The sequence below is a fragment of the Roseomonas sp. TS2 genome (genome assembly GCF_058833935.1).
In genome coordinates, this window is record NZ_JCACVY010000006.1 from 1 (window position 1) to 55368 (window position 55368).

Below are 55368 nucleotides of genomic sequence, written 5' to 3' on the forward strand. Positions count from 1 at the left end.
CCTCCTCCAGGCTGCTCCGCGCCGCCAGTTCCGCCACCCCGCCGATGGCGGCCAGCGGCCGTGATCCCAGGAAGGTGCCCTTGCCGACATGCCGCCAGAGCTGCCCGTCCCGCTCCAGCGCGGCCAGCGCCTGGCGCAGCTCGGCGCGGGAGACGCCCAGCTCCTGCGCCAGGGCGCGCTCGGGCGGCAGGCGGCCGCTGGCCGGCAGGCTGGCCTTGGCCAGATAGGCCTGCAGCAGGGTCAGCACCGGCGCGCCGCCCTGCCCCGCCGCACCGCTCTCGTCACGCTCGTTCCGCATGGCCCCTGCCTTTAGGGCACGGCGCCCGGCCGCACCAAGGGCGGTTGACGCGCCGCCCCGACCCTTCTAACCAATCGGCGAATTGGTTTCGCGCCGCAAGGGCGGCGCGCCAGGAGGAGGGTTACGCCCATGCGCTACGTCGTCGAGCCGCCGCCGGAGGCCGTGGTGCCGGTCCAGGGCGAGGAGGGCGTGTTCCCCGTCCGCCGCATCTGGTGCGTCGGCCGCAACTTCGCCGACCATGCGCGCGAGATGGGCCATGACCCGGACCGCGAGCCGCCCTTCTTCTTCGCCAAGCCGGCGAGCGCCGTGGTGCCGGGCGGCGGCACCCTGCCCTTCCCGGTGCAGACCAAGGACCTGCATCACGAGATCGAGATGGTCGTGGCCATCGGCAAGGGCGGCCGCGACATCGCGGTGGAAGACGCCCTCTCCCATGTCTATGGCTATGCCATCGGCCTCGACATGACGCGGCGCGACATCCAGGCCGAGGCCAAGAAGCTCTCCCGCCCATGGGAGCTGTCGAAGGGCTTCGACCAGTCCTGCCCGATCAGCGAGATCGTGCCCGCCGCCCGCATCGGCCACCCGTCGAAGGGCAAGATCGAGGTCACGGTGAACGGCAAGGTGCAGCAGACCGGCGACCTCAACCAGATGATCTGGTCGGTGCCGGAATCGATCGCCTACCTCTCCCGCTACGTGGAGCTGCTGCCGGGCGACCTGCTGATGACCGGCACCCCCTCCGGCGTCAGCGCCGTGAAGCCGGGCGATGCGCTGCACGGCGTCTGCGAGGGCGTGGGCGAGATCAAGGTCACCTACCAGACCGTCTGACCGGCGCCTCGGCGGCCGGAAAAGGGAAAGAGCCCGGGGGAATTCACTCCCCCGGGCTCTTTTCGTCTGTCCGCCCGCAAAAAATTCCCTATCTCCCGCGTGGGTTCGCGCCGCCCCGTCCGTATCAGGGGGGACACGACGCGAGACCCATGCCGAACGCCCTTCTCTCCATCGCCGGCTGGGAGGCCCCAATCACCGAGCGGTCCTCCCCCGACGCGGCCCCCAAGGCAGGCGTGGTTCCGCCGCTGGCCCGCGACCGCGCGGCGGCCGCGGACGCGGCGCTGCTCGGCTGGGCGGCGGCGGGCGACCGGCTGGCCTTCGACCAGCTGGCCACCCGCCACCTGCCGGCGCTCTACCGCATCGGGCTGCGCATCACCGGCAGCGCGGCGGAGGCGGAGGAGGTGGCGCAGGAGGCATTGCTGCGCGCCTGGCGCAACGCCGCGCGCTTCGACCCGGCGCGGGGCCAGGTGGGCACCTGGCTGTACAGCATCGCCAGCCACGCCGCGATCGACCGTGCCCGCCACGCCACCCCGCGCCAGCACGCCGCCCTGCGCGCCGCGCTGCGCGATGGCTGCGCGCCCGGCCAGTCCTGGCGCGGCTTCGAGGGGCAGGATGCGCGGCTGCACCGCGAGATCGCCGCCGCGGCCGGCAACCTGGCGCTGCTGCACCTGTTCGACCAACTCGCCACGCTCCGCCGCACCCTGACCTGGGACCGGCAGCGCCTGCGCCCCGGCGGTCCGCCGCCCGACCATCCCTCCTTCGGCGAGCATGCCCGCATCGTCGGGGCGATCGTGGGGGGCGATGCCGAGGGCGCGTCGGCGGCAATGGCCGGGCATGTCGGCCATGTGCACCGGCTGATCGAGGCGGAGCCGCCACGCACGGCGCCCTGACGGCAGTGTGTTCGGATTTGTGAAAATTTGGTGGCGGAGCGATTTACAGCCCGGAACGCTGTGACTATGAGGGCGGCACCGTACCGGTCATGCACAAGTTTTAACACCGCGAGGTTCCGCCATGCCGCCCAGCAACGCCTACCATGTCTGTGTCGTCGGGCTGGGCTCGATGGGGATGGGGGCGGCGCGTTCCTGCCTCGCGGCGGGGCTGCACACCTACGGGGTGGACCTGAACCCGGCCGCCACCAGCGCGCTGCGCGAGGCCGGCGCCGCCGAGGCCGGCACCAGCGCCCTGCCCTTCGCGGAGAAGCTGGACGCGGTGCTGCTGCTGGTGGTGAACGCCGCGCAGTGCAAGGCCGTGCTGTTCGGCGAGGACGGGCTGGCGGCGAAGCTGCGCCCGGGCACGGGCGTCATGGTCTCCGCCACCATCTCGGCCGAGGACGCGAAGGAGATCGCCGCCGGCCTCACGGCGCATGGCCTGCTGCCGCTCGATGCCCCGGTCTCGGGCGGCGCCGTCAAGGCGGCGGCGGGGCAGATGACGGTGATGGCCTCCGGCTCCCGCGCCGCCTTCGACCGGCTGCGCCCGGTGCTCGATGCGGTGGCCGGCAAGGTCTACGAGATCGGTGAGGAGATCGGCCTCGGCGCCACGGTGAAGATCATCCACCAGCTGCTGGCCGGCGTGCACATCGCGGCGGGGGCGGAGGCGATGGCGCTGGCCGCCCGCGCCGGCATCCCGCTCGGCACCATGTACGAGGTGGTGACCAACGCCGCCGGCAACAGCTGGATGTTCGAGAACCGCATGAAGCACGTGGTCGATGGCGACTACACGGCCAAATCGGCGGTGGACATCTTCGTCAAGGATCTCGGCCTCGTCACCAAGACGGGGCTGGCGATGAACTTCCCGCTGCCCCTCGCCACCACCGCCTACACCATGTTCGCCAACGCCTCCAACGCCGGCTACGGCAAGGAGGACGACGCGGCCGTCATCAAGACCTTCGCCGGCATCCAGCTTCCCGGCGTGAAGGGGGAGAAGTGAGCATGCGCCTCGGCGTCATCGGCGACGACTTCACCGGCTCCACCGACATCGCGGGCTTCCTGGTGGCCAACGGCCTGCGCACCGTCCAGCTCAACGACGTGCCGGACGACGCGCTGCAGGTGGAGGCCGATGCGGTGGTGATCAGCCTCAAGACCCGCTCCTGCCCGCCGGAGCAGGCGGTGGAGCAGAGCCTCGCCGCGCTGCGCTGGCTGCAGGCGCGCGGCTGCCCGCAATTCTTCTTCAAGTACTGCTCCACCTTCGACAGCACGCCCAAGGGCAATATCGGCCCGGTGACGGATGCGCTGCTCGCCGCGCTGGGCGAGGATTTCACGGTGATCTGCCCGGTGCTGCCGGTGAACGGCCGCACCATCTACAACGGCTATCTCTTCGTGAACGGCGTGCCGCTGCATGAATCCGGCATGCGCCACCACCCCGTTACGCCAATGACGGACAGCAACATCATGCGCGTGATGGAGGCGCAGTCCGCGGGCCGCGCCGGCAACGTGCCGAGCACGGTGATGGACCAGGGCCCCGAGGCGGTGCGCGCCGCCCTGGCGAAGCTGAAGGCCGAGGGCGTCCGCTACGCCGTGCTGGACGCGCTGAACGATGCCCACCTCGTCACCATGGGCCAGGCCGTGGCGGGGATGAAGCTCGTCACCGGCGGCTCCGGCCTCGCCGACGGCATGGCCCGCGCCTGGACGGAGCTGCGCGGCGACGCGGCGCAGGCGGCCGAGGCCGGCCGCCCGGTGGCCGGGCGCGCCGTGTTGCTCTCCGGCTCCTGCTCGCAGATGACCAACGCGCAGGTGGCGGCCTACCGCGCCGAGGCGCCGTCGCTGGCCGTCGATGTCGCGCGCTGCCTGGAGGATGCAGGCTATGCCGCCGAGCTGGCCGCCTGGGTGCAGGCGCAGCCGCGCGAGGGCCTGGCGCCGCTGGTCTATGCCACCATGCCGCCCGATGAACTGAAGGCGGTGCAGGAACGCTTCGGCGCCGCCCGCGCCAGCGAGGCGGTGGAGCACACCTTCGGCGCCCTGGCGAAGCTGCTGGAGGCGGCGGGCTTCGGCCTGTTCATCGTGGCGGGCGGCGAGACCTCGGGCATCGTCACCCAGTCGCTCGGCATCCGGGGCTTCGCCATCGGGCCGCAGATCGCGCCCGGCGTGCCCTGGGTGCGGGCGGTGGGCAAGCCGCTCTCGCTGGCGCTGAAGTCGGGCAATTTCGGCCAGGAGCGCTTCTTCTTCCAGGCGCAGGAGATGGTGGCGTCCGCCACCTGAAAAACCGCCGCGCATGATCCCCGCCGAGCGCCAGAACCTGATCGTCTCCCGGCTGGAAAGCCGCGGCGTGCTCAGCATCGCCGAGCTGACCGAGCTGCTGGGCGTGTCGCACATGACGGTGCGGCGCGACCTGCAGCAGCTGGAGCGGGCGGGGCGCGTCACCACCGTGGCGGGGGGCGTGCAGCTGCCGGAGAAGATCCTCACCGAGCCCTCGCACCTGGCCAAGGCGCGGCTGCGGCACGGGGAGAAGGTGGCCATCGGGCGGCTCGCCGCTGCCATGGTGCGCCCCGGCGCCGTGGTCTATCTGGATGCCGGCACGACGACGCTGGAGATCGCCCATGCCCTGGCCGGGCGCGACGACATCTCGGTCGTCACCAACGACTTCGTCATCGCCTCGCACCTGATGCGCAACGCCGCCTGCCGCCTCTACCACACCGGCGGCGAGGTGGAGCGCGAGAACCGCTCCTGCGTCGGCGACCCGGCGGCGGAGGCGGTGCGGCGCTTCAACTTCGACATCGCCTTCATCTCCACCTCCTCCTTCGGCATGCGCGGCGTCTCCACGCCATCCGAGAACAAGGTGGCGGTGAAGCGCGCCATCGTGCAGAGCGCGGATGAGAGCGTGCTCGTCACCGACAGCACGAAATACGGCAAGCTCGGCACCTTCAACGCGGTTCCGCTGGAGGCGCTCTCGGCCATCGTCACCGATGCCGGCCTGCCCGACACCGTCCGGGACGCCATACGGCGCGCCGGCATCACCCTGCACATCGCCGGGTAGCCCGCGCCATGCCGGCCGCCCGCAGGACCTCCTGACAGGACAACACGCATGAAGATCATCGTCACCGGCGGTGCCGGCTTCCTGGGCACGCGGCTGATCAAGGCGCTGCTGGCGCGCGCCGGCCAGGTGGAGGGGCTGCCCGCCTTCGATGCCATCGTCTCGGTGGACCTGGCGCCCTGCACGGTCGAGGACCCGCGCGTCACCTCCGTCACCGGCAATGTCTCGGACCCCGCCTTCATCCGCGCCACGGTGACGCCGGACACGGTGGCCGTCTATCACATGGCCGCCGTGGTCAGCGGCCAGGCTGAGGCGGATTTCGACCTCGGCATGAGCGTGAACCTCGACGGCACCCGCGCCCTGCTGGAGGCCTGCCGCGCCCTCGGCACCGCGCCGCGCTTCGTCTTCGCCAGCTCCCTCGCCGTGTTCGGCGGGCCGATGCCCGAGGTGGTGCCGGAGGATCTGGCGCTGCTGCCGCAATCCTCCTACGGCGCGCAGAAGGCGATCGGCGAGCTGCTCGTCAACGACTATTCCCGCAAGGGCTTCATCGACGGCCGCGTCTGCCGCCTGCCCACCATCGTGGTGCGGCCGGGCAAGCCGAACGCGGCGGCCTCCTCCTTCGCCAGCGGCATCATCCGCGAGCCGCTGAACGGCGAGGCCTCCAACTGCCCGGTGCCGCCGGAGACCCGCATGTGGATCTCCTCGCCGGCCACCGTCATCGACAACCTCGTCCACGCCATCACCGTGCCGGGCGGGAAGTTCGAGGGGCGGCGCACGCTGAACCTGCCGGGCCTCTGCGTCACCGTGGCCGGGATGCTGGAGAGCCTGGAGCGCGTCGGCGGCGCCGCGGCGCGCGCCCGCGTCACCGCGCAGCCGGAGCAGCGCATCATCGACATCGTCTGCAGCTGGCCGGGCGATTTCGACGTGGCGCGCCCGCTGGCGCTGGGCTTCACCCGCGACACCGATTTCGACGCGGTGGTGCGCCAGTACAAGGACGAGTTCATCGGCTGAAGGGCCGGGCGGGGGAAAGGGCCGGGCTCCTTCCCCCGCGCAAGGATACGGACGCGCGGCGGGCGTGGGTCGCCCGCCGCCAATGACGAGAACGTTATCGGAGAAGAGTCCCCATGAACGGTGCGGCTAGCACAGTCGGCCCGGCGGCGATCGTCGGCCTTGTCTTCGGCATCGCCCTGCTGATCTTCCTGGTGCTCCGCACCAAGATCCACGCCATCCTGGCGCTGGTCATCGCCGCCTCCATCGCCGGCCTTTCCGCCGGCATGGCGCCGGATGCCGTGGTCAACTCCATCACCAAGGGCTTCGGCGGAACCCTCGCCACCATCGGCCTCGTCATCGGCTTCGGCGTGATGATGGGCCGCATCCTGGAGGTGACGGGCGCGGCGGAGCGGCTGGCCATCACCTTCGTCCGCTGGCTCGGCGAGAAGAAGGAGGAATGGGCGATGATGGCCACCGGCTACATCGTCTCCATCCCGATCTTCTGCGACAGCGCCTTCGTCATCCTCAACCCGCTGGCCCGCGCCCTGGCGCGCAACTCGGGCAAGTCGGTGCTGACCATGGGCATCGCGCTGGCCGGCGGCCTGATGTTGACGCACCACGCCGTGCCGCCGACGCCGGGGCCGCTCGGCGCCGCCGGCATCTTCGGCGTCGACATCGGCATGATGATCCTGTGGGGCATCGTGCTGACCCTGCCGGCCACCTTCGTGCTGATCTGGTACGCCCGCGCCATGGGCCCGCGCATCGAGGCGATGATCCTGCGCGACACGGGCGAGCCCCTGGGCGGCAACGCGGCGGCGGCCTTCGGCCAGTTCAAGGAGGCGGCGGCGAAGCGCGAGAGCGAGCTGCCCTCCCTGACCCGCTCGGTGCTGCCGATCCTGGTGCCGATCCTGCTGATCTTCGTCAACACCGTCGTCACCGGCATCGCCAAGGCGAGCGGCGATGCGGCGATGGCGCAGTCCACCCTGGTGCAGCTCTGCGCCTTCATCGGCAATCCGGTGATCGCGGTCGGCATCGGCGTGGCGCTCGCGGCCTATGGCCTGGCCGGCCACATGACGCGCGACGAGGCGGTGGGCGAGATGGAGAAGGGCGTCGAGAGCGCCGGCATCATCATGCTCGTCACCGGTGCCGGCGGCGCGCTGGGCGGCGTGCTGCGCGACAGCGGCACCGGCCAGTACATCGGCGAATGGGTGGCCACGCTGCCGCTGCCGGCGATCCTGATCCCCTTCGTCATCGCCACGCTGGTGCGGCTGATCCAGGGCAGCGGCACGGTGGCCATCATCACCGCCGCCTCCATCTCGGCGCCGATCCTGGCGCAGATCGAGGGGGTGAACCTGGCGCTGGCGGCGCAGGCGGCCTGCATCGGCTCCATGGTGTTCGGCTACTTCAACGACAGCTACTTCTGGGTGATCAACCGCATCCTCGGCGTGAAGAACGCCAAGCACCAGCTGCTCACCTGGTCGGTGCCCACCACGCTGGGCTGGGCCACGGCGCTGGTCACGCTGCTGGTGGCCAACGCCGTCGTCGGCTGAGGCGGGGCGGAGAGCGGCGGCGGGCGGGCGGGGCGAAGGTCCCGCCCGCCTTTTTCATGGGCTTTCCGCTTCCGCCCCGGCTGTTACGCTGCGGCCCGACCCCATCCCCGCGCGAGGACGCCGCACCGCATGACAGACACCACCCCCTATGATGTCATCGTCGTCGGCGCCGGCTCGGCGGGCGCGCCGCTGGCGGCGCGGCTCTCCGAGAACCCGGCCCGCCGGGTGCTGCTGCTGGAGGCGGGGCGGGACTGGCGGGCCGCCGAGGCGCCGCACGCGCTGCGCAGCGCCAACATCGTCCCCTTCATGCACGACCCGGCGCACCAGGCGGACTGGCAATGGCCGGGGCTGATGGCGCGCCGCACCGCCGCGCAGGCGCCGCGCTTCTACTGGCGCGGCCGCGCCCTCGGCGGTTCCTCCACGGTCAACGCGCAGATCGCCATCCGCGGCGTGCCCGCCGCCTTCGACGCCTGGGCCGAGGCCGGCTGTGAGGGCTGGTCCGCCGCCGAGGTGATGCCGCTCTTCGGCGCCATCGAGGACGACCCGGAGATGGGCCGCCCCGGCGGCCCGCTGCCGGTGCACCGCGCGCCGCCCGCCGAATGGGGCGCGGTGGACCACGCCTTCCGGGATGCGGCGCTGGCCGCCGGCTACCCCTGGAAGCCCGACCAGAACGCGCCGGAGGGCGAGGGCGTCTCCTGCCACCCGATCAACAGCCGCGACGGCCGGCGCGTCACCACCAACGACGCCTATCTGGAGCCGGCGCGCGGCCGCCCCAACCTAGCGATCCGCGGCGGCGCACTGGTGGACCGCGTGCTGTTCGACGACGCCCGGCGCGCCCGTGGCGTGCGGCTGCGTTTCGAGGGGGAGGGGAGCTGGCAGGAGATCGCGGCGCGCGAGGTGGTGCTCTGCGCCGGCGCCATCCACAGCCCGGCCATCCTGATGCGCTCCGGCATCGGGCCCGCCGCAGCGCTGCGCGCGCTCGGCCTGCCGGTGCTGCACGACCAGCCCTCGGTCGGCCAGAACCTGATGGACCACCCGATCCTGCGCGCCGGCTTCGCCCTCGCGCCGGAGCACGCGGCGCGGGGCGCCGATGCGCGCCACACCAACTGCGCCCTCACCTACAGCAGCGGCCTGGGTGGCGGCGGCGAGCGGGACATGATCATGGTGGCCTACAACCATCGCGGCCTGTCCGGGGCGGAGCCGGCGCCGGCCGGCGCGGTGGCCGTGGCGCTCTACGACGCCTTCTCGCGCGGCGCGCTGCGCCTCGTCTCGCCCGACCCGTCGGCGCAGCCCGAGGTGGAGGAGAACATGCTCTCCCACCCCGCCGACCGGCTGCGCCTGCGCGACGGCGTGCGGCGCCTGGCCGCGCTGCTGCGCCAGCCGGCACTGGCCGCCCTGGCCCCCGCGCCGGAATTCGGCGAGAGCGGCCTGCCCTTCGCCGAGGCCGCCGGCCTGCCCGACGACGCGCTGGACGCGCTGATGCTGCGCGAGGCGGGCGATATCCAGCACGCCGCCGGCACCTGCCGCATGACCGCGCATGAGGACCCGCGCGGCGTGGTGGACCCCGAGCTGCGCGTGCGCGGCGCCGAGGGGCTGCGCGTGGCGGATGCCTCGATCATGCCCACTGACTGCCGCGCCAACCTGCACTTCACCTGCGTCATGATCGGCGAGGCGCTGGCGCGGCGCATGGGCTGAAAGGTTTAACGGCGGCGCGGTGGTGGCCGCCGGCTGCCTTCCCCTACACTGCCCGTCCGCCGGCCCTGCCGGCGGACGCCCGAAACCGGCTGGAGTTCCGCATGGCCCGTATCCTTCCCGTCGCCTCCTTCGACTGCGTCGTCTTCGGCGCGACCGGCGACCTGACCATGCGCAAGCTGCTGCCGGCGCTCTACCACCGCTTCCGCGACCGGCAGTTTCCGGAGACGAGCCGCATCATCGGCGCCGCCCGCACCGCCATGGACGAGGAAGCCTACCGCCGCATGGCCGAGGACGCGCTGCGCCTGCACGTGCCGGCCACCAGCCTGGACGCGGCGGTGCTGCAGGATTTCCTGCGGCTGGTGCACTACCGCCAGGTGGATGGCGCGGGCGAGGAGGGCTGGCCCGCCCTGATCGCGCTGCTGGAGGAGCGGCCGGAGCAGGTGCGCCCCTTCTACCTCGCCACCTCGCCTGACCTGTATGGGCCCATCTGCCAGCGCCTCGCCCGCCACGGGGCGCTCGGGCCGCTGTCCCGCGTGGTGCTGGAGAAGCCCATCGGGCGCGACCTGGCGACGGCGCGCGAGATCAACCAGGCCGTGGGCCAGGTGCTGCCCGAGGCGCAGATCTTCCGCATCGACCACTATCTCGGCAAGGAGACGGTGCAGAACCTGCTGGCGCTGCGCTTCGCCAACCCGATCTTCGAGCGGCTCTGGCACGCCGACATGATCGACCACGTGCAGATCACGGTGGCCGAGGAGGTGGGCGTCGGCGGCCGCGGCGGCTACTACGACCGCGCCGGCGCGCTGCGCGACATGGTGCAGAACCACATCCTCCAGCTTCTCTGCCTGCTGGCGATGGAGAGCCCCATCTCCCTCGACGCCGACGCGGTGCGCGACGAGAAGGTGAAGGTGCTGCGCGCGCTGCGCCCCATCGCCCCGCACGAGGCGCATCTGTTCAGCGTGCGCGGGCAGTACACGGCGGGCGCCATCGCCGGGCAGCCCGTGCCGGGCTACCGCACCGATCTGGGGCTGGAGGCGCCGAGCCTGACGGAATCCTTCGTCGCGCTGAAGGCGCAGGTGAATTCCTGGCGCTGGGCGGGGGTGCCCTTCTACCTCCGCACCGGCAAGCGCATGCCGCGCAAGATGTCCGAGATCGTGCTGGAGTTCCGCACGCCGCCCTTCAGCATCTTCCCGCGCGAGGCGGCGGGGATGCAGCCCAACCGCCTGCTGATCCGGCTGCAGCCGGAGGAGGGGATGCGCCTCGAGATGATGACCAAGGAGCCGGGGCCGGGCGGGCTGCACCTGCGCCCCACCGGCCTCGACATCAGCTTCGAGAAGACCTTCGGCCAGCGCTACCCGGACGCCTATGAGCGGCTGCTGATGGATGTGGTGCGCGGCAACGCCACCCTGTTCATGCGGCGCGACGAGGTGGAGACCGCCTGGCAGTGGGTGGAGCCGATCCTGCAAGGCTGGGAGGACCGCCCCGAGGCGCCGCGCCCCTACGCCGCCGGCAGCTGGGGGCCGAGCGCCGCCATCGCCATGATCGAGCGCGACGGCCGCACCTGGTACGAGAGCCTGGAGTAAGGCGGCTCAGCCGCAGCCGCGCAGCAGGCGCGAGGGCGGCGGGGCGCCGCGCAACGGCTCGGGCGCGACGGGGGGGCGGGGCGCTGTGCTGTCCAGCAGGCGCCGCAGCGCCCCGCCCAGCGCGCCGGAGGCCAGCGGCTTGCGCAGCAGCGCGGTGCGCCCCTGGCCGTCGCCCGCCGCCCAGCCGCCCGGCATCTCCCCGTAGCCGGTGACGAACAGCACCGGCACGCCGCGCCGCACCAGCAGGTCGGCCACCGGGAAGGCGGCCTGGCCACGCAGGTTGACGTCCAGCACCGCGAGGTCGAGCGGCGCCTGCTCGGCCAGCTGCATCGCCTCGGACAGGCTGGCGGCCGGGCCGGACACCACGCAGCCCAGCGCCGTCAGCGTCTCGGCCAGCTCCAGCCCCACCAGCGCCTCGTCCTCGGCCAGCAGCACGCGGCGGCCATGCAGCACCGTGACCAGGGAGGCGGCCTCCTCCACCGGTGCGGGAGGAGACGAGGGCGGGAGGGGGGCGCGCGCCTGGCGGATCGAGACGCGGTCCGGCGCCACGGTCAGCACGCAGGCCAGCCCGGTGGGGCGCCAGTCGAAGGCCAGGCTGCCGCCCAGCTGCCCGGACACCGCCACCTTGATCATGCGCGAGCCGAAGCCGCGCCGCGTAGGCTGGCCGGCGACAAGCGCCGGGCCGCCCAGCTCGGTCCATTCCAGCCGCAGCGCCCCCCCCGCGGCACGCTCCCAGGAGAGCGTCACGCGCCCCTGCGGCGTGGAGAGCGCGCCATGCCGCGCCGCGTTGGAGGCCAGCTCGTAGAGCACCATCGACATCGGCTGCACCACCTCCGGCGCCAGCCGCACCACGGGCCCGGAGAGGGCCACCCGCCCGCCCGCCGCATAGGCGGCCAGCTCCGCCTCGGCCAGCTCGCGCAGGTCGCTGCCGGCCCAGCGTTCGCGCGCCAGCAGGGTATAGGCCCGCGCCAGCGCGCCGACACGGCCCTCCACCGCATCGGCGAAATCCGCCGGATGGTCCGCCCGCGTCAGGCGGATGATGGACTGCACCAGGGCCAGCGCGTTCTTGGCGCGGTGGTCCACCTCCTGCATCAGCAGCACCTGCCGCTCCTCGCTGGCGCGGCGCTCCGTGATGTCCTCGCCCGAGGCGAGCAGGGCCAGGAAGTTCCCCTCCGGATCGCGCAGCGCCGTGCTGCGCCAGGCGACCAGGCGCTCCTCGCCATCGGGCCGCAGCACCGGCAGCAGGTCGGGCTCCGGCGCGTCCTCGGCCCCCTCGTTGATGGCCCGGAAGGCGGCGCGGGCACGCGCCTGCCAGCGGGCCGCGACAAAGCCGGCGAACCAGTCCTGGCCCAGCACCTCCGCCTCCTCCGCCAGGCCCAGGATCTCCAGCCCATGGCGGTTAATGCCCTGCACGGCGCCTTCCGGGCTCAGCACCAGCAGCATGGTGCCGGCCGCGTCGAAGTAGAGCCGCGCCCGGTCGCGCTCGGTGCGCAGCGCGGCCATCATCTCCAGCGCGGCGGCGGCGCGCCCCTCCGCCATGGCGCGCGCCCGCATCGCCGTGGTGGCCTGGCCCATGGCCTGGCGCAGCGTCTCGAACTCGGCGACGGTGAAGGGGGAGGAGGCGGCGGGGACAGGGCGGCCGGCGGCCACCGCCTCGGCCTCGGCGGTCAGCGCGTCCAGCGGCGCCAGGAAGCGGCGCGCCCGCCATGCGGCCAGCAGCATCGCAGCCAGCAGCAGCGCCAGGCCGCCCAGCGCCAGATTCAGCAGCGGGCTCTGCCACGCCATGTCGTAGGCCTGGCGCGGCATGGTGACGGCGGCTGCCCAGGGCACGCCCTCGAGCCGCTGGAAGGCGAGGACGATGCCCGCCCCCTCGATCGAGGGCCCGGCCGTGACCCCTCCCTCTTCCCTGGCCAGGGCCTCCGCCACCCAGCGCGGCGCCACCTGGCCGACCTGGCTCTCATGCGCGACGGAGCGCGCCACGATGCGCCCGCTCTCCACCTCGATCAGCCCGGCGATCTGCCCCTCGCGGATCTGCCCCAGCAGCGTGGCCAGCCGCGCCGGCTCGAAGGCCAGGATCAGCACGGTGCGGGGGCCGGCATCCTCCCGCAGCGGTACGAAAGCCGCCAGGATCGGCCGCTGCACCGTGCCGCCGGTGAACAGGCGGTCGCTGAGCACCGCCTCGCCGGTCTCCAGCGCGCGGGTGATCCAGGGCAGGCCGCGCGCCCGTGGCAGGGGCTGGCCCAGCGGATGCAGGGTGTTGAGCAGCTGGCTGCCATCGGCCTGCGCCAGCACCACCCAGCCGCCGAAGGCCTCGCCCACGGCACGGGCCTGGGCGTAGAAGCCGGAGAGGGCGGCAGGGCCGCCCGGCGAGCGGTCCAGCGAGCCGGCCAGGGTGACCGCGGCGGTGATGGCGGTGGTGAGCTGCTGGTCGATGGCGGCGGCCGTGGCGCGGGCGGTGCCGCGCAGCCCCGTCTCCGAGGCCTGCCGGTAGGCGGCGCCGAGTTGCCAGGCCGTCAGCCCTCCTGCCAGGAGGGCCGGCAGCAGAAGGGCCAGGCACATGAGCACCAGATGCAGCCGCAGGCCCAGAAGGGTGGCGCGATATCCGGGATGCGGCGCCGCGACACCGTTCGGGCCGCCCCCCTTCTGTTCATTCACGATGAGCCCGCCCCCGATGCACCATGCGCCATGCGGGCGCTGATGCACCCTGTTCCTCCATCGGAGGATGACAAAGGAAACGTTGGGGGGGCAATGAATTCATAGTCATCAAAATGTACGAAGTATTATTTTTTTGCTGAACTTTCCGGGAGGATTTCACCTGTAATCCATATTCGCATTGCCCCTTTCGCGCTGGGAACGGGGCTGTTCCGTCACGATACTGGCGCAGGACACAAGTTCAGGGCGGACTTTCCACGGAAGGCGCCCCGGGGGGCGCTCCGCACCGCTCAGAGCAGGGTGCGATCGACGGGGTTGAACGGCGTCGGGAAGACGCCGCGCGGGGCGATCATGGCGTAGGGCCCGCGCGGCAGGAACTGCCCGTGCCCCTCGGCACCGACCAGCGCGCCGCCCTCCACCACCGGCACGCCGCGCACCAGCGTCACCTCGGGCCAGCCGGTCACCTCCATCCCCTCATAGGGGGTGTGGTCATTGTCGTGCAGCATCAGCGCGTTGGTCAGCGTCACCTTGCGGGTGGGGTCCCAGATGGCGATGTCGGCATCGGCGCCGACCGCGATGCTGCCCTTGCGCGGGTCCAGGCCGAACAGCCGCGCCGGGTTGGTGGCGGTGATGGCCACGAAGGTCTGCAGGTCGATGCGCCCCTTCGACACCCCCTCGCTGAACAGCAGCGGCATGCGCGCGGCAAGGCCCGGCAGGCCGTTCGGAATCCGAGTGAAGGGGGCGTCCTCGCCGAAGGCCGTCTTGCCGTCCGGCCCGGCATAGCGGGTCGGCGCGTGGTCGGAGGTGACGTTGGAGAGCACGCCGCGCCGCAGCGCCTCCCACAGCGCCTCCTGGTCGGCCGCCGTGCGCGGTGCCGGGCTGCACAGGAACTTGGCGCCCTCGAGGCCGGGGCGGTCGAGGTCGTCGGCGGTGAGGACGAGGTATTGCGGGCAGGTCTCGGCCCACACCTTCAGCCCGCGCGTCTGGGCGCGCTCGATCTCGGCCGCGCTCTCGGCGCCGCTGACGTGGAAGATCTGCACCGGCGTGTCCAGCGCCTCGGCCATGGCGCAGACGCGGTGGACGCATTCGCGCTCCACCACCATCGGCTTGGCCCAGGCATGGTGCTTCGGCAGGGTCAGCCCGGCGGCGAGCAGCGCCTCGGTGTAGAAGGCGATCATCTCGTGGTGCTCGGCATGCACGCAGACCAGCGCGCCGAGCCGGCGCCCCGCCGCCAGCACGCGCAGCGCCTGCGCGTCGGTGATGCGCGCACCCTCATAGGTGAGGAAGATCTTCAGGCTGCGGTGCCCGGCCTCGACCAGGGCGGGGAGCTGCCGCTCCAGCACCTCCGGCGTCGGGTCGGTCAGGATGATGTGGAAGGCGTAGTCGATGCGGCTGCGCCGGGCGCGCGCCATGTGCTCGGCCACCGCGTCCGTGGCGGACCTGGCGGCGCTCTGGCGTGCGAAGCAGATGACGGTGGTGGTGCCGCCCGCCGCGGCCGAGGCGCTGGCGCTGGCGAAGCTGTCGGCGCTGGCGGTGGGCGGGCTGCGCGGTTCCTCGATATGGGTGTGGGTGTCCACCCCGCCCGGCAGCACCAGCCTGCCGCCCGCCTCGATCTCCCGCGCGCCGGGGCCGAGGCCGCGCGCCAGGGCCGCCACCTGGCCGCCGCGCACGCCGATATCGGCCTGGAACACGTCGCTCGCCGTCGCCACGGTGCCGTTGCGGATGACGAGATCGAATTCGGGCATGCTTGGCCTCCCCCAGGGTTCGCGTCCCGGGGCCGCCCCCTGGCGGCCGCGGTGACTCCAGGGCCGGCGCGGCAACCCGCATGCCGGCCCACGCGGCAGCCTGCGGGTGGCGGGGCAGGGGCGCAAGGCCGCGCCCCCCCCCCCGCAGGGCCTCAGGGCATGGGTGGCCTCAGGGCATGAACTGCCCGCCATTCACGTTCAGCACCTGGCCGGTGATGTAGCCGCTGCAGGCGTGCGAGGCGAGGAACAGGAAGGCCGGCGCGCATTCCTCCGGCCGGCCGAAGCGCCCCATCGGGATGCCCTTCGAGATGTTCGCCTTCACCTCCGCCGTCTTGTCGGCGTGGAAGGCGGTGTCGAAGGTGCCGGGCGAGACGGTGTTGAAGCGGATGCCGTCGGCGGTGTGGAAGTTCACCCAGTTCTTCTGGATGTTGTGCAGGAAGGCCTTGGCCGCGCCGTAGAGGCTGGCGCCGGGGCCGCCGCCGGCATCGGCCGCGATCGAGCCGACGAGGATGACGGCGCTGGTCTGCCCGCTCTGCGCCGCCGCGGCCTTCAGGTGGGGCAGGGCGGCGCGCGTCACGGCGAGGGCCGAATAGGCGTTCACGTCCATCACCGTCTCGTAAAAGGCGCGGTCGATCTGGGCCAGTGGCTTGCGGCCGACCAGCCCGCCGGCATTGTTCACCAGCACGTCGATGCCGCCGAAGCGGGCGGCGAACGCCTCCACCATCGACTGCGCCGCGCCCTCATCGGCGGCATCGCCCTGGAAGAAGGCGGCCTCGCCCTCCAGCGCGTTCAGCCGCGCCAGCGTGGCCTCGAGGTCGGCCGGCACCTTGCGGCCGTTCAGCCCGACCTTGGCGCCGGCGCGCACGAAGGCCTCGGCCGCCGCCAGGCCGATGCCCTGGGTGGAGCCGGTGATCAGGACGCGGCGGCCCTTCAGGTCGTGGAACATGCTGCTCTCCATGCGCTGCGGCCCGGCGCGGAACGGCGGGCATCGGGTGGTGCGGCGGGGCGGGCGGGCCCATTTCCCTCGCCTAAACTCTCAAATAGTGGTAATAGAGTAAATTATATGAGGTATAGCTAGGCGGCCGGCCAGAGGGCCGTCAAGCGCAAGCCGCGGCCCAGCCACCCCGGCGGGCTGCGGAATCAGGGAGGATGGGAGATAAACTCCCACTATTTGGAACATGTATCATCTATTTGACACAACAATCCCACTGCGCCTAAGCAGCCGGCGTCATGGCAATGGCTGAACCGGTGGACGGCACGAGGATGGAGAGCGAGGCCGGGCGGCCCCAGGCCGCCGGCACGCAGACCCTGCTGCGCGGGCTGAAGGTGCTGGAATGCGTCGCCGGCGGCATCTGCGACGTGCAGGGCATCGCCGCCGCGCTGGGCACGCCGCGCAGCACGACGCACCGCATCCTCAACAGCCTGGTGACGGCGAAGTACCTGCACCACCTGCCGCACAAGGGCTACCTGCTGGGCCCGATGCCGATCCATCTCGGCAACCGGGCGCTGGAGCAGCGGCCGCTGGTGGCGCTGGCCCAGCCGCATTGCGAGGCGCTGGCGCGGCAGACCGGAGACACGGTGCATCTCGGCGTGGCGGACGGCGCGGAGGTCGTCTACCTCGTCAAGATCACCAGCACGCGTGGCTTCGAGATGCGCTCGCGCGTCGGGCAGCGCATGCCGCTGGCCACCACGGGCATCGGCAAGGCGCTGATGCTGGGCGTGCCGCCGCAGCGCTGGCGCGCGCTCTACGACGCCGCCATCGCGCTGAACGCGCGCCACCCCGAGCGCCCCGCGCCGACCCCCTGGCCGCTCTACGAGGAGCGGATGCGCGCCTATCTGGCGCGCGACGTGGTGTTCGACCTGGAGGAGAACGAGGTGGGCATCCGCTGCGCCGGCGCGCCGGTGCGCGAGGTGGGCGGGCGTGTCAGCGCCGCCATCAGCGTCGCCAGCGCCATCCCCTTCATGCCGGAGGAGCGGCTGGAGGAGATCGCGCCGCTGGTGCGCGCCGCCGCCGACGACATTTCCCGCGAGCTGGGCTGGAGCCGCTGATGCCGCCAACCGTCGATCCCGTCCTGATCGCGCTCGACTGGGGCACGTCGAGCTTCCGCGCCTTCCTGATGGGCCAGGGCGCCACGGTGCTGGACCAGCGCGGCAGCGCCGAGGGCATCACCAACCTGCCGCGCCCCGGCGCGGAGGGCTTCGCGGACGTGTTCGCCGCGCAGTGCGGCGCCTGGCTGGCGCGCTGGCCGGGCCTGCCGGTGGTGGCCGGCGGCATGGTGGGCAGCGCCCAGGGCTGGCGCGAGGCACCCTATGCCGAATGCCCCGCCGACCTCTCCGGCCTGGCCCGCGCGGCGGTGGAGGTGGAAGCCCCCGGCGCCCGCATCCTGATCGCCCCCGGCGTGCTCAGCGCCCCGGCAGACAGCGCGCCGGACGTCATCCGCGGCGAGGAGATCCAGGTGGCCGGCGCGCTGCAGGCGCATCCGGCGCTGGCGGCGCGGGCGCGCTTCCTGATGCCCGGCACCCATTCCAAATGGGTGTCGCTGGAGGCTGGCCGCATCACCGGCTTCGCCACATACATGACGGGCGAGCTGTTCGCCGTGCTGTGCCGCCACTCCCTGCTCGGCCGGCTGATGCCGGAGGGCGAGGCGGCGGAGCCGGCGGCGGCGGAGGAAGCCTTCGCCCTCGGCCTGCGCATGGCGCGGGAGAGCGGGCCGGGCGACCTGGCGCACCAGCTCTTCGCCACCCGCACCCTCGGCCTGACGAAGCGCCTGCCCCCCGCCGCCCTGGCCGATTTCCTCTCCGGCCTGCTGATCGGGCACGAGGTCGTCTCCGGCCTCGCCCATACCGGCGCGGCCGAGGCGGGGCTGCCGCTGGCGCTGATCGGCGAGGGCACGCTCTGCCGCCGCTACGCCGCCGTGCTGGAGAGCCTCGGCGCGCCGCCCGCCCTGCTGCTCGGCAACACCGCGCCGGCCGGGCTGTTCCAGTTCGCCATCGCCGCCGGGCTGGTCCGGCCCGCGCCCGCCGCCAACACGGCCGAGGAGGCCGCGCCATGACCGAATCTTCTCATGCCCCCCGCTTCGACGCGGCGCTGGCCAGCCTGCCCCTCATCGCCATCCTGCGCGGCCTGCGGCCGGAGGAGAGCGAGGCGGTGGCCACGGCGCTCTACGAGGCCGGCTTCCGCCTGATCGAGGTGCCGCTGAACTCGCCCGAGCCGTTCGACAGCATCGCGCGGGTGCGCCGCCTGCTGCCGCCGGACGCGCTGGTGGGCGCCGGCACGGTGACACGGGTGGAGGAGGTGGAGCGCCTCGCCGCCCTCGGCGCCGAGCTGGTCGTGATGCCGCATGCCGACACGGCGGTGATCGGCGCGGCGGCGCGGGCCGGGCTGCTCTGCACCCCCGGCATCGCGACGCCGACCGAGGCCTTCGCGGCGCTCGCCGCCGGCGCGGCCGCGCTGAAGCTGTTCCCCGCCGAGCTGGTGGGGCCGCCGGTGCTGAAGGCGATGCGCGCCGTGCTGCCGCGCGGCACGCGGCTGCTGCCGGTGGGGGGCATCACCCCCACCACCATGCGGCCCTTCCTGGCCGCCGGCGCCGCCGGCTTCGGCCTCGGCTCGGCGCTCTACGCGCCCGGCATGGCGGCGGCCGAGGTGGCGGAGCGCGCCCGCGCCTTCACCGCGGCCTGGCGGCAGGAAGCCGCCACGCCCTGAGACCCCGCCCGGCCGGCATGACGGCAGCAGGCCCAAGACCTGCGGGCCGGCCGGGCTTCCCCTCCTTCGCCCTCGCTTTCCACGAGGGCCCCACCGCTTCCGGGAGATGATTTCCATGGAACTGACCCACCGCTCCAAGCTCAAGCTGCTGGCCGGCCTCGGCGCCGCCGCCATCCTGCCGGCCGGCCCCGCCCTGGCCCAGGGCTACCCGCGCCGCCCGGTCGAGCTGATCGTGCCCTTCGCCCCCGGCGGCGGCACCGACCTCGTGGCGCGCGCCTTCGCCGATGCCGCCAAGGCGCATCTGGAGCGCGGCATCGGCGTGGTGAACCGCACCGGCGGCGGCGGCGCGGTGGGCCTGTCGGAAATCATGGCGGCGCGGCCGGATGGCTACAAGATCGGCCTCGGCACCGTCGAGCTGGCGATGCTGCCGCATATGGGGCTGGTCCGCTTCTCGGCCGACGACTTCCTGCCCGTCGCCCGGCTGAACGCCGAGCCCAGCGCGGTGACGGTGAAGGCCGACGCCCCCTGGAAGACCCTGGGCGACTATCTGGAACACGCCAAGGCCAACCCGGGCAAGATCCGCGTCGGCAATTCCGGCACCGGCGCCATCTGGCACCTGGCCACCGAGGCGCTGGCCGACAAGCTCGGCCTCCGCTTCAACAACATCCCCTATGAGGGCGCGGCCCCGGCGGTAACGGCGCTGCTCGGCGGCCATATCGAGGCTGTCGCGGTCAGCCCGGCGGAGGTCTCGGCGCAGGTGCAGGCAGGCCAGATGCGCATCCTCGGCGTGATGGCCGAGCAGCGGCTGGAGGCCTTCCCGGACGTGCCGACCTTCCGCGAGAGCGGCACGGACCTCGCCATCGGCACCTGGCGCGGCATCTTCGTGCCGAAGCGCACGCCGGCGGAGGTGGTGGAGACGCTGCGCCAGGTGGCGCGCCGCACCGCCGAGGAGCAGGCCTTCCGCGACACGCTGAAGAAGCTGAACCTCACCTGGGCCTATCTCGACGGCCCGCAATTCGCCGAGCAGGTCAAGGCGGAGGACGCCACCTTCAAGGCCCTGATGACCCGCATCGGCCTCGCGCGCTGAAGGCGGCGCCGCCCGCGCCGGCCCTGCCGGCGCGGGCGGCGTTCCCAGGAGGGTTTCCCATGAGCAACCAAACCGCCCCGCAGGACGGCGCCGCCGTCCAGAGCCGGGCCGACCGGCTGGCGCATCTCGTCATCGTGGCGCTGGTGGGCGCCGTGGCCGTCGGCGTGATCGTCACCGCGCTGGGCTTCCCCGCCTCGCCCGATCCCAACGACGTCGGCCCCGCGCGCTTCCCCATCCTCTACGCCACGGGGCTGCTGGGGCTGCTCGGCATCCTGCTGGCGCAGACGCTGCGGCAGCCGGTGGCCGAGGCGACCGCGCCGGAGCGGCGGCATTACGGCCGCGTCGCCCTCGGCATGCTGCTGATGCTGGGCGCGCTGCTGGCAATCGGCACGGTCGGCTACTTCCCCACGGCCTTCGTGTTGCTGGCCGGGCTGATGGCGCTGATGGGCCAGCGCAGCCTGGTGTGGAACCCGGTGCTGGCCCTGGCCATCACCGCCGCCATCTACATCCTGTTCGACTACGGCCTGAACGTCCCGCTGCCGCCCGGCAGCCTGTTCGAATAGCGGCACCCCCACGCACCGCCCGGGAACCCTCTGTCCATGGACAACCTGCACCTGCTGTGGGGGGGCGTGCAGACCCTCGCCACCCACCCGACGGCCATCCTGCTCTCCATCTTCGGCGTGGCGGCCGGCATCGTCATCGGCGCCCTGCCGGGGCTGACGGCGACGATGGGCGTCGCCATCCTGCTGCCCTTCACCTTCAGCATGGACCCGGTCTCCGGCCTGCTGATGATCTCGGGCGTGTTCTTCGGCGGCATCTATGGCGGCTCCATCCCCGCCATCCTGCTGCGCATCCCCGGCACCCCGGCGGCGGCGGCCACGGCGATCGACGGCTACGCCCTGGCGCAGAAGGGGCAGGCGGGGCTGGCGCTCGGCGTCGCCACCATCTCCTCCTTCATCGGCGGCACGCTCAGCGTGCTGATCCTGATTTTCCTGGCCCCCATCCTGGCCGGCTTCGCGCTGAAGTTCAGCGCGGCGGAGACCTTCGCGCTCGCCGTGTTCGGCCTCTCCATCATCGCCAGCATCTCGGGCGAATCCCTGGTGAAGGGGCTGATCGCGGGCTTCGCCGGGCTGCTGGTGGCCAGCATCGGGCTGGATCCGATGGGCGGCTTCCCGCGCTTCACCGCCGGCTATACGGAGCTGTTCACCGTCCCCTTCATCCCGGTGATGATCGGCCTCTTCGCCGCGGCCGAGGTGTTCAAGTCGATGGAGGAGGGCGAGCTGCGCGCCCGCGCCATGGCGCAGATCGGCCGGCTGCTGCCGAGCTGGGCGCAGCTGCGCGGCCTGACCGGCACGCTGCTGCGCTCGACCGGCCTTGGCGCCTTCATCGGCGCGATCCCTGGCGCCGGCGCCGACATCGCGGCCTATGTCAGCTACAATGAGGCGCGCCGCTTCAGCCGCACGCCGGAGAATTTCGGCAAGGGCGAGATCGCCGCCATCTCCGCCTGCGAGGCGGGCGGCAACGCCTGCACCGGCGGCGCGCTGATGACGATGATGACGCTCGGCATCCCGGGCGACGCCGTCACCGCCGTGATGATGGGCGCACTGGTGGTGCAGGGGCTGCAGCCCGGCCCGCTGCTCTTCACCGACCATGCCGAGCTGGTCTTCACCCTGCTGGCCGGCATGCTGTTCTGCTACCTGGTGCTGCTGGCGCTCGGCCTCGGCTCGCTGCGCTTCATCGGCCGCGTGCTGATGATGCCGCGCTCGGTGCTGATGCCGCTGGTGCTGCTGCTCTGCGTCGTCGGCGCCTATGCCATCAACAACAGCGTCTTCGACATCGGCATCATGCTGGCGGCGGGCGTCGTCGGCTACTTCATGCAGCGCTGGGGCTTCCCCGCCTCGCCGGTGGTGCTGGCGCTGATCATGGGGCCGATGGCCGAGGCCAGCTTCCGCCGCGCCCTCTCCCTCTCCAATGGCAGCTACGACTTCCTCTGGACGCGGCCGATCACCGTGGCGCTGCTGGCGCTGGCGGCGGTGACGCTGCTGCTGCCGCTGCTCCGCCGCCGCAAGGGCGGCGGGCCGGGCGGCACGCCGGAGGCGCTGCCGGCCACCGCCGCAGGCAAGGAATGAGCATGACCGTCGATATCCTGGAAATCGGCCCCGAGGCGCTGCTGCCGGGCCTCCGCAACGGCACGGGCGAGAGCCCCGTCTGGGACGCCGCGCGCGGCCGCTGGTACTGGACCGACATCCCCAACCGCATCCTCTACCGGCTGGACCCGGAGAGCGGCGCGCTGCGCAGCTGGCGCCTGGCCGAGGTGGTGGGCTGCCTGGCCTTGCGGCCGGATGGCGCGCAGCCCGGCCCCAACCCCTCCCTGGTCTGCGCCTGCCAGAGCGGCCTCTTCGCGGTGGAGCTGCCGGAGGCGGAGGGTGCGGAGGAGGCGGTGATGACCCGCCTCGCCAGCGTCGCCCACCCGCGCGAGGGGATGCGCTTCAACGACGGGCGCTGCGACCGGCAGGGCCGCTTCCTCGCCTCCACCATGGTGGGCGATATCTCGCTCGCCGATCCCTCCGGCCGCTGGTACCGCCTCACCAGCGAGGGCGGGCTGGAGGAGGCCGGGCTGGGCGGGCTGATCGTGCCCAATGGCTCCGCCTTCAGTCCGGATGGCCGCACCTTCTACGCCTCCGGCACCCACCCGACGGAGCGCATGGTCTGGGCCCTCGACTACGACACGGAGACGGGCGCCCTCTCCAACCGCCGCGTCTTCGTCGACATGCGCGGCATGATCGGGCGGCCGGACGGCGCCACGGTCGATGCCGAGGGTGGCTACTGGAGCTGCGCGCTGGACGAGGGCTGCATCAAGCGCTTCACGCCGGACGGCGTTCTGGACCGCATCGTCCGCGTGCCGATGAAGAAGCCCGCCATGTGCGCGCTGGGCGGGGCGGACGGGCAGACCATGCTCGTCACCTCGCTCAGCCGCGGCGGCGCCGATCTGGAGACGGACCCGGAGGGCGGCCGCGTGGCACTGTTCCGCCTGCCCGGCGTGCGCGCCATCCCCGAGCCGCGCTTCGCCGGCTGAGGCGCGGGCGGCGGGGGGCTTGCCTCCCGCCGCGGAAGGGCGGAGAGCTTGCGGCACCGCATCCGCCAGGGGAAGCCGCCCGATGTCCAGCCGCCGCAAGATCATGTTGCTCACCGGGGCCAGCCGGGGCATCGGCCATGCCACGGTGAAGCGCTTCCAGGCGGAGGGGTGGCGCATCCTCACCGTCTCCCGCCAGCCCTTCTCGGAGGAGTGCCGCTGGCCGGAAGCGCGGGAGAGCCACATCCAGGCCGACCTGTCCGACCCCGCCGCGGTGGAGCGGCTGGTGGAGGAGGTGCGGGAGCGCCTGCCGCAGGGCGAGCTGCACGCGCTGGTCAACAACGCCGGCATCTCGCCCAAGGGCGCGGGCGGCAGCCGCCTCGGCGCGCTGGACACCGACTACGCCACCTGGATGACGGTGTTCAACGTCAACCTGATCTCCACCGCCCTGCTGGCGCGCGGCCTGTTCCGGGAGCTGAGCGCGGCGCATGGCAGCGTGGTGAACGTCACCTCCATCGTCGGCTCGCGCGTGCATCCCTTCGCGGGCGCGGCCTATGCCTGCTCGAAGGCGGCGCTGGCGGCGCTGACGCGGGAGCTGGCCTTCGAGTTCGGCGCGCATGGCGTGCGGGTCAACGCCATCGCCCCCGGCGAGATCGACACCGCCATCCTCTCCCCCGGCACGGAGGAGATCGTCGAGCGGCAGATCCCGATGCGCCGCCTGGGCAGCGCGGAGGAGGTGGCCAACACCATCCTCTTCCTCTGCTCCCCCGCCTCCTCCTACGTGAACGGGGCGGAGATCCACATCAATGGCGGCCAGCACGTCTGAGCCCGGCCCGTCTGAGCCCGGCCCGTCTGAGCCCGGCCCGTCTGAGCCCGGCCCGTCTGAGCCCGGCCCGTCTGAGCCCGGCCCGTCTGAGCCCGGCCCGTCTGAGCCCGGCCCGTCTGAGCCTGGCACGTCCAGGCACTGGCCGCCGCGCCGCGCTCAGCCCGGCAGGAAGTCCGGCACCGAGAGGTAGCGCTCGCCCGTGTCGTAGTTGAAGCCGAGTACGCGGGCGCCCTGCGGCAGCTCCGGCAGCTTGGCGGCGATGGCGGCCAGCGTGGCGCCGGAGGAGATGCCGACCAGCAGCCCCTCCAGCCGGGCCGAGCGCCGCGCCTGCTCGCGCGCCGCTTCCGCCTCCACCTGGATGACGCCGTCCAGCGCGGCGGTGTCCAGGTTGGCGGGCACGAAGCCGGCGCCGATGCCCTGGATCGGGTGCGGCGCCGGCGCGCCGCCCGAGATGACCGGCGACTGCGCCGGCTCCACCGCGAAGACCTTGAGCTGCGGCCAGGCCGCCTTCAGCACCCGCGCGCAGCCGGTGAGGTGCCCGCCCGTGCCGACGCCGGTGATCAGCGCGTCCAGCCCCTCGGGGAAGTCGGCCAGGATCTCCTGCGCGGTGGTGCGGACATGCACCTCGATATTGGCCGGGTTCTCGAATTGCTGCGGGATCCAGGCGCCGGGGGTCTCGGCCTGCAGCGCCTGGGCGCGGGCGATGGCGCCCTTCATGCCCTGCTCGCGCGGGGTCAGCACGAACTCGGCGCCATAGGCCTGCATCAGCCGGCGCCGCTCGACCGACATGGAATCCGGCATCACCAGCACCAGCCGGTAGCCCTTCACCGCCGCCACCATGGCCAGGCCGATGCCGGTGTTGCCGGAGGTCGGCTCGATGATGGTGCCGCCGGAGGCGAGGCGGCCATCGGCCTCCGCCGCCTCCACCATGGCCAGCGCGATGCGGTCCTTCACCGAGCCGCCGGGGTTGCTGCGTTCGGACTTCACCCAGACCTCGGCCTCGGGGAAGAGGCGGCCCAGGCGGATATGCGGCGTCCGGCCGATGGTCTCGAGTACGCTGGCGGCTTTCATGAGCGCGTCATCCTCTTGGTTCTGGCGCCGGCACGGGGCGGAAGAATGGCCCCCGCATGATGGCGCAGATCGGCCGTGCCCGGAAGCGGCGGCCCCGGCGGGCGGGGCGTTCCGGAACGGCATGGGGGGAGAATACGGCGGGGTCCGGCGGGGTTGCGCGCCGCCTCTTGCGGGGGCGGAAGGATACGCCGTTAATGCCGGGGCATCGCGGCGGCAGGCGCCGCCCTTCCGCGGAGGCAGGGCCCATGGACGAGGTTTTCATCACCCAGGCGGGGGAGGCTGCCCGCCGCTGGTCCGGCATCGCCAGCCCGAACGAGACGGCGCGGCAGATGACCGCCGAGCTGCTGAAGCTGATCGCCGAGTTCGAGGCGCTGCGCGGCGGCCTGCGCTTCGAGGACGAGCCGGCCGATTTCGAGGCCGCCCTGCGCGACTGCAAGGAGCCCGGCTGATGCCCCAGGACGCTGCCCTCGCCCAGCAGGACGACCTCGCCACCCTCTCCCTCGTCGAAGCGGCCGATGCCCTGGCGCGGGGCGAGGTGACCGCGCTGGCGCTCACGGAGGCCTGCCTGGCGCGCATCCGCCGCCACGACGCGGCGCTGAACAGCGTCATCTGGCTGGACGAGGCGGCGGCGCTGGAGGCGGCCGCGGCCGCCGACCGCCGGCGGGCGCGCGGCGAGGCGCTCGGGCCGCTGCATGGCGTGCCGATGGCGCACAAGGATATGTACTACCAGGCCGGCAAGCCCTGCAGCTGCGGCTCGGCCATCCGCCGCGACTTCCGCCCCACCTACACGGCCACCTTGATCAGCCGGCTGGAGGAGGCCGGCGCGCTGACCCTGGGCGGGCTGAACATGGCCGAGTTCGCGCAGAACCCGACCGGCCACAACCGCCATTTCGGCGACTGCCAGAACCCGTGGGTGCGCGGCCGCATCACCGGCGGCTCCTCCTCCGGCTCGGGCGCCGCCGTGGCGGCGGGCTTCGCCTTCATGGCGCTGGGCTCGGACACCGGCGGCTCCATCCGCCTGCCCGCCTCGGCCTGCGGCGTGACCGGGCTGAAGCCGACGCAGACGCGGCTCAGCCGCCACGGCGTGATGCCGCTCTCCTTCTCCTGCGACAATGCCGGCCCCCTGACCCGCACCGCGCGCGACTGCGCCCGGGTGATGACGGTGATGGCCGGGCACGACCCGAAGGACCCCACCAGCGCGCGCGAGCCGGTGCCGGATTACGAGGCGGCGCTGGATGGCGATCTGCGCGGCCTGCGCATCGGCGTGGCGCGGGAATGGTTCCTGGAGGCGGTGGATGCCGACGTGCTGCGCGCCTTCGAGACGGCGCTCGATGTGCTGCGCGGGCGCGGCGCCACGGTGGTGCCGGTGGAACTGGCCATGATGCGGGAGGTGCTGACCTATGGCGCCGTGGTCAGCCGCGCCGAGGCCGCCACCATCCATGCCACCTGGATGCGCGACCGCCCAGGCGACTTCGCCGCGCATATCAGCGGCCGGCTCTTTCCCGGCTATGCGGTGCCGGCGGCCTACTACCTGGAGGCGCTCTCCCGCCGTGGCCCGGTGCTGCGCGGCTTCGCCCAGGCAGCTTTTGGGGCGGCCTTCGGCGCGGTGGACCTGCTGGCCAGCCCGACCATCCCGGGCGCCCTGCCGAGCCTCGCGGAGACCGATATCGATAGCGGCGACCCGGAGGCCATAAGCCGCTTCGGTGCCATCTCGCGCAACACCCGGCCCTTCAACTATCTGGGCCTGCCGGCCATCAGCATCCCTTGTGGCTTCGATGACAGGGGCGCGCCGGTGGGGCTGCAACTCGCAGGCCGTCCCTTCGCCGAAGCGCGCGTCATGCAGGCGGCCGACGCCTTCCAGCGCGATACGGACTGGCACCGGCGCCGCCCACGGCTGGACTGATGCCATGCCGCGCCGCCCGACGACTTCTTCCGAGGTTCGGCGGCGCCTCAGGCAGCGGGAGCGGCATCCGGGGCGGTTCGTCCCGACGCAAGGTGGCGAGCAGGTGAACAATGGCCATGCCGCGCTGCGTGTTCAGCTGAAACCGATGGAACCGGTAGCTGCCGGCGAAAAGCGGCCTTGCCATGCCGATTCCCATCTTCGCCGAGAGACCTCACCGGCAGACCTGCAAGGCTGCGTCTGACGGGCTCATTTTGGTATGTCTCACTCGTAAGTTGTCATAATTATCATTCTGAGGCGAATAGTGCCCTGATAAAGACAGGCTCCGGTCAAACCCGAGCAAGATGGAATCAAAATCCAGACTCCTGGCGCACCTGCATCCCCGTTCAAGGAGAGTTTGTGCCGCAGGGCATACACGCAGAAAAGGTCTCACCCCGTCCGCCAAAAGGAGGGCGTTTATGGCGTACGGCCCTAAGACACGATAATAAAAGGTTATCAAGCATACGGGCGGTAGGAGTGGCTGCTACCGCCTCATATTGCCGCATTTTCTATCCGGCTCCGCAGGCCATGTTGCGGCACCTGCCGTTCGCAGCCCGGCAGGCTCGCCGGTCGAGGCTCATCATCTTCCGGATGGCCGCCGAAGGCCCTCCTCATCGCGTGGCGAACACCCCTCTTCCGTCCCGGCCATTCAGTCTTTCCGTTGCCGCGCCTCGATCTCGTCCAGCACGGCTTCTGGCGCGATGTCCTGCTGCACCTCCTTCAGTTCCGGGTCGGCCTGAGTGCGGATGTCCATGCGCCTGGCGATCTCGGCCACGAGTTCCGATAGCTTGGTCAGTTCATGCTCCGCCAACAGGCTGATCTGAAGGTCCAGATCGGCCCGCTTGTCGGCTGCGGCGGCCATGCGGTTCTGGCTGATGAGCACAAAGGTGGAGAGAAAAATGGCCTCGACCGAAGCCTCCATCGCGAGCACCACGAAGGACGGGTCGAATTTGGGCACGCCCGGGACCAGGCCAAGATTGACCAGGATCCAGGTGCCGTAGAAGGCCAGGTGGATGTAGACGAACGTCATGCTGCCGGTGAAACGGGTGATGGCCCCGGCAACCCGCTCCTCCCGGCTCGCCGATGCGGCCTCCTGGCGGCGCCGATCCTCCAGGACCTGGATGTTGCGCATGAGAGAAGTATTGAGGCCGACCGGCCTTGGCGGCGGCACCGTCGGTGTTGGTCCTGGCATTTCACGGGGGTCCTTCTTCGGAATCGCGCTGGGATGTCAGAAGAACCGGCGAGGAACCTTCCGGTTGGTAATTCTGTCCATCGCCGGCGAATTCGGCGCATGCAGGGCGGAGAATCCTCCCCGCGAGCTTGTGCCCTCGCTGCCTGGCAGAGGGCCTGCAAGCGCGCACGCCACTCGGATGGCGGAGGACCGAGGCACCTTCACCCATATGCCCGCCGCCGGAGAACACCGGATCACGCGCGCATATTTCGTGGTTCAGGGGCTCCGCCCCGGAGGCCCGCCTCGCCCGGTTCAACAGGGCCATGGTTCCGCAGTGGCCATGGGCCGGTTCGGCATCAGCAAACCAGCTCGCGTAGGCGGCCTTTACCTCGTCATCCGCCCGCTGCCTTGCCGCCCTCGGCCATGCGCCGCCTCCAATTCAACAGCAGGCTGGGCGAGACCCCGTGCATCCGGGCCACGGCCAAGGCCGTCATGTCTGGCTCCATGGCGCCCTCAACCAGCCGGAGCTTCTGATCGGCATTGTGGCAGCATCGGCGCTCACGGCCGGTGAGGATTTGGACGCGAGGCGGGTCCATCGGCATAAGCGTATGCCTCAGCACAGACTGAGGTCCTCGCCGCTATACGCGGTGTCAGGTCGAACTGGGGCCAGTCCAACAGGACAGAAGATCTCGAAATCGACCACGGCCGGGAGGCGCTCCAGCGGATCGCCGGCTGCGGAAGGGCTGCATACCGCTCATCCGGGTCGAAGAGGCCGAGTTGCCCCGCCATTGCCATTGCCTCCGCTGACCAAGGCCAGTGAATCAGCCCGGCGCCCCAGCCGCGAGGTTGTCTGAGGCGTCCGAATGGCTGGCACGGAACAGGGCCAATGATCCCCGCGAAATCTTGGTTGTCTCACCCGATCTCCATGCGGCCATTCATGCCAGCAATGGGGCCTCGGGCTGGCCCACTCCGGCCCTGGTCATCAGCGGGCAGAGGCTGCCTCCCAAGCTCAACCGCCATCTTCGGGCGCGGTGAGCGATGGAATGTCCATTCGGGAAATGCACCGTCAGTTTACAAAGGTCAGTAGATCCTGCCAGCCGATCATCCAACTCGGCCGGCTGTGCCGTTGAATGAGAGGCACTTCAGTCTTTCAGTCCATTGTGGATCAAACGGAAGAAGGTACTGAACAATGCATCGCGCCTCAGATCCTTGCAGGTCCTGATCCGGCGCTCGAAACAGAACCGGATCAGGTGTCCTCGCCATCCTACCCGCGCAGCTTGGTCAACGCTGCAGCAACGGCCGCGGCGATCTCGGTTGGCGTATAGGGCTTTGTCAGCCAGCCGAGGGGTGCCGCTGCCCCCTCGCCTCGGGCCCGGGTGGCTGCATCGGAGTGTGCCGTCGCGAACAGGCTGGGGATGCCGAGGCTGCTGCGGATCTCCGCCGCAGCGGAGATTCCGTCGCGCGCGCCCGTCAGTCGAATATCCATCAGCACGAGGTCGGGGCGCTCGGCCCGGGCGATCTCCACCGCCTCCTCGGCCGTTGCCGCGACCCCGACCACCTCAAAGCCGGCGGAGGCCAGTGCGTCCTCGGCGTAGAGCGCGACGAAGTACTCGTCCTCCACCACCAGCACCCGGCCACGGGACGGCGCGCCCGCCCCCAGGCAGCCCTCGTCCTGCACGTGAAGCGGGGATGGCCATCTGGCGGAAGGCAGGCCCGGAAGGCAGCGCCTGGAGGCAGACGCGGCGTGCCATGTCAGCGCGGTCATGCCTTGCCTTCCGCCGCCGACGCGGACTGGCCTTGGAAGCGTACCACGCAGCGCGCACCCCCGGCCCGGCTACGCCCAACCGAGAAGGTCCCGCCGATCTGACGCGCGAGGCCACGTACCAGGCCGAGGCCGGAAGCCCGCCTGACCACGCCGGCGGCCGGCTCGAAGCCTGGCCCCTCGTCCTCGACCCAGAGTTCGACACTGTCATCGGGCGCTGCGGACAGGCCGACCCAGATCCGCCCCGGCGTGCCATTGGTGCGGGCCCCGTGCTTGACTGCGTTCGCCACGAGTTCGTTCAGGACAAGCGCGAGGGGAATGGCTGCGTCGTTCCCGATCCCGACCGGCTCCGCCTCGACCACCAGGCACCCACGCGTGCCCGATGCCTCTGCCACCATAGTGGCGATCTTTGCGACGAACTCTTCCCCAGGCACGCCTTGGAAGTTCGAGCCCTGGTAGAGCATCTGGTGCACCGCCCCGACAGCCGCCAGTCGGCGAGAGGCCTCCTCCAGCGCCGCAGCCGCCTCCGGCGCGCCGGCCTCGCGCCGCGCTGCCGAGAGCATGCCCGAGAGCATGTGGATGTTGTTTTTCACCCGGTGGTGCAGTTCCCGCAACAGCAGGTCACGCTCGCCGAGTGCCTGTTCAAGCAGGATCTGCGCGCGGCGGCGCTCCATGATCTCCTCATTGAGCTCGCGGATCTTGCGCGTGAGCACGGAGAAGCGCCTGTCCGCCTCCGAGAGGCGCAGGAGCAGGAGCGGCGTCTCGCCCTCCTCGGCAGGTATCAGCAGCCCGGCCTCGCACCGGAAGCGCACCATCTGCCCAGCCGAGTCTCGCAGATCCGCCGCGCCGGGAAGGGCGCTTCGCGACCCGGAGCAGCGGAGCAGGTAATGCCGGAGGGCCGACCCGGCCTCGGCGCCTGGGCAGAGCACAAGAAGATCCCCACCGGCCTGGACGCCTGGGCCCAGGCGCGCGAGGGCTGCGCGGTTGGCGAAGAAGATCCGCCCTGGTGTGCCGACGAGGAGCGCCGGCTCAGACAGGGCCTGCAGGGCGCGCGCGGCGCCCTCGTCAGGCGCTGGCATGGTCACGGCGGAAATACTCGCGGAGACCCGGCTGGGCCTGCGCGGAGGGCCGGAGGTGGACGACCACCCGGCACCCGGCATGGCCCTGGGCAATGGTGCGCTCGAGCTCGACTCCGGCATAGCCCAAATTCTCCGCTGCGATGGAACCGAAGACGTTCGATGTCATCATGCAGAGCGAGGGGCGGCCCAGGACGAAGTCGCCAAAGGGGCAGGCGCGGTTGCCGAGCACCAGGCGGTCCTCCGACTCCTCGATGACGAAGAAATCGCCGCGGATGCGCTGCTTGAGGTCGACCAGCACCGCGGCCACCTGCGTGCGAGAGAGGCGCTCGACGGCGAGGGCGCGGCGGTACTCCGCGTCGATGTGCTCTCCCATGGCGGCACCGACGACACTGATGTAGCCGGAAGCCTCCTCGAGGCCGACGATCTCCTGCAGCGTGCCCGCCAGCTCACGCAGGAGGCGCCGCAGGAAGATGTCGCGGTCAAGCTGAACCTCGCCGGCCTCGGCCGGGGCCGTCGTGATCGCAGTCATGGCAGTTCTCCCAGTGGCGCGCGCAATGTCACGTCCTCGAGCCGTTGTTAAGGCCGTCACGATCATGCATCAACACCGGTATCCGCGCAGCGCTCTCGTCGGCACCCGGCAAGGGCATCCGGGAGATCTGCCTATCCGGTCTGCGCCCGCCCCTGCCTCGCTCCCCGTGCATCGGCCACGGCGAGCGAAGCACCCCACGGCAGCAGCCGCCAAGCACCAGGGATTCAATGCCTTAGGCGGTGGGTGCAGGGATCCCCGGCACCGCCGGGTCAGCCTGGCTGCACGCCCCAGAACTTGGTGAAGCCGGATTGCAAGCCCTGCAACCCGCGCGTCGCGGTCTGCTGCTTGAACTGGCCGAGGGGGTAGTAGGGCACTTCCTCCATGCACACGCGCTGGATGTCCCGGCAGACGGCCTGGCGGCCCGCAAGGTCCGGCGCATCGAACCAGTCGTTGTAGAGGCCCTCCAGCCGGGCACTCTCGTACCAGCCGGCATAGCCTGCCGTGCCATTGCCACGCACGCCCACATGCGTCGCCGGGTTGAGCAGGTCGGTTCCCGTCCAGCTTGTGGCGAACAGGCTCCAGCCGCCGGCCTCCACCGGACCGCGGTTGTTCCGGCGCTGCAGCATCGAACCCCAGTCGGTCGCGACGTAATCGACGTTGACGCCGACCCGCCGCAACATGTCGGCCGCGACATCGCCCAGCGCCTTGATCGTCACGTAGTCGGTCGGCACCAGCAGCACGACCTTCTCGCCGTTGTAGCCGGCGGCGAGGATGTCACGCTTCACCGCCTCGTCGCTGAGCGGCTTGCGGAGCGGGTCGAGCCCGACCTCGCTGGCCATCGGCGTGCCGGGGCAGAAGAAGCCGGTGGGCACGTGGTAGCTGGCGCTGTCGTTGCCGACGATGGCCTGCATGTAGGCGGCCTGGTCGATGGCACCCATGAGGGCACGGCGGATGGCCGGGTTGTTGAAGGGGGCTTGGGTGCAGTTCGGCCGCAGCATGCCGAGGGTGCCCGTCTCCTCCTGCACCCGCAGCCGGATGCTGCGGCTGCGCGCCAGCATGGGCTTCAGGTCGTGCGCCACCTGCTCCCACCAGTCATGCTCGCCCGTCATCAGCGCGCCGGCGGCGGTCGAGGCATCCGGGATGGTGGTCCAGACCACGCGGTCGTAATGCGCGACCTTGGGTCCGGCGGTGCCGAGCGCTGGCCCGCCCTCCCGCGGCCGGTAGCCGTCGAAGCGGGCATAGACATTGCGCGCGCCCTGCAGCCGTTCCTCCTGCACGTAGCGGAAGGGACCGCTGCCGATGATCTCGGTGATCTGTGTGCCAGGGTCGGTGCGCGCGATCCGCTCCGGCATGATGGCCGGCATCATGGCCGTGGTCTTGGCCAGCGCGTCCGCCAGCAGGGGGAAGGGCTTCCTCAGGCGGAAGACGATGGTGCGGTCGTCGGGGGCGGTAATTTCCTCGCTCACCCGCATCAGGGCGCCGCCGAAGGCGTCGCGCGCGCCCCAGCGGCGGATGCTCGCCACGCAGTCCCGCGCCAGCACCGGCGTGCCGTCGTGGAACAGCAGCCCCTCGCGCAGGCGGATCGTCCAGCGCCGACCGTCATCCTCCACCACATGGCCTTCCGCCATCTGCGGATAGGGCACATCGTTCGGGTCCAACCCGTAGAGGGTGTCGAACACCATGAAGCCGTGGTTGCGCGTCACATTGGCCGTGGTCCAATGCGGGTCGAGGAAGGCAAGGTCGATCTGCGGGATGAAGCGCAGGGTGCGGGACTGCCCCTGCGCCAGGGCCGGAGCGGCAAGGGCGGCGGTGGAGATGGCCATCCCCTGCAGCAGTGAACGACGACGCATGAAAGCCTCCTTCAAGGGCTGCGGGTCAGCCACGATACGCGGCTTTCACCGTTGGCCCCAATGCTGCTGATTCGAGCGGCGCTTGCAAGGGCCAGGTTCTTCGCGATGACGCCGCTCATGCCGCCGCTCCCGGCCTTCCGGCCATGCGCTCGGCGATCGCCACGCGTGTCGGGCGGGTGCTCGCGCTTGGCACCTCCGGCATAATGGAGGCGTCGGCCAGGCATGGGCCTGTGCAGCCCAACACGCGGCACTCCGTGTCCACCATCATGCGTGGATCGTCAGTGGCGCCCATGCGGCACGGACCGATAGCGTGCTGCGCGTCGCCGTATCCGCTCAACAGCCAGTCCTCGAGTCCGGCGTTGCTCAGCGCCTCCACCCCGGGTCCACCACGCGGTCCGTGGCCGTGGCCCGTGGTGGCGATGTGCACATGGTGATCCTGACCCCCTGCACTGCTCCACCCGGGTTGCGGTTCTTCCGGGCACTGTAATTCCCGGGTCTCTGCTGAAGCCAGCGCCCTCGCGGGCCGGGCTCGCCCACGCCGCCTCAGGCTTCCTCGAAGGACAGGCCGGGCAGCGCGACAATCGCCTCGAGGCCGCCGGCGGCAAGGTTGCGCAGCGTGAGGTCGCCGCCATGGGCGCGGATGATGCTGCGGGCCGAGGTCAGGCCCAGCCCCATGCCGCCGGTCGAGGGATTGCGGGCCTTGCTGAGCCGGTGGAAGGGCATGAACACCTGCTCCAGCTTGTCCGGATCGACGCCCGGCCCCCGGTCGCGCACCGTCAGCTCGGCCCCGCGATCCGTGATCCGCAGCGCGATGGCAGGCGGCGTCGCGTGTTTCAGGGCGTTCTCGATGAGGTTCTCGAACACCCGCCGCAGCGCGCGGGGCCGGCCTGTCCACCGCGCGTGGTGCGGTCCCGTGTAGTCGATGCGAATGCCCTGGTCGCCATAGTCGTCGATGATGGTCTTGATGAGCTCGGGCAGGTCGAAGCTCGTCGCCGGTTCCTGCCCGGCATCGTCGCGAAAGAACGACAGGGCCGAATCCACCATGTTGCGCATTTCGTCGACATCGCGGAACAGCTTCTGCTGCTGCACGGCATCGCCGATGAACTCGGCGCGCAGCCGCATGCGCGTCAGCGGCGTGCGCAGGTCGTGCGAGATCGCGGCCAGCATGGTGGTGCGGTCCTCGACGAAGCGCCGGATCTGCCCCTGCATGGCATTGAAGGCGACGATCGTCTCGCGGATTTCGACCGGGCCGCTCACGGGAATGTCCGGCGCCCGTGGATCGACGCCGAAGCGGCGGACTGCCCCGGCCAGCTGCGCCACGGGAGAGGCCAGGGAGCAGGCGGCCGCGGCCGAGCAGCCCAGGATCGAGGCGGCGGCGAACAGGACGATCAGCACGCCGCGCAGCGGAGTGGCGATGCCCCAGCTCCGCTCGGCGGCGGAGAAGGTGATCCAGCTGCCGTCTCGCAGCGCGACACTCACGAAATAAAGCTGGCCGCGCCGCATGAACTCCGCGGCCAGGGCGCCTCCCTCGATGGCGGGATGCCCGCTGTGGAGGAACAGGATGGCCCGCGAAGGATCCTCGAGCAGCGCCCGCAGCCGGTCCCGCCCGGCGATGTAGCTGTCCTGCTGGGCGGCGCTTGGCTCGACCAGCGGCGCCGCGTGCCAGGCGACGTCGTAGAGGCGCGTCCCGGCCGAGCGGGCCAGGGCGGCGCGCTGCTCGGGCGGCTGGGCCTCGATGATCCGCACCGTCGCCGCGGCCGCCTCCGGGAGGCCGCTCTTCTCGAAGGAAGGCTGACCCCAGACGCCGGAAAGCGTGACGAAGGCGCCGTTCATCGCGACCGTCGCCGCCAGGACGACGAAGATCGTCAGGACGAAACGGCGCGTGATCGTGTCCCGCATCCACAGCCGCGCGATCATGAGCGCGTCACCGGGGCCATGAGGATGTAGCCGCCGTTGCGCACCGTGCGGATCAGCTCCGGGCTCTTCGGATCGGCCTCGAGCTTGCGGCGGAGGCGGCTGACCTGCACGTCGATGCTGCGGTCGAAGGCGGCGTGGTTCTCGCCATGCGCCAGGTCCATCAGCATGTCCCGCGTCAGCACGCGCTGCGGCTTCTCGGCGAAGGCCAGGAGCAGGTCGAACTCGCCGCCCGAGAGCGGGATCAGCGTGTTGTCGTCCAGGCGCAGCTCGCGCCGCCTGATATCCAGGCGCCATCGGCCGAAGCTCAGCATGGGGTGGGGGTCTGCCGGCTTCGGCGCGGTGCTGGCCTCCGCGCGGCGCAGCACGGCCTTGATCCGCGCCAGCAGCTCACGCGCGTTGAAGGGCTTGGTGATGTAGTCGTCGGCGCCGATCTCGAGGCCGACGACGCGCTCCAAATGGTCGCTCACCGCGGTGAGCATGATGACGGGTATGGCCGAGGCCATGCGCACCTTGCGGCAGAGCTCGAAGCCGCTCTCGTCCGGCAGCATGACGTCGAGGACGATGACGTCGACGCCCTTCTCCTCCAGCGCCGCCAGCATCTCCGCGCCGCTACGCGCCAGCGAGACGCGACAGGCGTGGTTCTGAAGGAACTGCGTCAGCAGCATCAGGATGTCCTCGTCGTCGTCCACAACCAGAACGTGGGGCATCGGTGTCATGTCCCTCTTCTACCACCGGGCATGGCGCGGCTTATGACCGGTTTTTATGCTGATTGTGTCTGTGCTGAAACATGGTGTGGATGCTGTCAAACACCGCACATCATGGGGAAGCACAGGCTCCCTAGTCTCGCTCCTGGCAACCAGGAGCACCGCCTTGGCCTCTTCCCTTCCCTGCCCTCCGTCCGGCCGGACCCGCCCTGCCGGCGCTGCAGGCCCCTCCGGCAGGGCGGTCCCCCTGCCCCCGATCTGGCCCGGCTGGCGCGACGGCCACATCGCCAGGATCCACCGTCAGGCCGGCAAGACGCGGAGCCCGGCCGGCGAGGCGGGCGGCGCGGCGCTCGCCGCCCCGCTGCCGGCCGCCGGCACCGGTGGCCGCTGACCATGGATCCGCTCGGCAGCCTCGTCGCATGGGCGGCCCCGCTCGGCTTCGCCGGCCTGTTCGCCGCCGCCGCGTCGGAGCGGCTCGTCCCCATCATGCCCTCCTACGGCCTGCTGGTGGCGGTCGGCATCGGCGCCGGAGATGGCCTGTGGCCGGTGCCGCTCGCCCTCTCCGCCGTGGCCTCCGGCGGCGTGGCCGGATGCCTCGCATCCTACGGCCTCGCGGCCGCGCTGGGGGAGGCCCGCGCGCTCGCCCTGCTGCACCGGGGCGCCCGTCTGGCCGGCCTGCCCGCCGCACGGCTGGACCGCTGGGTGCAGGGCTACCGCCGCCAACAAGGCGCGATCGCCTTCGCCGCGCAGCTCGTGCCAACCATCCGGCTGCTGGCGCCGCTGATCGCCGGCCTGCTTGGCCACGGGTTTCGCGCCTTCCTCCTGGCCACCACGGCGGGCGTCATCGTCTGGAGCGCCTTCTTCGTCGGCCTCGGCTATCTGGCCGCGCAGCGCTCCGCCGGGGCCAACGCCTCCCTCCTCGCGCTCCAGCTCCTGCTGATCCTGCTGGCGGCGGAGGGCGCCGCCCTCCTGCTCGCCTGGCGCCTCCGGCGCCGCCGCCCGCCGCACCCTGCCCTGCTTCCCCTCGAGGACCGCATTCCATGAGTTTCGCCGCCGTGAGCGAGACCTACAGCTTCTTCCGGGCCTGGCTCCTCGATCCATTGCGCGTGGCGGCGGTCATGCCCTCGGGGCAGGCGCTGGCGCAGGTCATCACCTCCGAGATCACCGCCGGGACCGGCCCGGTGATCGAGCTGGGCCCCGGCACCGGCGCCTTCACCCGCGCCCTGCTGGCGCGCGGCGTGCGCGAGGAGGATCTGGCGCTGGTCGAGTTCGGCTCGGAGTTCGCGGTGACGCTGCGCCGCCGCTATCCCAGGGCCCACACCCTCTGGATGGACGCCCGGCGCCTGCAGGGCGTGGAGCTGTTCGGCGGCCGCCCCGCCGGCGCCGTCGTCAGCGGGCTGCCCGTGCTCTCCATGAGCCCGCGCAAGGTGATCGCCATCCTGGAGGGCGCCTTCGGCAAGATGCATCCGGCCGGCGCCTTCTATCAGTTCACCTACGGGCCCGCCTGCCCCATCCCACGCATCCTGCTGGACCGGCTGGGGCTGAAGGCCATCCGCATCGGCGGGACGCTGGCCAATGTCCCGCCCGCCTCGGTCTACCGCATCCGCCAGCGCCAGCCCCGCCCCCCGGCGCAGGACAGGCCCGCCATGGGCCTTCCTGCGGCGCCGCGCGGATGAGCGGCGGCACGCGGCCAGCACAACGGAATCCGGAGGACAGCATGATCTCCCTCATCGTCAATGGCCGCCCCGTGCGGGTGGACGCCGCCCCGGACAAGCCCCTGCTCTGGGTGCTGCGCGAGGAGCTGGGCCTGCTCGGCCCGAAATACGGCTGCGGCGTCGCCCAGTGCGGCGCCTGCCGCGTCCTGCTCGACGGCCAGTCGGTGCCCTCCTGCGTCACCCCGCTCGCCGAAGCCGCCGGCGCCGCCGTGGTGACGGTGGAGGGCCTGGGCGGGCCGGAGGGCGACCTCTCCGCGCTGCAGCAAGCCTGGATCGACGAGCAGGTGCCGCAATGCGGCTTCTGCCAGCCGGGCTTCCTCATCGCCGCCACGGCGCTGCTGGCGCGCACGCCCCGGCCGACCGATGCCGAGATCGACGCCTTCATCGACAATGTCTGCCGCTGCGGCACCTATCCGCGCATCCGCCGCGCCATCCACCGCGCCGCCGCGGCGCCTGGCCAGGGCTGAGGGGCGCGCCATGGCCCGCCTCCTCTCCCGCCGCGCCGCCCTGCTGGGGGGCGCCGCGCTCGGCGGCACCGTCCTGGCCGCCGCCGCCGCCGGCACCGGCTACCTCGCCTTCGTCGACATGGACGGCCCGGACCCCCATGTCGACGGCGACCGCGCCGTGCTCAACGCCTTCGTCGCCCTCCACGAGGATGGCCGCGTGGTGATCCAGGCGCCCCGGACCGAGATGGGCCAGGGCATCCACACCGGCCTCGCCATGCTGGTGGCGGAGGAGCTGGACATCCCCTTCGATGGCCGCATCCGCGTCGAGCACCCGGTCGAGCAACTGCCGGTCTACGCCAATGCCGGCGCGCCGCTGCGCACCCGCCCCGAGGCGATGCGCGGCCCCCTGATGTGGGCGGCGAGCCGCGCGCTCAGCGCGCTGCCGCTGATGAACACGGCCGGCTCCACCTCGACGATGGGGCTGTGGGTGCCGATGCGCCGTGCCGGCGCCGCGGCGCGCCACATGCTGGTCGCGGCCGCCGCCGTACGGCTCGGCGTGCCGGCCGGCGCGCTGACGACGGCCGAGGGCTTCGTCCGCCACCCCGCCACGGGCCGCAGCATCGCCTATGGCGCCCTCGCGCGCGATGCCACGGCATTCACCCCGCCGCCGGACCCGGCCCTGCGCCCGGCCTCCGCCTGGCGGCTGATCGGCCGGTCGCAGCCGCGCGTCGACCTGCCGGCGAAGGTGCGGGGCGAGCCGGTGTTCGGCGCCGATGTGGTGCTGCCCGGCCTGCTGCACGCGGCAATCCGCCAGGCGCCGGTGTTCGGCGCCGCCGTCGCGCACCTGCGCAACGCGGCGGCGGTGCGCGCCCGGCCCGGCATCCTCGACCTGGCCGTGATCGACGGGCGCGGCGTCGCGGTGGTCGCCACCTCCTGGTGGGCGGCCGAGACGGCCGCCGCGCAGCTCGACATCGCCTGGACGGAGACGGCGGCGGACCGCGCCAGCAGCGCGACGCTGGCCGGCGCCCTGCAGGCCGCGCTCGGCGATGAGGGGGCGCATGAGCATCTGCGGGAGGGCGCGGTGGAGGCGGCGTTCGGCCCCGGCGCGGCGCCGCTGGTCGAGGCCAGCTACACCGTGCCCTTCGTCGCCCATGCCTGCATGGAGCCGATGAACGCGACCGTGCTGATCCGGGAGGACGGCACGGCCGAGGCCTGGTGCTCCTCGCAATCGCCGCTCACCATGCGCTGGGGCGTCAATCGCGGTGCCGGCTGGGCTGGCGTCGAGCCGGCCTCGGTCGCCTGCCACGTCACCATGACTGGCGGCGCCTTCGGCCGGCGCGGCGAGCTGGACGTGGTGGCGCAGGCCGCCTTCCTGGCGGCGCGGCACCGCGGGCGCCCGGTCAAGCTGATGTGGTCGCGCGAGGAGGATATCGGCCGCGGCGTGTTCCGCAGCCACGCCGCCGCCCGGCTGCGCGCCGCCCTCGGGCCTGACGGCTTGCCCGCCGCCTATGACGCGCTGGTCGCCGCGCAGGCGGTGCAGCAATCCGCGGCCAGCCGCACCCTGCCATTCGGCCAGGGCGGCAGCCCGGTGGGCGACCGCTTCACCGTGGAAGGGCTGGAGAAGGCCTACTACGCCTTTCCCGCCCGGCGCGTCCGCAGCCGCCATGTGCCGAGCCACCTGCCGGTCGGCGTCTGGCGCTCCAACGGCTATTCCTTCAACACCTTCTTCACCGAATCCTTCATCGACGAATGCGCCCTGGCGGCGGGCCAGGACCCGCTGACCTACCGGCGCGCCCTGCTGCGCGCGAGCCCCCGTCACCGCGCCGTGCTGGACCGCGTCGCGGCGATGGCCGGATGGGGCCGGCCGATGGCGCCCGGGCGCGGGCGCGGCATCGCGCTCGAGGCCGCCTATGAGAGCGTGGTGGCGCAGGTGGCCGAGGTCACCGTGGCGGCGGATGGCGAGGTCCGGGTCGACCATGTCTTCTGCGCCGCCGATGTCGGCACGGTGGTCAACCCCGATGCCGTGGCCGCGCAGATGGAGGGCGGCATCCTGTTCGGCGCCACGACGGCGATGATGAGCGCCCTCACCCTCGATGCCGGCGCGGTGGTGGAGTCGAACTTCCACGACTTTCCCCTGCAGCGTCTCGCCAACGCCCCGGGCGTGACGGTCGAGATCCTGCCGAGCAGCCTGCCGCCCGGCGGCGCCGGCGAGCCCGGCGTCGTCCCGGTCGCGGCCGCCATCGCCAATGCCATCCACGCCGCCACGGGCCGGCGGCTGCGCGCGCTGCCGCTCGCCGTCACCGAGACGATCGGCACCCGGCGCACCCGCAGCCTCCTGCCAGGCCATGCCGCCTAGGGCCATGGCAAGGCACCGCCCGCCGGACCACAGCACCCGACACGCCAGCCAGGACCAACCATGACCACGCACTGGACGAACAAGGACATCCCCTCGCAGCGCGGCCGCACCGCCGTGGTGACGGGAACCGGCGGCCTTGGCTTCGAGACCGCTCTGGCGCTCGCGCGGGCCGGGAGCCGGGTGATTATCGCCGGGCGCAACCCGGCGCGGGGCGCCGAGGCCGTCGCGCGGATCAGGCAGGCGGTGCCGGATGCCGCCCTGGCCTTCGAGGAGGTGGATCTCGCCGACCTCGCCTCGATCGCCGCCTGCGGCGAGCGCCTCAACGCCGCCCAGGCGGCGATCGACATCCTCGTCAACAATGCCGGGGTGATGACGCCGCCGCGCCGCCAGACCACGGCGGACGGCTTCGAGCTGCAGTTCGGCACCAACCATCTCGGCCATTTCGCGCTGACCGCCCATCTGCTGCCGCTGCTCCGGCGAAGCGCGGCGCCGCGCGTGGTGACGCTCTCGAGCATCGCCGCGCGGCGTGGCGCGATCGACTTCGACGACCTGCAGGCCGAACGCGACTACCGGCCCATGCGCGCCTACAGCCAGTCCAAGCTCGCCTGCCTGCTGTTCGCCTTCGAACTGCAGCGCCGCAGCAACGCCGCAGGGTGGGGCGTGACGAGCCTCGCCGCGCATCCCGGGATCTCGCGGACCGACCTCCTGCACAACGCGCCGGGCCGGTACAGCCTGCAGGGCCTCGCGCGGTCCCTGTTGTGGTTCCTGTTCCAGCCACCCGCCCAGGGCGCGCTGCCGGCCCTGTTCGCGGCGACGGCCGCCGAGGCCAGGAGTGGCGGCTATTACGGCCCGGGCCGGCTGGGCGAGACGCGGGGCCATCCGGCGGCCGCCAAGCCCCCCGAGGCGTCGCTCGACGTCCGCGCGATGATCCGCCTCTGGGAGGTCTCCCGCAGGCTGACGGGGGTGGAGTTCAGCCAGCCCACGCTGTTGCCGAGCCTCGTGCGGCAGGCTGCGCGCGGCGCCTGAGGCGCGGCGCGCGGGCCTGAAGGCCCGCGAGCCTGCGGCGCTAGCGGCCGAGCTCCTCAATGGCGACAGGGAACCGCCGGATGCGGGTGCCCGTCGCGTGCCAGATAGCATTGGCGATCGCGCCTGCGGTGCCGGTGATGCCGATCTCGCCGACGCCCTTGATGCCCAATGCGTTCACATGCGGGTCCTGCTCCTCCACCAGGATCGCCTCGACGGATGGGACGTCGGCATTCACCGGCACGTGGTACTCGGCCAGATCGGCATTCATCACCCGCCCCGTGCGCGGGTCCATCGCGGCGCGCTCATGCAGGGCGAAGGACAGGCCCCAGATCATGCCGCCGTAATACTGGCTGCGCACCAGCCGGGGGTTGATGATGCGGCCGGCCGCGAAGGCGCCGACGAGGCGCGTGGCGCGGATCTGCCCGAGCTCGGGGTCCACCTTCACCTCGGCGAACACCGCGCCATGCGCGTGCATCGCGTAGCGCTCCGCCGCGGCCGGGTCCGCCGCGGCGCTGCCGCGCCCCTCGACGCTGTCGAGACCGGCGCGGGCGAGGATGTCGGCATAGGCCTCGCCGCGGCTCTCGTCGTCCCGCCGCAGCAGCCGGCCGCCGCGCGCGACGACGCCGACATTGCCGGCGCCGAAGAGCGGCGAGCGCGGGTCCGCCACGGCGATCTCCGTCAGCCGCGCGATGGCCTGCGCGCCCGCCGCATGGATCGCGCCGCCGGCCGTCGCGGTGTGGCCGGAGCCGCCGGCGATGCCGGCATTCGGCAGGCCGGAGTGCCCGGCGCGGAACTCCAGCCGGTCGAGATCGAGGCCCAGGCTGTCGGCGCCGATCTGCGCGAAGGCGGTCCAGGCGCCCTGGCCCATGTCGTGCGTGCCGGATTCCACCAGCCCCGTGCCGTCCCGCCGCAGCACGGCCCGCGCCTCGGCCTGGAACATGATCGCCGGGAAGGTTGCCGTGCCGACGCCCCAGCCGACCAGCAGCCCGTCCTCGTCGCGCATCTGCCGCGGCGCCAGCGGGCGGCCGGCCCAGCCGAAGCGCGCCGCGCCCTCCGCGTAGCATTCGCGCAGCGCCTTGGAGGAGAAGGGCTTGCCGGAGACCGGCTCCACCTCGGCATAGTTCCGCAGGCGGAACTCCAGCGGGTCCATGCCGCAGGCATGGGCCATCTCGTCGATGGCGCTTTCCAGCGCGATGCTGCCGCTCGCCTCGCCGGGCGCGCGCATGAAGCCGGGCGTGCCGGTGTCCAGCCGCACCGCCTCGTTGGTCGTCGCGATCGCCGGCGCGGCGTAGAGCGTGTGGCTGACGCCGGCGGAAGGCTCCAGGAAATCGTCGTGGCGGCTGGTCGCGGTGCGCACATGGTGGTGGATGGCGGTCAGCGCGCCATCCCGCGCGGCGCCGAGGCGCAGCGTCTGACGGGTCGGCGAACGGTGGGTGACGGGGCCGTACATCTGCGCGCGCGTCAGCACCAGCTTCACCGGGCGCCCGACGAGCCGCGCCGCCAGGATGCCCAGCACCTGCGGCCCGGACAGCAGCTTCGACCCGAAGCCGCCGCCGATGAAGGGGCTGCGGATGTGGATGTCCTCCGCCCGGATGCCGAGCAGCGCGGCCAGGCGCATCCGCGTCAGCGCCAGGCCCTGCGTCGGCATGTCGAGCGACAGCGCATCGCCCTCCCAGGCGGCGACGACGCCATGCGGCTCCATCGCGTTGTGGAACTGCAGCGGCGTCTCATAGGTGGCCTCGATCCGCCGCGCCGCCGCCCGCAGCCCGGCCTCGACATCGCCGTGCCGCATCTCGCCGGGGTCGCCCACGCCGACGCTCTCCGGCCCATAGCCCTCCGGGGCGTCCAGCGTGACCTCCACAGGCCCGGCCTCGTAGCGCGGGGCGAGCAGCGCGGCCGCCTCGGTCGCGGCTTCCAGCGTCGCGGCGATCACCACGGCGATGGGCTGGCCGGCATAGCGCACGCGGTCGTCCTGCAGCAGGTCCAGCTTGAAGGAGAAGGGCACGGATTTGTCGTCCGGGTGCAGCGCCAGCGCCGGACGGTTGGCCGTGACCATCACCTCCACCACGCCGGGATGCGCCCGCGCCGCCGGGAGGTCGAGCGCCGCCACCCGGCCGCGCGCGATGCGGCTGACCGCCAGCACGGCGTGGAGCAGGCCGGCGGGGTGGTTGTCGGCGGCGAAGCGGGCCTGGCCGGTGACCTTCAGCAGGCCGTCGCGGCGGGTGACGGGCTGGCCGATGCTGGAGCCATGCCGCATCTGGCGTGTCTCAGACATGGCGACCTCCGGAAAGGGGGGCGAAGGGAGAAGCCGGCAGCGCCGGCAGCCGCTCCGGGGTGCCGGCGGCGGCCAGGGTGAGGGCGCGGACGGCGATGCGCCGCGCCAGCTCGATCTTGAACGCGTTGTCGCCCGAGGGGCGCGCCGCCGCGAGGGCGGCTTCCGCCGCGCGGCGGAAGACCGCGGCCTCCGGCGCGGCGCCGGCCAGGGCCACCTCCGCTTCCTCCGCCCGCCACGGCTTCGCCGCGACGCCGCCGAGCGCCAGCCGCGCCGCGACGATGCGGCCATCGACGATCCGTAGGGCCGCGGCGGCCGAGACCACGGCGAAGGCGTAGGAGGTGCGCTCGCGCAGCTTGGCGTAGCGGGCATGCGCGGCGAAGCCGGCCGCCTCGGCGGGCAGCCGGAGCGCGACCACCAGCTCGCCCGGCGCCAGCACGCTCTCCCGCTCCGGCGTGGCGCCGGGCAGGAGGTGGAAGTCGCGCAGCGCGATCTCGCGCCGGCCCGTCGGCCCCTCGACCTCCACCACCGCGTCGAGCGCAGCCAGCGGCACGCAGAAATCGGAGGGGTGGGTGGCGATGCAGTGCTCGCTCCAGCCCAGCACGGCGTGCAGCCGGTTCTCGCCGCCGCGCGCATCGCAGCCGCTGCCGGGATCGCGCCGGTTGCAGGCGCTGGCCGTGTCCTGGAACCAGGCGCAACGGGTGCGCTGCAACAGGTTGCCGCCGACCGTCGCCGCGTTGCGCAGCTGTGCCGAGGCGCCCGAGAGCAGGGCCTCCGCCACGGCCGGAAAGCGTCGGCGGAAGCCGGGATCATGCGCCAGGTCGGCGTTGCGCACCTGGGCGCCGATCCGCACCGCGCCATCCGCCTGGTGCTCGATGCCATCAAGGCCCGGCAGGTGGTTCAGGTCGACCAGCCGGCCCGGCTGCGCGACGCCGATCTTCATCAGGTCGAGCAGGTTGGTGCCGGCGGCGAGGTAGGCGCTGCCCGGAACCGCGCCGGCGGCGACGGCCTCGGCCACGCTGCGCGGCCGCACATATTCGAAGCGGTTCATGCCGCCCTCCCCTGCCCGTCCGCCGCCATGGCCCGCGCCGCCTCCACCACCGCCTCGGTGATGCCGCGATAGGCGCCGCAGCGGCAGAGATTGCCGCTCAGGCCCTCCCGCACCCGCTCGGGGTCGTCGCCGGCCTGGCCCTCGCCGACGAGGCCGATGGCGCTCATGATCTGCCCCGGCGTGCAGAAGCCGCACTGGAAGGCGTCATGGGCGATGAAGGCCTGCTGCATCGGGTGCAGCGCCTCGCCCTCCGCCAGCCCCTCGATGGTCAGGATCTCGGCGCCGTCATGGCTGAGGGCCAGCGCCAGGCAGGCGTTCACGCGGCGGCCGTCCAGCAGGATGGTGCAGGCGCCGCACTGGCCGCGGTCGCAGCCCTTCTTGGTGCCGGGAAGGTCCAGCCGCTCGCGCAGCAGGTCCAGCAGGGTGATTCGCGGATCGTCCAGCTCGAGGGTGCGGGGCACGCGGTTGATGGTGAGCGTGATCGTGTAGCTCATGCGGAGCCTCCGATGGGGGGGCGCTTCCGGGCGGGCCGGCGGGCCTGTCCGGTCGGCTGCCAGAGTGGCATAAGCGGAGTACGCCTCCGTCTGCAAGACTAAACGGAGGCATACTCCGTTTATTGAAGAGGAGATCGGAGCCGACCATGACCGACCAGCCCAGCCGGCCGCGCAAGCCACGCGCCGATGCGATCCGCAACCGCGAGCGCGTGCTGGAGGCGGCGAAGGCGGTGTTCAGCCGGGGCGGCACGGAAGCAGGGCTGGAGGGCGTGGCGCGGCAGGCCGGCGTCGGCATCGGCACGCTCTACCGCCACTTCCCCACCCGGGAGGCGCTGTACGAGGCGCTCTACCGGCGCGAGGTGGAGCAGCTGGCGGAACTGGCACGCCAGCTCTCGGCCGAATTGCCGCCCCTGGCGGGGCTGCGCCGCTGGATCGAGGCGCTGGTGGAGTTCGTCGGCACCAAGAAGGGCATGGCCGCGGCGCTGGCCCTCGCCGCGCACAAGCCGCCCGAGCTGATGGCCTACACCTCCGCCCGGCTCTACGAGGCGATCGGGACGCTGCTGCGCCCGGCGGCCGAGGCCGGAGATATCCGGCGCGACATCGGCGCGGAGGATCTGCTGCGGACGGTGATCGGCCTCTGCTACCTGCACGAGGGGCCGGGCTGGCAGGCGCAGGTGATGCGGCTGGTCGATGTCTTCCTGGACGGGATGCGGGTGCAGCCCGGTCATCCGCCGGCACCGCCCCGCGGCTGAGCCCGGCGGCGCGCCGGGGCTCGCCTCACGGCAGCAGCCGGGCCCTGGCGCGGGCCTGGGAGGCCCGGATGAGCCCCTGGTACATCCCCTCCTTGCCCGGATACCACGGCATCCGGCCGACATCGCCGAAGCCGGGGATCGTCTCCATATGGGCGACCATGCGGCGGCGCATCGCCTGGTCCGGCAGCGGCCCCCGCAGCGCCTGCGCATTGTCGGCGGCGTGCTCCGGATCGGCGGTGCCGCAGAGCACGCAGGTCACGGCCGGATGGCCCATCGCCCATTTGAGGAAGAACTGCGCCCAGCTCGTCGCGCCGAATTCCCGCGCGAAGGCCGGCAGGGGGTGGCCTTCCACCACCCGCATCAGCCGGGCCTTCTCCAGCGGCAGGTTCACCAGCACCCCGACGCCGCGCTCGGCCGCGGCCGGCAGCAGCCGGCTCTCCGCGCCGCGGGAGAAGATCGAGTAGTTCGTCTGCACGACATCCACCCCGCCCCCCTCGACGATCCGCGCCAGCTCCTCCTGGGCCGCGGTCTCGTGGTGGGTGACGCCGACATGGCGGATCAGCCCCTCGCGCTTCCAGGCCTGCAGCAGGGGGAGGATGACCGGCGCGTTGACGAGGCTGTGGCACTGCATCAGGTCGATCGTGGCGCGCCAGAGGCGGAGGCGGGACTGCTCCAGGCTCGCCAGCGCATGGCTCTCATCGCCGAGGAATGCGCCGGTCGACCAGATCTTGTTGGCGACAAAGACCTCCGCCGCCTCGGGCAGGCCGGCGAGGAAGGCACCGGCGTTCACCTCGGCCGAGCCGTAGAGCGGCGAGGTGTCGATCAGGCGGCCACCGCCGGCGACGTAGCGCCGGAGCACCTCGCGCAGCCCGTCCCGCCGGTCGCCCGGCATCAGGTCGTAGGTCAGGAAGGTGCCGAGGCCGAGCGCCGTCACTGTCTGGCCGGTCCGGCCGATCCGGCGCGTGATCACCGGGTCCGCGGCGGCGGCCATGGGTGACGCGCCATCCCTGGCCTGGGCGTGGGCGCGGGGCGCGCCGGCCAGGGCCGCGCCGAGGGCCGTGGCCCCGAGGAAGCCGCGCCGGCCGGCGCGGGAGGCGTCATGGGTCATGGGAGCGTCTCTCCTGCGCCGTCCGTCAGAACCGCCAGCTGGCAGGGACCCAGGCATAGCCCGTGTCCGTCTTCAGCAGCCGGCCGATGCCGGGGAAGGGAAAGTGGAAGCCGAGCACGGGAATGCGGTCGGCGGCCGCCCGGTCGAACAGGCTGCGCCGGGCGGCCAGGGCGGCGGCGGGGTCACGGTCCGGGCCGGGTCGCCAGGGGCGGTCCACATTCACCACCGGGTGGTAGGCGAGGTCTGTCGTCAGCAGGAGCTGGTCGCGCCCCGAATGGACCAGGAAGGCCGCCATGCCGGGCGTGTGGCCGGGAGCCGCGATGGTGGCGAGGCCGGGCAGGATCTCGGCCCCGCCCTCGTAGAGCTCCACCTCCCGCGCCACGGGCTCGACGCTGCGCCGGATGGCGGCGGCGAAGCGGCGGCGGAAATCCTCCGGCACGGGCATGTAGGACAGGTCCGGCTCGCCCCGGACGAAGAACGCCCAGTCGGCCCGCGGCGCGAAGACCGTGGCGCGCGGGAACGCCCTGCCGCCCTCCGCCGTGCGGAGGTTGCCGACATGATCGGGATGGGTGTGCGAGACCACCACCGCGTCGATATCCTCGGGCGACAGCCCGATGGCCGCCAGGTTGGCGAAGAGCCGGCCGCCATTCGGCCCCATGGTCTGCCCGGCGCCCGCTTCCAGCAGGATGCGCCGGCCGCCTGTCTCGATCAGCAGGGTGTTCAGGTTCAGCGTCAGATGGTCGGCCGGCAGGAAGGCGCGCCGCAGGGCCTCCTGCAACTCGTCATCCGGCGCGTCGATGGCGTAGATCCGGGGCGGGCCGCCGATCAGCCCGTCGCTCAGCACGGTCGCGGCGATGCCGCCGACCTGGAAGCGGTAGTGGCCGGCATTGCCGGCCGGCGGCAGCACGGTGCCCTGCGCGGCGACGGGGCGGCTCCGTCCGCCTCCCGCCAGCAAGGCCGCCGTGCCAAGCGCGAGCGCCGCCCTGCGCGGCAAGCCGATGACGTTGTGCATCCCAGACCTCCTTCCCGTCACGCCGCCCGCCAGGGCGGGACACGGGCGGAGCCTGGGGAGGTTCCGGCGATCCATGTCTCCGCGGCCATCGCGGCGGGCTGTCCGGCCTCAGATGCGCCGCCTGGACTGTCTGGAAAACCGGTGCAAAACTGCGCGGCCCGATAAGCAGGACTTCGCAATGCAGCCCTGTCGCCTGGACAGCCTGGACGCCTTCGCGGCGGTCGTCCGGTGCGGCGGCTTCCGCGCGGCGGCGGCCGAGCGGGGGGTGTCGTCATCGGCCCTCAGCCAGACCGTCGCCTCGCTCGAGAAGGCGCTCGGCATCCGCCTGCTGAACAGGACAACGCGGAGCGTCTTCCCGACCGAGGCCGGCGAACGCCTGCTGGAGCGCCTCGCGCCGGCCCTGGGCGAGATCAGGCAGGCGGTCGCCGATCTTGATCAGTTGCGGGAGAACCCCTCCGGCACGGTGCGCATCAACGCCCCCGGGCCGGCCGCCGACCACATCCTGTGCCCGCTGGCCTTCGGCTTCATGCAGGCCTATCCCGAAGTCAGGGTCGAGATCGTCAGCGACGCGGCGATCGTCGATATCGTCGCCGGCGGTTTCGACGCGGGGGTGCGCTTCGGCAGGCAGGTCGAGAAGGACATGATTGCTGTGCCGCTCGGCCCGCCGCTCCGCTACGCCATCGTCGCCTCGCCCGGCTATCTCGCGCGCCGGGGCACGCCCGCCACGCCGCACGACCTTGTCCGGCATGATTGCATACGCCGCCGCTTTCCCGGCGGGAGCCTTGCCACCTGGCGCTTCGCGAAGGATGGCGAGGCCATCGACCTCACGCCCCAGGGGCGCCTGACGCTCGGCTCGGCGCACCAGGAAATGCAGGCGGCCCTTGCGGGCCAGGGCATCGCGCATGTCTTCGAGGATTATGTGGGCGAATGCCTGGAGCGCGGCGATCTCGTCGAGGTGCTGCGGGATTGGGGCCCGGAATTGCCCTGCTGGTTCCTCTACTACCCCAACCGGCGGCATACCGGCGCGGCGATGCGGGCCTTTCTGGATCACCTGCGCGCCTATGACTGGGGCCGCAAGGCGGCTGGCCGGTCATTGGCCGGGCCGTGAGGCGCTCGAGACGTCGGTCAGGCGCGCCAGGCCTGGATGGTTGGAAGGTCGTTTTCTCGATGATCCGCGCGCAGCGTGCTCGTCAGGCTGCCGGCCTGCTTTCGCCGCGATGGCGGCGAGGCGCCCCTCTCGGGCATTCAAGTGGCCAACCGGCTCCTTAAGGAGACCCGCGCCTCGGTCCTTGAACGAACCGGGCCGGATGGGAAGCGGACATGCCCAGGCGGCCTCGGCGCGGGCTGCCCGGGCGGAAGATGGCCGGGGCGGCGAAGCTCGGCCGCCCCGGGTTCCGCCGTCTCAGGCGCCGAAGCCGCCATCGATCGTGTGCATCGCACCCGTCACGAAGCCCGCCTCCGGCCCTGCCAGCCAAGCCACCATCCCTGCCACGTCCTCGGGCCGCCCATGGCGCTTGATGGCCATGACGGCGTGCTGGATGTCCTTCATCGGCCCGTCCGCCGGGTTCATGTCGGTGTCGATCGGCCCGGGCTGCACGACATTGACCGTGATCCCCCTCGGCCCGAAGTCGCGTGCCAGCCCCCGCGCCATGCCTTGCAGCGCCGACTTGCTCATGGCGTAGGCGCTGAGGCCCGGAAAGGGAATCCGGTCGCCGTTCACGGAGCCGATCACGATGATCCGCCCGCCTTCCGGCATCCGCCGTGCTGCCTCGACCGCCGCATGGTAGGGCGCGGCCACATTGATGCGGATCAGCCGGTCCACCGCGTCCGGATCCTGCTCCAGGGGGTCGCCGAAGGCGCCCACGCCCGCATTCACCACCAGCACGTCCAGCGGCCCGCTGTCCCGCACCCGCGCGATCACCGCGTCCCGGTCGGCGCTGTCCGTCACCACCGCCGTGCTGCCCGTCTCGGCTGCCAGCCGTTCCGCCGCCTCACGCGACCCGGCATAGGTAAAGGTCACCGTAGCGCCATCCGCTGCAAATCGCTGCACGATCGCCGCCCCGATACCCCGGCTACCACCGAGCACCAGAACGGACTTTCCTGTGAAACCGCCCACGCGGATCTCCTTGAGATTAAATGTAGTTGCGATTACATAATTCTCAGGGAGGATGTTTGGTCAAGGAGATTCTGTAAGGGTGACTACAAATATATCGCGCCCCCGGGGCCGTCCGCGCCGCTTCGACCCGGAGCAGGCCGTTGCCATCGCCCAGCGCCTCTTCCACACCCAGGGCTACGACGCCGTCAGCGTTGCCGACATCACCGAAGCGCTCGGCATCAATCCGCCCAGCTTCTACGCCGCCTTCGGCAGCAAGGCCGCCCTCTACGCCCGCACCCTTTGTCGCTACACCGGTACCGAGGGCATCCCCCTGGCCGAGATCCTGCGTCCCGGGCGACCCCTGGCGGAGGCCCTTTCGGCGGTGCTGGAGAGCTGCGCCCGCCGCTACGGCGCGGACCCGGCCGCTGCCGGCTGCCTCGTCATCGAAGGCGCCCGCTGCAAGGACCCCGAGGCACGCAATGCCGCCCGCACCCTGAGCACCACCGCCGCGGACACCATTCGCCAGTTCATCGCCGCGACGCATCCGGAGGCTGCGGAGCGCCTGACCGATTATGTCGTTACGCTCATGGTCGGCCTTTCCACCATGGCGCGGGAAGGTCATGGCGCGGACCGCCTTCTTGCGACCGCACGCCTTGCCAGCTTGGCCCTTGAGCAGGAATTGGGCGCCTGAGCGTTCCGCCATGTGAGGCTGCCAGAGAGGCCGGTATGGGTCGGCCGCCCTCGGGGCACCTCTGGGAACGCCGTCCACGTCCTCACGGCTGAAGCTCGAAAACAGCCAGGTGGACTTTGGCCAGCATCAAGCATCGGGAGACGGTGCCAAAAACGATGATCCTAAATCCGGCGGCTCCTGGAACAGCCTCAGTGTTCCGGCGTTCTAGGGAGGCAGAGGCGATAGGAGAATGAAATGGCCGACCACGCTCCCGAAGGACCCAAGGCGCACCACACGGCTGAGCAGGCGAGCGAAGGCTACATCCAGAAGCCTCCCTCGCCAGAAGACCTGAACAGGGTCTCCGAGGCTCAGGCCCAGATCACGGACGACTGGACTGGCGAGCCGCCTGCACAGAAAAAGCCCTCCTCGAAGCCATAAAGCAGATTCCGCGCAGCGCAGGGCGCCATCAATGAGCGGAGGGGGAACGGCGGTTGCCACACTCACTGCGGCCGCCGCGATCTGATCGGCGATCTCTAGATCTGACCTGGAGATGAGCTTGCGGCTGGAAGCGTCCTGTTGGACGCTTCGCCATGCCCCGGCGCCCTCATGGCCGGCCCAAGCAAGATGGTGCACAGGAGGAAGCCATGTCGGTCGAGACACGCAGATTTGGGCCGGATGGCCTGTCCACATCCTTGCTCGGCTTTGGCTGCGGCGGGGTTGGAGGCCTGATGGTGCGCGGTGCCGTCGCGGACCAGGAACGCGCCATCGCCCGTGCGCTTGAGGCTGGCATCAACTACTTCGACACCGCCGTACAGTACGGCAACGGCGCCTCGGAACAGAACCTGGGTAATGCCCTGCGGCGGCTCAAGGCTGGCAATGCCCTGATCGGCACCAAGGTCCGGCTGCGATCGGACGAGTTCGGGAACATCGCCGCCGCCGTGGCAGCATCCCTCGAGGGCAGCTTACGGCGCCTGCAGCGGGACCAGGCCGACATCTTCTATCTCCATAACGAGATCACCCTGCACGGCGGCGGCGAGAAACTCAGCCTGCGCCAGGTGCTGGAAGAGGTGGTGCCAGCCTTCCACTCGCTCCAGGCGGCTGGCAAGCTGCGGCTGCCCGGCTGGACGGCGGTCGGGGAGACCGAGGCCTTGCACCAGGTGGTTGACGCCGGTTTCTTCGGCGGGGCCCAGGTCATCTACAACATGCTGAACCCTTCGGCCGGCACCGCCCTCCCCACGGGCCACCCGGCGCAGGATTACCGGCAGTTGCTTAAGCGTATGCAGGAGAAGCGCATGGGTGCGGTTGGCATCCGTGTCCTGGCCGGAGGCGCCCTGAGCGGTTCCGCGCAGCGCCATCCTGTCGCCAGCCCCCCGCCGGAGCCGATGGGCTCGGGACAAACCTATGAGGACGATCTGAGCCAGGCGTCCCGGCTGCTGCCGCTGGTGGCAGAGGGCTTCGCGGCCTCCTTGCCAGAAGCTGCCATTCGCTTCGTGATTGGCCATCCCGCGGTGGGAACGGTCCTGGTCGGCATGGCCAGTGTGGAGGAGTTCGAGGCCGCACTCGAGGCCGTGCTGAAAGGCCCGCTGCCGCCGGCGGCGCTCCAGCGCCTGGCCGAACTCACCGCCGGCTTTTCGGGCGAGAGCCGGTAGGCCGGAAAAGAGTGGCGTCAGGCGGGCTTCCCTCTTGCCGCGTGCGGCATCCGCTTCGCCGGCCAGCGTCCTCTCCTGGCTCTACTGCGATGCGGCCTGCCGATTGCCTGACGCGCCTGGCTGCCAGGCCACTGGACTGGTGACGACCGCTTCCAGGCAGAGGCGCCGGGGCGGCGGGGGACAGTTCTAGGGACGACCCGCCAAGCGGGCGGAACCCCTACCGCATCCAACGCGGCGGCATACGTGCCCAGCATCCAGCGGATGGCACCGCAGTTTCCGAGGGACCTGCCTTTCGGTAGAACGCGGCCCATGGACAACAGCATGGCGGCCAAGCCCTACAGCAAGCTCAAGGGTGACCCCTACCGGGCGTATGAGGAGCTGCCGCTGGAGGTGCGACGCGCCTTGCAGGAATCCTTGGTCGACTGGTGTCCCCTGCGCGCTCGCGAATGGCATCTCAACCTGCTGCAGCAGCAGCGCCTGAGGCCGGCGCAGGCTGCGTCCTTTCTCGTCCAGGCCATCCGCAGGCACGATCATGCCGAGGTTGCCGCCTTTGCGAGAACATGGCCCAGCGGTGCTCAAGCCTATCCGCATCTTGCCGCCGACGCGACGCTGCAGCGTTATGCTGGCACGGATGGCATCCCCGCAGCGGAGCCCCTTCTCGTCGCCCCGATGAAGACGCGGTCCAAGGCAGGGAAGAAGCACCCAACAGGCCGCCGCCGGCGGCGATGAGGGCGAGGCTCCAGTAGGCCGTTAAGCTCGCTGACCCCGAAGCACACGGCGAAGAAGCCAGCGGAGCCGCACCCAACGGCCTCTCCGACCAGACGCCTGATTGCGCCAAGCAGGAATCATCGGCCTGAAGCAGGCACAACATCATGACCCGCAGATCTCAGTCAGTAACGCTCAGCCGGAGCAGAAGGCGGTGTCATGCCCGCAAGATGGAGAACCCTAGCGGCGGCAGGGGCAGCCCGTGCCTGGCCAGACGGGTGACACAGCCAGGCGCCCGCAGACACCGCCAGCCTTCCTCCAGCGGTAGGAGCCGCTCATCCATGCTGAAGTTGATCATGCAGCGCAACACCGTGTTCTGGTCGAAGCGGTCGTAAACCAACAAGGGCGCGGTGTGCGCCTCGTGCACATGCTCGCCGCCCCATTTCAGGATAGGCTGGCCGCGCCGCCAGGCGAGGAAGCGGCGCAGGAAGTTCAGCGTGGAATCAGGGTCCTGCTCCTGCCGGTCCACCGCCAGCGGACGATGGATCTCGGGCACCGGCAGCCACGGGCTGTCGCCGCTGGTGAAGCCGGCATGCGACGCTTCGGCCTCCCACGGCATCGGGGTCCGGCCACCGTCGCGGCCCTGGAAATCCGGCCACAGCGCCAAGCCCCAGGGGTCCTGCAGTTGTTCGCGCGGCAGCTTGGGGTGCGGCAGGCCCAGCTCCTCGCCCTGGAACAACGCACCGCCACCCTTCAACGTGAACTGCAGGAACAGCAGCATGCGTGCTGCCGCCGCCGTTTCGCCTTTGTCCGAGGCAAAGGCGGCAAGGTTGGAAACGGCGCGCAGCGAGTCGTGGTTGGTGAAGACGTTGTAGAGCCAGCCACTGCGCAGATACTCGTCGCGCAGTCGCAGCAGGCTGGCGAGGCTCGCCACATCGGCCGGCGTGTTGATCAGGTCGAAATCATAGACGGTGTGGAATCCCTGGCCATCGGCTGTGTACTTCTCGGCAGCGCGTGAGGAATCCACATCCGCCAGCTCGCCAATCAGCACACGCGGCGGGTCGTAGGATTCAACCGCCGTGCGCAGCGCACGGATGATGGGCAGCGCCTCCGGTACATCACGGTCGAAGAGATGAATCTGGCGGCCGAAGGGGTTGTTCGGCCCACCGCCGAGCAGGATGGGCGAACCGCTGCGCGGGCTTGGCGGATTGCTGCGCAAGTCCGGATCGCAGGCCAGGCACTGCACCGCGTCCAGCCGGAAGCCATCCACGCCGAGGTCGAGCCAGAACCGCATGTCCTGGATCACCGCCTCCAGCGCCTCGGGCTTGCGCAGGTTGAGCGCCGGCTGACAGGCGAGGAAGGGATGATAGTAGTACTGCGAGCGCCGCGGCTCCCACTGCCAGGCGCCGCCGCCGAAGGAGGAGAGCCAGTTGTTCGGTGGCCCGCCATCCGGCGCCGCATCGGCCCAGACATACCACTCGGCACGGGCATTCTCGCGCGAGCTGCGGCTTTCCTGGAACCAGGGATGTTCGTCCGAAGTGTGGGCAGGAATGAAGTCCATCAGTAGCTTCAGGCCGCGCGCATGCGCCGCCTTCAGCAAAGCCAGGAAGTCGTCCAGTGTGCCGGCCGAGGGGTCAACGTTGCGGTAGTCCACCGCATCGTATCCGAAATCCTTCTGCGGCGACGGGTAAAAGGGCGAAAGCCACAGCGCGTCCACTCCCAGCCCGGCGATGTGGTCGAGCTTTTCCAGCACGCCCCGCAAATCCCCGACACCATCTCCATTCGTGTCGCGGAAGCTGCGCACATAGGCCTCGTAGATGGCAGCGCCGCGCCACCATTCGGCGCGTACCGGCGGTTCCAGCTTCGGCGCCTTGGCAAACTCGGCAAGCACCGTTTCCCGGGTCGTGGACATCGTCATGCCTGACCTCCGAAATAGGCGCCATAGGGCGGCAGGCTGAGCCGGCCAGCGGCGCGGACACCGCCGAAGCCATGCCCTTCCAGCGGCATG

Annotated in this window: 52 protein-coding genes (1 of these 52 only partly in view); 30 read left to right on the forward strand and 22 right to left on the reverse strand. The window is 71.7% G+C overall.

Going from position 1 to position 55368, the window contains the following annotated elements:
• Positions 1-298 (reverse strand): GntR family transcriptional regulator (locus ACZJYS_RS02405; protein WP_493175539.1); only part of this gene is annotated, 298 nt, incomplete at its 3' end.
• Between the two features lie 129 nt (positions 299-427).
• Between ACZJYS_RS02405 and ACZJYS_RS02410 the strand changes: the two genes are divergently transcribed.
• From ACZJYS_RS02410 to zwf, 9 genes are all read left to right on the forward strand, one after another.
• Positions 428-1120 (forward strand): fumarylacetoacetate hydrolase family protein, encoded by a 693-nt coding sequence (locus ACZJYS_RS02410; protein WP_493175541.1) that lies wholly within the window; start codon positions 428-430, stop codon positions 1118-1120.
• Positions 1121-1269: 149 nt separating this feature from the next.
• The gene (locus tag ACZJYS_RS02415) at positions 1270-2010 is read left to right on the forward strand and encodes a sigma-70 family RNA polymerase sigma factor (protein WP_493175543.1); all 741 of its coding nucleotides are present in this window, start codon (positions 1270-1272) and stop codon (positions 2008-2010) included.
• A gap of 121 nt (positions 2011-2131) precedes the next feature.
• Positions 2132-3046, forward strand: coding sequence for an L-threonate dehydrogenase (gene ltnD, locus ACZJYS_RS02420; protein WP_379636441.1), 915 nt, complete (start codon positions 2132-2134; stop codon positions 3044-3046).
• A gap of 2 nt (positions 3047-3048) precedes the next feature.
• Positions 3049-4314: a 3-oxo-tetronate kinase gene (otnK, locus tag ACZJYS_RS02425; RefSeq protein ID WP_493175546.1), complete on the forward strand. Its 1266-nt coding sequence runs from the start codon at positions 3049-3051 to the stop codon at positions 4312-4314.
• Between the two features lie 13 nt (positions 4315-4327).
• Positions 4328-5089 carry a DeoR family transcriptional regulator gene (locus ACZJYS_RS02430; protein ID WP_379649498.1) on the forward strand — a complete coding sequence of 254 codons (762 nt, stop codon included), beginning with the start codon at positions 4328-4330 and terminating at the stop codon, positions 5087-5089.
• A gap of 48 nt (positions 5090-5137) precedes the next feature.
• Complete coding sequence (denD, locus tag ACZJYS_RS02435) at positions 5138-6097, forward strand: D-erythronate dehydrogenase (protein ID WP_493175548.1); 960 nt, start codon at positions 5138-5140, stop codon at positions 6095-6097.
• Between the two features lie 113 nt (positions 6098-6210).
• Entirely contained in the window at positions 6211-7626 is a 1416-nt protein-coding gene (locus tag ACZJYS_RS02440) for a GntP family permease (protein ID WP_493175550.1), read from the forward strand.
• A gap of 129 nt (positions 7627-7755) precedes the next feature.
• On the forward strand, positions 7756-9321 hold the full coding sequence (locus tag ACZJYS_RS02445; RefSeq protein WP_493175552.1) for a GMC family oxidoreductase: 1566 nt from the start codon (positions 7756-7758) through the stop codon (positions 9319-9321).
• Between the two features lie 101 nt (positions 9322-9422).
• On the forward strand, positions 9423-10901 hold the full coding sequence (gene zwf, locus ACZJYS_RS02450; protein ID WP_109518129.1) for a glucose-6-phosphate dehydrogenase: 1479 nt from the start codon (positions 9423-9425) through the stop codon (positions 10899-10901).
• Between the two features lie 6 nt (positions 10902-10907).
• On the opposite strand, the gene ACZJYS_RS02455 is transcribed toward zwf, so the two are convergent.
• The 3 genes from ACZJYS_RS02455 to ACZJYS_RS02465 form a co-directional block, all read right to left on the reverse strand.
• Entirely contained in the window at positions 10908-13556 is a 2649-nt protein-coding gene (locus ACZJYS_RS02455; protein WP_493175554.1) for an HWE histidine kinase domain-containing protein, read from the reverse strand.
• A 287-nt stretch (positions 13557-13843) separates the two neighbouring features.
• Entirely contained in the window at positions 13844-15298 is a 1455-nt protein-coding gene (hydA, locus tag ACZJYS_RS02460) for a dihydropyrimidinase (protein WP_493175556.1), read from the reverse strand.
• Between the two features lie 169 nt (positions 15299-15467).
• Positions 15468-16244 carry an SDR family NAD(P)-dependent oxidoreductase gene (locus ACZJYS_RS02465; protein WP_493175558.1) on the reverse strand — a complete coding sequence of 259 codons (777 nt, stop codon included), beginning with the start codon at positions 16242-16244 and terminating at the stop codon, positions 15468-15470.
• Between the two features lie 284 nt (positions 16245-16528).
• Here ACZJYS_RS02465 and ACZJYS_RS02470 point away from each other — a divergent pair, with 284 nt between their 5' ends.
• From ACZJYS_RS02470 to ACZJYS_RS02505, 8 genes are all read left to right on the forward strand, one after another.
• Positions 16529-17347 carry an IclR family transcriptional regulator gene (locus tag ACZJYS_RS02470; RefSeq protein WP_456316931.1) on the forward strand — a complete coding sequence of 273 codons (819 nt, stop codon included), beginning with the start codon at positions 16529-16531 and terminating at the stop codon, positions 17345-17347.
• Positions 17347-18351: a 2-dehydro-3-deoxygalactonokinase gene (locus ACZJYS_RS02475; protein ID WP_493175560.1), complete on the forward strand. Its 1005-nt coding sequence runs from the start codon at positions 17347-17349 to the stop codon at positions 18349-18351. The genes ACZJYS_RS02470 and ACZJYS_RS02475 overlap by 1 nt, the downstream gene beginning before the upstream one ends.
• Positions 18348-19001, forward strand: coding sequence for a 2-dehydro-3-deoxy-6-phosphogalactonate aldolase (locus ACZJYS_RS02480; protein WP_493175561.1), 654 nt, complete (start codon positions 18348-18350; stop codon positions 18999-19001). The genes ACZJYS_RS02475 and ACZJYS_RS02480 overlap by 4 nt, the downstream gene beginning before the upstream one ends.
• Positions 19002-19116: 115 nt before the next feature.
• Positions 19117-20088 carry a Bug family tripartite tricarboxylate transporter substrate binding protein gene (locus ACZJYS_RS02485; protein WP_493175562.1) on the forward strand — a complete coding sequence of 324 codons (972 nt, stop codon included), beginning with the start codon at positions 19117-19119 and terminating at the stop codon, positions 20086-20088.
• Between the two features lie 59 nt (positions 20089-20147).
• A complete protein-coding gene (locus ACZJYS_RS02490) occupies positions 20148-20651 on the forward strand; it encodes a tripartite tricarboxylate transporter TctB family protein (RefSeq protein WP_493175564.1) in 504 nt (167 codons plus the stop codon).
• A 36-nt stretch (positions 20652-20687) separates the two neighbouring features.
• Complete coding sequence (locus ACZJYS_RS02495) at positions 20688-22217, forward strand: tripartite tricarboxylate transporter permease (RefSeq protein ID WP_493175566.1); 1530 nt, start codon at positions 20688-20690, stop codon at positions 22215-22217.
• A 2-nt stretch (positions 22218-22219) separates the two neighbouring features.
• Positions 22220-23164, forward strand: a complete 945-nt coding sequence (locus ACZJYS_RS02500) for an SMP-30/gluconolactonase/LRE family protein (protein WP_493175568.1) — start codon at positions 22220-22222, stop codon at positions 23162-23164.
• 82 nt (positions 23165-23246) lie between these two features.
• Positions 23247-23987, forward strand: coding sequence for an SDR family NAD(P)-dependent oxidoreductase (locus ACZJYS_RS02505; RefSeq protein ID WP_219929775.1), 741 nt, complete (start codon positions 23247-23249; stop codon positions 23985-23987).
• Positions 23988-24143: 156 nt separating this feature from the next.
• On the opposite strand, the gene cysK is transcribed toward ACZJYS_RS02505, so the two are convergent.
• On the reverse strand, positions 24144-25058 hold the full coding sequence (cysK, locus tag ACZJYS_RS02510; RefSeq protein WP_493175570.1) for a cysteine synthase A: 915 nt from the start codon (positions 25056-25058) through the stop codon (positions 24144-24146).
• 245 nt (positions 25059-25303) lie between these two features.
• Here cysK and ACZJYS_RS02515 point away from each other — a divergent pair, with 245 nt between their 5' ends.
• Both ACZJYS_RS02515 and ACZJYS_RS02520 read left to right on the forward strand, forming a co-directional pair.
• Positions 25304-25507, forward strand: a complete 204-nt coding sequence (locus ACZJYS_RS02515) for a hypothetical protein (RefSeq protein WP_109518141.1) — start codon at positions 25304-25306, stop codon at positions 25505-25507.
• Positions 25507-26961 (forward strand): amidase, encoded by a 1455-nt coding sequence (locus tag ACZJYS_RS02520; protein WP_493175573.1) that lies wholly within the window; start codon positions 25507-25509, stop codon positions 26959-26961. Before ACZJYS_RS02515 ends, ACZJYS_RS02520 begins: the two co-directional genes overlap by 1 nt.
• Before the next feature lie 685 nt (positions 26962-27646).
• Here ACZJYS_RS02520 and ACZJYS_RS02525 read toward each other — a convergent pair.
• The 9 genes from ACZJYS_RS02525 to ACZJYS_RS02565 form a co-directional block, all read right to left on the reverse strand.
• Positions 27647-28129 (reverse strand): DUF1003 domain-containing protein, encoded by a 483-nt coding sequence (locus ACZJYS_RS02525; protein WP_245906536.1) that lies wholly within the window; start codon positions 28127-28129, stop codon positions 27647-27649.
• 431 nt (positions 28130-28560) lie between these two features.
• Positions 28561-28770 (reverse strand): transposase, encoded by a 210-nt coding sequence (locus tag ACZJYS_RS02530; protein ID WP_493175575.1) that lies wholly within the window; start codon positions 28768-28770, stop codon positions 28561-28563.
• Positions 28771-29432: 662 nt separating this feature from the next.
• Complete coding sequence (locus ACZJYS_RS02535) at positions 29433-29933, reverse strand: response regulator (RefSeq protein WP_109519213.1); 501 nt, start codon at positions 29931-29933, stop codon at positions 29433-29435.
• Positions 29930-30745 (reverse strand): sensor histidine kinase, encoded by an 816-nt coding sequence (locus tag ACZJYS_RS02540; protein ID WP_493175578.1) that lies wholly within the window; start codon positions 30743-30745, stop codon positions 29930-29932. Before ACZJYS_RS02540 ends, ACZJYS_RS02535 begins: the two co-directional genes overlap by 4 nt.
• A gap of 250 nt (positions 30746-30995) precedes the next feature.
• A complete protein-coding gene (locus ACZJYS_RS02545; protein ID WP_493175580.1) occupies positions 30996-31538 on the reverse strand; it encodes a methanogen output domain 1-containing protein in 543 nt (180 codons plus the stop codon).
• 269 nt (positions 31539-31807) lie between these two features.
• The gene (locus ACZJYS_RS02550) at positions 31808-33388 is read right to left on the reverse strand and encodes an ABC transporter substrate-binding protein (RefSeq protein WP_493175581.1); all 1581 of its coding nucleotides are present in this window, start codon (positions 33386-33388) and stop codon (positions 31808-31810) included.
• Positions 33389-33503: 115 nt separating this feature from the next.
• Positions 33504-33815, reverse strand: a complete 312-nt coding sequence (locus ACZJYS_RS02555) for a GMC oxidoreductase (RefSeq protein ID WP_219929840.1) — start codon at positions 33813-33815, stop codon at positions 33504-33506.
• A gap of 116 nt (positions 33816-33931) precedes the next feature.
• Positions 33932-35305 (reverse strand): sensor histidine kinase, encoded by a 1374-nt coding sequence (locus ACZJYS_RS02560; protein WP_493175582.1) that lies wholly within the window; start codon positions 35303-35305, stop codon positions 33932-33934.
• Positions 35302-36021: a response regulator gene (locus tag ACZJYS_RS02565; RefSeq protein ID WP_109519208.1), complete on the reverse strand. Its 720-nt coding sequence runs from the start codon at positions 36019-36021 to the stop codon at positions 35302-35304. Before ACZJYS_RS02565 ends, ACZJYS_RS02560 begins: the two co-directional genes overlap by 4 nt.
• Before the next feature lie 381 nt (positions 36022-36402).
• On the opposite strand from ACZJYS_RS02565, the gene ACZJYS_RS02570 reads away from it, so the two are divergent.
• The 5 genes from ACZJYS_RS02570 to ACZJYS_RS02590 are packed head-to-tail and all read left to right on the forward strand — an operon-like array spanning position 36403 to position 41552.
• Positions 36403-37053 (forward strand): DedA family protein, encoded by a 651-nt coding sequence (locus tag ACZJYS_RS02570; protein WP_493175584.1) that lies wholly within the window; start codon positions 36403-36405, stop codon positions 37051-37053.
• Entirely contained in the window at positions 37050-37685 is a 636-nt protein-coding gene (locus ACZJYS_RS02575) for a class I SAM-dependent methyltransferase (RefSeq protein ID WP_493175586.1), read from the forward strand. Before ACZJYS_RS02570 ends, ACZJYS_RS02575 begins: the two co-directional genes overlap by 4 nt.
• Positions 37686-37726: 41 nt before the next feature.
• Complete coding sequence (locus tag ACZJYS_RS02580) at positions 37727-38191, forward strand: (2Fe-2S)-binding protein (protein ID WP_493175588.1); 465 nt, start codon at positions 37727-37729, stop codon at positions 38189-38191.
• Positions 38192-38201: 10 nt separating this feature from the next.
• Positions 38202-40526, forward strand: coding sequence for a xanthine dehydrogenase family protein molybdopterin-binding subunit (locus tag ACZJYS_RS02585; protein WP_493175590.1), 2325 nt, complete (start codon positions 38202-38204; stop codon positions 40524-40526).
• 60 nt (positions 40527-40586) lie between these two features.
• Positions 40587-41552, forward strand: a complete 966-nt coding sequence (locus tag ACZJYS_RS02590) for an SDR family oxidoreductase (protein ID WP_493175591.1) — start codon at positions 40587-40589, stop codon at positions 41550-41552.
• Positions 41553-41592: 40 nt separating this feature from the next.
• Here the strand turns inward: ACZJYS_RS02590 and ACZJYS_RS02595 are convergent, their stop codons facing one another.
• From ACZJYS_RS02595 to ACZJYS_RS02605, 3 genes are read right to left on the reverse strand one after another with little or no spacing between them, the layout of a single operon-like run.
• Positions 41593-43827, reverse strand: coding sequence for a xanthine dehydrogenase family protein molybdopterin-binding subunit (locus tag ACZJYS_RS02595; RefSeq protein WP_493175593.1), 2235 nt, complete (start codon positions 43825-43827; stop codon positions 41593-41595).
• Positions 43820-44875: an FAD binding domain-containing protein gene (locus ACZJYS_RS02600; protein ID WP_493175594.1), complete on the reverse strand. Its 1056-nt coding sequence runs from the start codon at positions 44873-44875 to the stop codon at positions 43820-43822. Before ACZJYS_RS02600 ends, ACZJYS_RS02595 begins: the two co-directional genes overlap by 8 nt.
• Complete coding sequence (locus ACZJYS_RS02605) at positions 44872-45369, reverse strand: (2Fe-2S)-binding protein (RefSeq protein ID WP_493175595.1); 498 nt, start codon at positions 45367-45369, stop codon at positions 44872-44874. The genes ACZJYS_RS02600 and ACZJYS_RS02605 overlap by 4 nt, the downstream gene beginning before the upstream one ends.
• 146 nt (positions 45370-45515) lie before the next feature.
• Here ACZJYS_RS02605 and ACZJYS_RS02610 point away from each other — a divergent pair, with 146 nt between their 5' ends.
• Positions 45516-46121, forward strand: coding sequence for a TetR/AcrR family transcriptional regulator (locus ACZJYS_RS02610; protein WP_493175596.1), 606 nt, complete (start codon positions 45516-45518; stop codon positions 46119-46121).
• Positions 46122-46146: 25 nt separating this feature from the next.
• Here the strand turns inward: ACZJYS_RS02610 and ACZJYS_RS02615 are convergent, their stop codons facing one another.
• A complete protein-coding gene (locus ACZJYS_RS02615) occupies positions 46147-47229 on the reverse strand; it encodes an aldo/keto reductase (RefSeq protein ID WP_493175598.1) in 1083 nt (360 codons plus the stop codon).
• Positions 47230-47254: 25 nt separating this feature from the next.
• Positions 47255-48241, reverse strand: coding sequence for an MBL fold metallo-hydrolase (locus tag ACZJYS_RS02620; protein ID WP_493175599.1), 987 nt, complete (start codon positions 48239-48241; stop codon positions 47255-47257).
• 112 nt (positions 48242-48353) lie between these two features.
• Between ACZJYS_RS02620 and ACZJYS_RS02625 the strand changes: the two genes are divergently transcribed.
• The gene (locus ACZJYS_RS02625) at positions 48354-49349 is read left to right on the forward strand and encodes a LysR family transcriptional regulator (protein WP_379649539.1); all 996 of its coding nucleotides are present in this window, start codon (positions 48354-48356) and stop codon (positions 49347-49349) included.
• Positions 49350-49643: 294 nt separating this feature from the next.
• On the opposite strand, the gene bdcA is transcribed toward ACZJYS_RS02625, so the two are convergent.
• Positions 49644-50357: an SDR family oxidoreductase gene (gene bdcA, locus ACZJYS_RS02630; RefSeq protein WP_493175600.1), complete on the reverse strand. Its 714-nt coding sequence runs from the start codon at positions 50355-50357 to the stop codon at positions 49644-49646.
• Between the two features lie 79 nt (positions 50358-50436).
• Between bdcA and ACZJYS_RS02635 the strand changes: the two genes are divergently transcribed.
• The 4 genes from ACZJYS_RS02635 to ACZJYS_RS02650 all read left to right on the forward strand — a co-directional run bounded on the left by ACZJYS_RS02635 (position 50437) and on the right by ACZJYS_RS02650 (position 53384).
• Positions 50437-51027 (forward strand): TetR/AcrR family transcriptional regulator, encoded by a 591-nt coding sequence (locus ACZJYS_RS02635; protein ID WP_379636360.1) that lies wholly within the window; start codon positions 50437-50439, stop codon positions 51025-51027.
• 234 nt (positions 51028-51261) lie between these two features.
• Complete coding sequence (locus ACZJYS_RS02640) at positions 51262-51444, forward strand: hypothetical protein (RefSeq protein ID WP_493175601.1); 183 nt, start codon at positions 51262-51264, stop codon at positions 51442-51444.
• Positions 51445-51650: 206 nt separating this feature from the next.
• The gene (locus tag ACZJYS_RS02645; RefSeq protein ID WP_493175602.1) at positions 51651-52655 is read left to right on the forward strand and encodes an aldo/keto reductase; all 1005 of its coding nucleotides are present in this window, start codon (positions 51651-51653) and stop codon (positions 52653-52655) included.
• 309 nt (positions 52656-52964) lie between these two features.
• Positions 52965-53384, forward strand: coding sequence for a hypothetical protein (locus ACZJYS_RS02650; protein ID WP_493175604.1), 420 nt, complete (start codon positions 52965-52967; stop codon positions 53382-53384).
• A gap of 193 nt (positions 53385-53577) precedes the next feature.
• On the opposite strand, the gene ACZJYS_RS02655 is transcribed toward ACZJYS_RS02650, so the two are convergent.
• A complete protein-coding gene (locus ACZJYS_RS02655; protein WP_493175606.1) occupies positions 53578-55278 on the reverse strand; it encodes an alpha-amylase family glycosyl hydrolase in 1701 nt (566 codons plus the stop codon).
• A protein-coding gene (locus ACZJYS_RS02660) for an alpha-glucosidase family protein (protein ID WP_493175608.1) crosses the window boundary here: on the reverse strand, positions 55275-55368 show its 3' portion. The gene runs 1562 nt beyond the window's last position; the window shows 94 of its 1656 coding nt (coding positions 1563-1656); the start codon falls outside the window, past its right edge — the gene reads right to left on this strand; the stop codon is at positions 55275-55277. Before ACZJYS_RS02660 ends, ACZJYS_RS02655 begins: the two co-directional genes overlap by 4 nt.

What these genes read in the sequence shown, in the direction of transcription:
- ACZJYS_RS02625 (WP_379649539.1), top strand. Translation starts at nt 48,354, where the DNA reads ATGCGCCGCCTGGACTGTCTGGAAAACCGGTGCAAAACTGCGCGGCCC.
- ACZJYS_RS02605 (WP_493175595.1), bottom strand. Translation starts at nt 45,369, where the DNA reads ATGAGCTACACGATCACGCTCACCATCAACCGCGTGCCCCGCACCCTC.
- ACZJYS_RS02655 (WP_493175606.1), bottom strand. Translation starts at nt 55,278, where the DNA reads ATGACGATGTCCACGACCCGGGAAACGGTGCTTGCCGAGTTTGCCAAG.
- ACZJYS_RS02585 (WP_493175590.1), top strand. Translation starts at nt 38,202, where the DNA reads ATGGCCCGCCTCCTCTCCCGCCGCGCCGCCCTGCTGGGGGGCGCCGCG.
- ACZJYS_RS02515 (WP_109518141.1), top strand. Translation starts at nt 25,304, where the DNA reads ATGGACGAGGTTTTCATCACCCAGGCGGGGGAGGCTGCCCGCCGCTGG.
- ACZJYS_RS02465 (WP_493175558.1), bottom strand. Translation starts at nt 16,244, where the DNA reads ATGTTCCACGACCTGAAGGGCCGCCGCGTCCTGATCACCGGCTCCACC.
- ACZJYS_RS02645 (WP_493175602.1), top strand. Translation starts at nt 51,651, where the DNA reads ATGTCGGTCGAGACACGCAGATTTGGGCCGGATGGCCTGTCCACATCC.
- ACZJYS_RS02500 (WP_493175568.1), top strand. Translation starts at nt 22,220, where the DNA reads ATGACCGTCGATATCCTGGAAATCGGCCCCGAGGCGCTGCTGCCGGGC.
- ACZJYS_RS02580 (WP_493175588.1), top strand. Translation starts at nt 37,727, where the DNA reads ATGATCTCCCTCATCGTCAATGGCCGCCCCGTGCGGGTGGACGCCGCC.
- ACZJYS_RS02525 (WP_245906536.1), bottom strand. Translation starts at nt 28,129, where the DNA reads ATGCGCAACATCCAGGTCCTGGAGGATCGGCGCCGCCAGGAGGCCGCA.
- ACZJYS_RS02640 (WP_493175601.1), top strand. Translation starts at nt 51,262, where the DNA reads ATGGCCGACCACGCTCCCGAAGGACCCAAGGCGCACCACACGGCTGAG.
- ltnD (WP_379636441.1), top strand. Translation starts at nt 2,132, where the DNA reads ATGCCGCCCAGCAACGCCTACCATGTCTGTGTCGTCGGGCTGGGCTCG.
- ACZJYS_RS02620 (WP_493175599.1), bottom strand. Translation starts at nt 48,241, where the DNA reads ATGCACAACGTCATCGGCTTGCCGCGCAGGGCGGCGCTCGCGCTTGGC.
- ACZJYS_RS02445 (WP_493175552.1), top strand. Translation starts at nt 7,756, where the DNA reads ATGACAGACACCACCCCCTATGATGTCATCGTCGTCGGCGCCGGCTCG.
- hydA (WP_493175556.1), bottom strand. Translation starts at nt 15,298, where the DNA reads ATGCCCGAATTCGATCTCGTCATCCGCAACGGCACCGTGGCGACGGCG.
- ACZJYS_RS02485 (WP_493175562.1), top strand. Translation starts at nt 19,117, where the DNA reads ATGGAACTGACCCACCGCTCCAAGCTCAAGCTGCTGGCCGGCCTCGGC.
- ACZJYS_RS02440 (WP_493175550.1), top strand. Translation starts at nt 6,211, where the DNA reads ATGAACGGTGCGGCTAGCACAGTCGGCCCGGCGGCGATCGTCGGCCTT.
- ACZJYS_RS02540 (WP_493175578.1), bottom strand. Translation starts at nt 30,745, where the DNA reads ATGGTGCGCTTCCGGTGCGAGGCCGGGCTGCTGATACCTGCCGAGGAG.
- ACZJYS_RS02575 (WP_493175586.1), top strand. Translation starts at nt 37,050, where the DNA reads ATGAGTTTCGCCGCCGTGAGCGAGACCTACAGCTTCTTCCGGGCCTGG.
- ACZJYS_RS02595 (WP_493175593.1), bottom strand. Translation starts at nt 43,827, where the DNA reads ATGTCTGAGACACGCCAGATGCGGCATGGCTCCAGCATCGGCCAGCCC.
- ACZJYS_RS02470 (WP_456316931.1), top strand. Translation starts at nt 16,529, where the DNA reads ATGGCAATGGCTGAACCGGTGGACGGCACGAGGATGGAGAGCGAGGCC.
- otnK (WP_493175546.1), top strand. Translation starts at nt 3,049, where the DNA reads ATGCGCCTCGGCGTCATCGGCGACGACTTCACCGGCTCCACCGACATC.
- ACZJYS_RS02480 (WP_493175561.1), top strand. Translation starts at nt 18,348, where the DNA reads ATGACCGAATCTTCTCATGCCCCCCGCTTCGACGCGGCGCTGGCCAGC.
- ACZJYS_RS02590 (WP_493175591.1), top strand. Translation starts at nt 40,587, where the DNA reads ATGACCACGCACTGGACGAACAAGGACATCCCCTCGCAGCGCGGCCGC.
- ACZJYS_RS02535 (WP_109519213.1), bottom strand. Translation starts at nt 29,933, where the DNA reads ATGACCGCGCTGACATGGCACGCCGCGTCTGCCTCCAGGCGCTGCCTT.
- ACZJYS_RS02615 (WP_493175598.1), bottom strand. Translation starts at nt 47,229, where the DNA reads ATGACCCATGACGCCTCCCGCGCCGGCCGGCGCGGCTTCCTCGGGGCC.
- ACZJYS_RS02650 (WP_493175604.1), top strand. Translation starts at nt 52,965, where the DNA reads ATGGACAACAGCATGGCGGCCAAGCCCTACAGCAAGCTCAAGGGTGAC.
- ACZJYS_RS02570 (WP_493175584.1), top strand. Translation starts at nt 36,403, where the DNA reads ATGGATCCGCTCGGCAGCCTCGTCGCATGGGCGGCCCCGCTCGGCTTC.
- ACZJYS_RS02490 (WP_493175564.1), top strand. Translation starts at nt 20,148, where the DNA reads ATGAGCAACCAAACCGCCCCGCAGGACGGCGCCGCCGTCCAGAGCCGG.
- ACZJYS_RS02560 (WP_493175582.1), bottom strand. Translation starts at nt 35,305, where the DNA reads ATGATCGCGCGGCTGTGGATGCGGGACACGATCACGCGCCGTTTCGTC.
- ACZJYS_RS02565 (WP_109519208.1), bottom strand. Translation starts at nt 36,021, where the DNA reads ATGACACCGATGCCCCACGTTCTGGTTGTGGACGACGACGAGGACATC.
- ACZJYS_RS02430 (WP_379649498.1), top strand. Translation starts at nt 4,328, where the DNA reads ATGATCCCCGCCGAGCGCCAGAACCTGATCGTCTCCCGGCTGGAAAGC.
- zwf (WP_109518129.1), top strand. Translation starts at nt 9,423, where the DNA reads ATGGCCCGTATCCTTCCCGTCGCCTCCTTCGACTGCGTCGTCTTCGGC.
- ACZJYS_RS02505 (WP_219929775.1), top strand. Translation starts at nt 23,247, where the DNA reads ATGTCCAGCCGCCGCAAGATCATGTTGCTCACCGGGGCCAGCCGGGGC.
- ACZJYS_RS02610 (WP_493175596.1), top strand. Translation starts at nt 45,516, where the DNA reads ATGACCGACCAGCCCAGCCGGCCGCGCAAGCCACGCGCCGATGCGATC.
- denD (WP_493175548.1), top strand. Translation starts at nt 5,138, where the DNA reads ATGAAGATCATCGTCACCGGCGGTGCCGGCTTCCTGGGCACGCGGCTG.
- ACZJYS_RS02495 (WP_493175566.1), top strand. Translation starts at nt 20,688, where the DNA reads ATGGACAACCTGCACCTGCTGTGGGGGGGCGTGCAGACCCTCGCCACC.
- ACZJYS_RS02415 (WP_493175543.1), top strand. Translation starts at nt 1,270, where the DNA reads ATGCCGAACGCCCTTCTCTCCATCGCCGGCTGGGAGGCCCCAATCACC.
- ACZJYS_RS02410 (WP_493175541.1), top strand. Translation starts at nt 428, where the DNA reads ATGCGCTACGTCGTCGAGCCGCCGCCGGAGGCCGTGGTGCCGGTCCAG.
- ACZJYS_RS02600 (WP_493175594.1), bottom strand. Translation starts at nt 44,875, where the DNA reads ATGAACCGCTTCGAATATGTGCGGCCGCGCAGCGTGGCCGAGGCCGTC.
- cysK (WP_493175570.1), bottom strand. Translation starts at nt 25,058, where the DNA reads ATGAAAGCCGCCAGCGTACTCGAGACCATCGGCCGGACGCCGCATATC.
- ACZJYS_RS02520 (WP_493175573.1), top strand. Translation starts at nt 25,507, where the DNA reads ATGCCCCAGGACGCTGCCCTCGCCCAGCAGGACGACCTCGCCACCCTC.
- ACZJYS_RS02545 (WP_493175580.1), bottom strand. Translation starts at nt 31,538, where the DNA reads ATGACTGCGATCACGACGGCCCCGGCCGAGGCCGGCGAGGTTCAGCTT.
- ACZJYS_RS02530 (WP_493175575.1), bottom strand. Translation starts at nt 28,770, where the DNA reads ATGCCGATGGACCCGCCTCGCGTCCAAATCCTCACCGGCCGTGAGCGC.
- ACZJYS_RS02550 (WP_493175581.1), bottom strand. Translation starts at nt 33,388, where the DNA reads ATGCGTCGTCGTTCACTGCTGCAGGGGATGGCCATCTCCACCGCCGCC.
- ACZJYS_RS02475 (WP_493175560.1), top strand. Translation starts at nt 17,347, where the DNA reads ATGCCGCCAACCGTCGATCCCGTCCTGATCGCGCTCGACTGGGGCACG.